The sequence below is a fragment of the Sphingobacterium sp. UBA2610 genome (assembly GCF_002339225.1).
Classification (GTDB): domain Bacteria; phylum Bacteroidota; class Bacteroidia; order Sphingobacteriales; family Sphingobacteriaceae; genus Sphingobacterium; species Sphingobacterium multivorum.
In genome coordinates this window covers 241,789-293,845 of record NZ_DDKA01000017.1, presented here as the reverse complement: position 1 = coordinate 293,845, position 52,057 = coordinate 241,789, and the positions used below count along the sequence as shown (strand labels likewise).

The window sequence follows — 52,057 nt, the reverse complement described above, 5'->3', positions numbered from 1 at the left end:
CCCACGTTAACCTTAAAATTTTCAAATACAAGCGGCGCAGTGACAATAGCACCCTCATTATTTTTTACCCCTTTAAACTCGGAGGTTTTTCCTTTCTCCAACAGGTTCTTCATCTCTTTTTCGTCGAGAAAGATACCATTCAATGTCCGCCAGATCTTAAAATCACATCCCCGGGCATAATGGTCGCATTGGGCTACTTTATCGTAGAGCAAAATCAATCCCTGCTCACATTTCGGACATTTTATCTTTCCTTTTTGTTGAGGTTTAACTTCCTCTTGCGCGAGAGAAATCCGCAGCGTCAACAGTTCTTTTGTAATTTTGGCCGTATAATCCTTAATATGTTTCATAAAAACATCATAGGACACTTTATTGGCTCGCATTTCCTCCAGCTTCTGCTCCCATTTACCGGTCAAGGTTACCTTGGCAATGGAACGATCTTTTACAAGATTGTATACCGCAAGTCCTTTTTCCGTTGGGATCAGTTTTTTCTTGTCGCGCTTAATATAATCCCGCTGGAAAAGTGTTTCGATAGTTGCGGCTCGTGTAGCAGGTGTACCAAGTCCACAGTCCTTCATAGCCTGCCGCATTTCATCGTCTTCAATTTCCTTTCCCGAAGTTTCCATGGCCTTCAATAAGGAGGCTTCGGTATGTATGGGTCTTGCTTTGGTAAAACGTTCGGCAAGTTCGAGGGTCAGAATCTGCAATAATTCCTCAGCTAACAGCTTCGGTAACTGCGCATTTTCATTATCCTGATCGTCATTGTTTTTATCTTCATCGGGCGCTTCGATCTGCTCCGCGGAAAGACGCCAGCCGTATTGCTTGATTACAGTACCTTTGGCGATAAGTTCAACCCCCTGCGCATCAATTGTCACGGTGGTAATATCTTTTATACATACTTCCGAGAAACTTTCCACCATGCGCTTGGCGATCATATTGTAAACATTCTGTTGCTCTTTGAGCATGGGACCCGGCTTTTCATCCGTCACCAATAGGGCGTGGTGATCGGTTACCTTTTTGTCATCGACAGAACGTTTGTTCAATTTTGCACCGATCAGATTTTTTGCGATCGACGAGATGGATTCATCTGCGGTATCCGACAAATGTTGAAAAAGTGCGCCAATTTCTTCAAAAACATCCTCACCGATGTAACGGGAACCCGTACGCGGATAAGTGATGACCTTCTTTTCGTAAAGTGTTTGCGCAATACTCAGTGTCTGATCGGCCGAATAACCATACTTCTTATTTGCATCCTGTTGCAGCGATGTCAAATCAAATAGCAAGGGCGGTTGCTCTTTTGTTTCTTTGGCTTCCACCTTTGCCACGCGGGCATTGGAACCAACGGTCAATCGCGCAATGGTTTGCTCGGCGACATCCTTTTTATCGATCTTATTGGAGGTTGCCTTAAAACTGATATTATCTTTTTCAAAACCGGCCTGAATTTTATAGAATGCCTGGGGTTTAAAGTCTTTATTTTCCAGATAGCGCGAACAGATCATGGCCAAGGTTGGCGTCTGAACGCGGCCCAAAGAAAGTAATCCTTTATTCCCGGCCGCCAAGGTGATGGCCTGCGTCGCATTGATACCGATTAGCCAGTCCGATTCCGAACGTGAACGGGCAGACATGTACAGGCTATCGTATTCCGTACCTGCTTTCAAATTGGCAAAACCTTCTTTAATGGCTTTATCCGTTTGGCTCGATATCCAAAGGCGTTTAAAAGGTACTTTAGAACCTAAAAAATAGTATATATTACGAAAGATCAATTCACCCTCCCGTCCCGCATCGGTAGCCACAATGATTTCTTCGGCCTGTTCCAACAGGGATTTTATGGTGTTGAGTTGCTTAACTGCTCCGGTATCATCCATCTGCTTGCCATCACGCTTCACTTTCTTCGATTCTAGCTTAAATGTGGATGGAATGATCGGCAAATTTGAAATTGTCCACGAATTGTATCCGTAAGCCTGTGGCGTACAGAGTTGAACCAAATGGCCAAAAGCATACGTAAAAGCATAGCCATTGCCGGCGATATAACCGTCTTTGACTTCCTTCGCCCCCATCACTCGAGCCAGATCACGCGCCACGGAGGGCTTTTCAGCAATTACAACCTTCATTTTAGATATGAGATGTTAGATTTTCGATCCGAGACTTTAGGATAATACACGCGGATATTACAGCTTGTCTCAATTTAATATTGATGTTTTAACCTTTTACCTGAAACGTCTCTATTCTATGGATGGTATTGTTATTCCCTTGATTTTACGGTACAGCTCTATGGCATAAACGTCAGTCATACCTGAAACAAAATCCAATACACAACGGATTTTGGAATACGAATCTTGTTTGTCCGTATAAAATTGTTCAGGAATTAATGCGACCAGCTTTTTATCGTAATTGTTCTTGTTCTTCTTTAGGTATGCCGGAACAAATTCTTTTAATAGGGCATCCATCACCCGGTAACCAGCAATCTCAATTTGCACAACCGTGGGCGCATTATAGATTTTTGCAATGGAAATCTTCGAGATTTTTTTCATTTGTGTAACAATGTCCTCATCTAAAGCATCCATTAACGCTGATCCGAAAGTTCCTGACAGAAATTTGTCCTGCTCACGTACAAAGACATCAACACATCCTTTAATCAAGGTATTGATCGCTTTAGCACGCAACAATGCTACACGGCTTGGGGTATCCAGCAATCCATCGAGCCTGTCGCGAAGATTTTCTTTGCCACAGAGCGGCAATAGTAATTCTTCCACTTCTTGATAGGACAATATCTTAAGATGATGTGCATCTTCCAAGTCAATAATATTGTAACAAATATCATCCGCAGCCTCCACGAGATAAACCAAAGGATGTCTTAGGTAGCCCTTTGAATTGGAAGGATCTTTTAATAATCCCAATTCATTAGCAACCTTCTCAAATGCTTTTTGTTCTTCCGTAAAAAAGCCATATTTCTTGCGATGATGGCTTTTCTTGAGGTGGCCATCAATTGCCAGACAGGGGTATTTTACAATGGAAGCCAGGGAAGTATAGGTCAATGCAAAACCTTTGGGATCCTTTCCTTGAAAGGCATGTGTCAGAATCCGTAGCGCATTGGCATTTCCTTCAAAGTGGGTCAGATCGGCCCATTCTTCGGCTGTTACCTGCTCTTGGTATTTACGTCCATCGCCATCTGTGAAATATGTGGAAATAGCGGATTCACCAGAGTGACCAAAGGCCGGGTTGCCCAGGTCATGTGACAAACATGCCGCAGAGATAATATTTCCTACCTCTTGCAAAAAAGGGTAATCATTATCCAGGTTTGGATTTTCCTCTTTCAACTGTGCATAAAACATACGTCCCAAAGAGCGTCCTACACTGGCAACTTCTAAACTATGTGTCAACCTATTGTGCACGAATACAGCGCCAGGAAGTGGAAAAACCTGCGTTTTATTCTGTAATCTCCGAAATGGGGATGAAAAGATCAAACGATCATAATCCCGTTGAAATTCCGACCGGGCCACCAGGTAACTATCTACGCTCCGATCTTCGTAACCCCAGCGCTTTGCAGAGAGCAAATCTTTCCAATTCATTTTTTCAGACATAGCGCAAACTTAGATAAATTTGCCTTTAAATACAATTATAATCATAGGAGACCGGCTCAGAAATTCCCCGAATGACTGTGCACATATCCCTATATTTTACTGCTGTTATTTACCTGTCCAGGAGTCATTTTTGCAACAGTATCCTGGATTGCATTTCAAAATGACAAATTTTACAAACAGCTGTTGTCAAAGTCATTTTTATACTGGTTATATTCTGTATCTTTAACCTAAATACCAATAGGGATTCATCATGACGAAATATCAAACACTTATTCCAAAACATTTTGAAGGTACAATTGACGGCAAAAACACGCATTTGCTCTTATTAAAAAACGAAGGGGGCATGCAAGTACTCTTAACGGACTACGGTGCGCGTATTGTCAGCATTTTGGTACCTGATAACAAGGGAAATTTGGTGGATGTTGCACTGGGCTTCGATTCCATTCAGGCCTACCTGGATTCTGATGAGAAATACCATGGCTGCACAGCGGGGCGTTTCGCCAATCGCATTGCTGAAGGCAAATTTGAAATAAACGGAAAACACTATACGCTTCCGCAAAACAATGGCAATAATTGTCTTCATGGTGGTATTTCGGGCTTTCATGATAAGGTTTGGGACAGAAGGGTCACTTATCAATCGCACGTCGAATTTTATTATGTTTCCCAAGATGGTGAAGAAGGATTTCCAGGGAATCTAAAAGTTATGGTTTCTTATACCCTAACCAGAAATAACGAGATTATTATCAAATATCATGCGCAATCGGATGCCGATACGCACGTCAACCTGACCAATCATACGTACTTCAATCTGGATGGGGAAGGCAGTGGCGACGTATTGCAGCAGATCCTTCAAATCAATTCAGATGAGGTCTTATTTGTAGACGACAACCAGATACCCAATGCAATAGTACCTGTGGAGGGCACCGCCTTCGACTTCCGCATACCAAAACCTATTGTGCAAGATATTACCGCAAATAACGAACAATTGATCGCTGCCAAAGGATATGATCATTGTTATGTCAACAACCAGCCTATTTCGCAGCCTTGTGCAACAGTCTATTCTAAAAACACGGGCATTCAGCTGGATGTCTTTACAACGGAGCCGGGCGTACAACTCTATACAGCAAACTGGATGACCGGAAATGATTTTGGCAAAAGAGGTTACAAGTATCTTCCTTATGCCGGATTCTGTCTGGAAACTCAGCATTTTCCGGATACACCCAATCAAGCGGAATTTCCTTCAACTTTGTTAAAAGCAGGCGAATCATTCGACTCCGAGACACATTTTAAGTTCTCCATAAAAAAATAAGAATATAAAACGGCCGATAAGCACATGCTTACCGGCCGTTTTATGTTGATGTGCTATTTCCTCTGTAGGGCTACAGCATATTTTTTATTTTAAAAGGTCATCCAATGCTGATTCGACTTTTTCAAAACCAAAAGTTGCTTTGACCTCACCGAACATCCGTTGAATCTGATCATTGCAGAGATTTCCAATACTTCCTTCATGGGTATGATTTACCTCTTTTGATGGCTTGAAGCGCCCTTCATCAATATCAATCCCGATAGTCCTGTAAGCCTCGCGGAAAGGAACTCCTTTCAGAACTTCATTGTTCACGACTTCAACAGAGAACAAATAATCGTATTTTGGATCGTCCAGGATATTGTCTTTAACAGAAATGTTTTCCAACATGAAAGTTGCGATTTCAAGACATTCATTGAGCGATTTAAACGCCGGGAATAAATTTTCCTTTAACAACTGAAGATCTCTATGGTAACCCGATGGCAGGTTGGTCGTCATCAGCGCAATTTCATTTGGCAAGGCCTGTATCTTATTACAACGTGAACGGATCAACTCAAAGACATCGGGATTTTTCTTGTGTGGCATGATGCTCGATCCCGTAGTCAAATGTGCCGGAAAAGAGATAAAGCCAAAATTTTGGTTGATATATAGACATACATCCATTGCAAACTTGGCCAACGTCGCCGCGATGGAACTCATGCCCTGTGCCAAGATACGTTCGGTTTTACCTCTACCCATCTGAGCATAAACCACATTGTAATTGAGGTCTTCAAATCCCAGCAATTGCGTCGTCATCGTTCTATTCAATGGAAAGGATGATCCATACCCTGCAGCAGATCCTAAAGGATTCTTATTACAAACCTTCCATGCTGCACGCATCATCTCCAGATCATCCACAAGACTTTCGGCGTAAGCACCAAACCATAATCCAAACGATGAAGGCATGGCAATCTGCAAGTGCGTGTATCCAGGGATCAGAATATGCTTATACCGCTCGCTGAGTTGGATCAATTCATTAAAAAGAGCCTCCGTATTCTGGATGATATGCTGAATCTCTGAGCGGAAGTATAATTTTAGATCGACCAAAACCTGGTCGTTACGGGATCTGCCGGAGTGAATTTTTTTACCAGCCTCTCCAATACGCTGTGTAAGCAACATTTCAACCTGCGAATGCACATCTTCTACCGAGTCTTCAATACGAAAGTCACCGGCTAAAATTTCTTTATAGATATTTTTCAGTTCTTTTTGTACAAGCGCTAGATCCTCATCGGTCATCAGGTTTATGCTATTCAACATGCGTGTATGGGCCAATGAACCCAAAACATCCGCAGCAGCAAGTTGCAGGTCCATTACGCGGTCATTGCCCACTGTAAACGATTCTACAAAAGAATCGACATCTATATTTTTTTGCCAGATTTTCATTCGTATAATTTCTTTTTGATCCTGTTATTTTCAAAAGCCTTTGGTCGGTTTAGTGTTGATTGAAGCTTCTGATAATTCTATCACATACAATTTTTACAAAAATACCAATTGCAAATGGTTATATCAATGCAAAGATTGCATACATTTTGCTCAGAAAATTGGATGAAAAACAAAAAATCAGGTGGAAAAAAAAGACTGTTACAAAAAAAATAAAATGTTAAAAGTTTGTTAAATCGCGATAAACACGCATTATAAGTAACCACTCACTTTATTTTTAAAAGTTATTTTGTCAGTTTTTTAAGTATTCCTATGTTTGTAGTGTAAGGGAGATGAAAAAATAGAAGATGGTAAGGTTAGTAAATACTTACCGCTTTAAATACACCGAAATTTCAAACCAAATATGATAGACCCCAAAGTCTTAAAACTTGAAAGAAATTACCTAACCAATTGTGAATCGAAATTTAAAGGCACGTCAAACCAAGATGTGCCTTTTTTCTTATGTCGAGTCAAGTTTCTCTTTTAATTGAAATTTTGGCTATTTTTGTTTAACATAATTGAGAATATTCAACATAAAACGTATACGATGGGAACAGAAAGCAAGAGACAGCAACGTTTTGCTGGGGTGATTCAACAGGATTTAGCAGCATTATTTCAACGCGAAGGTAATTCATGGGCTCCTGGAGCGTTTATCACGGTTACACGGGTTCGTGTTACACCTGATTTGGCAATTGCCCGTGTTTACATAAGCTTTTTGAACACAAAAACGGCACAGGAAAATATGAAGTCCATTCGTTCCAAAACATCTGAAATACGCTACAAACTGGGAGCAAAAATTAAGAACCAGGTAAAGATTGTTCCTCAATTGGAGTTCTTCCTCGATGATACCAACGAATATGTTGAACACATGGACAAACTATTTGACGAGATCGGCAAAGAACCGCGTCAGCCAGAATAATGCTATCTATCGCAGCCTGTTAAACAACCATGGTATTTGAACTGGATACGAACAGACTGGAGTTTCCACACCCAAGTTATGCAGAAGAAGATGGTTTACTCGCCGTAGGTGGAGATCTTTCGCCAGATCGTTTGCTACTGGCCTATAGTAACGGAATTTTCCCCTGGTTCAGTGATGACAGCCCTATACTTTGGTATGCCCCAGACCCCAGATTTGTGATCGATCCCTCCAAGGTCAAGATCAGCAAAAGCATGGCGAGTGTACTCCGGAAAAAAACATTTTCCTTATCGATAGACCGCAGCTTTAAAGAAGTCATTCAGCTTTGCGCGACTATCAATAGAAAAGATCAGGCTGGAACCTGGATAACCCAGGGCATGATCCAAGCATATAGTAAACTTGCGGAGCTAGGTTATGCACATTCGGTGGAAGTATGGCAAGGTGGTATACTCGTTGGCGGGCTTTATGGCGTGTTAATCAATGGTGTCTTTTGTGGAGAAAGCATGTTTTCAAAAGTCCCCAACGCTTCGAAAGCGGCCCTGATTTATCTCGCCCAAGAAATTGAACTACGTTTAATTGATTGCCAATTTCACACGGATCATTTGGAAAGCATGGGCGGTGAATACCTTTCCTTGACAGATTATTTAGCAATACTAACAAAAGACCAAAGACATGAGTAGTCCCTATCGTAAACATTTTGACATCGCTTCAGCCGTAACTTACCTCACGACACCAGGATCCGGCTTACTTTCAGGTGAAACAAAGGCTTGGCGCTCCAAAAGAGACCAAGATTTCTTTGACGCGAACAGTACCTTACGCGAACAGCAAGGTGCAACTTTAGATGCCTGTCGGGATACGCTCGGTAAATTCTTTAATTGCCCTTCCCAAAATGTGTTCTTATCAAGTTGTTTTTCCTTTGCCTTCAATGCGCTATTGGCAGGTTTACCGAAACAATCGAAAGTGCTGCTATTGGACAATGATTATCCTTCGGTTAATTTTCCTACAATTATAAGCGGTTTTGAACATCAATTTGTCAGGATGGACGAACAGCTGGAAACGAATTTATTGGACACAATAGCAACATTTAAACCAGATGTCCTTATTCTTTCCATTGTTCAATATATTTCGGGATTAAAAATAGACCTATCTTTCATACAGGAATTGAAGCATCAGCATCCCGACTTGTTGATTGTAGGCGACGGCACCCAGTTTTTGGGAACAGATCTTTTTGATTTTACGCTTTCGGGCTTTGACGCCGTATTATCCAGTGGATACAAATGGCTTATGGCTGGCTTCGGCAATGGTTTTGTTCTCTTAAGTGACAGACTCAAAGCGATACTTTATGCGGATATCCAAAAAAATTACAGCTTCCTCAACAACCAATGGATGAATAAATCTGTGGTACAACTTTGTTTTGAACCAGGGCATCTGGACACCCTGTCGCACGGAACGCTACAGCAGTCCCTTCTTCAATTGGAGGAATGGGGATTTTCCGAAACAGTGGCCTATACCCAAAAGTTAATTGCAGATGCCCGCGCTGAACTTGCCGACCGGAAACTGTTATTGGACAGCATCATCAATAGACGTCCACAGAGCAATATTTTCAATATTCAGATCAACCCCGACAATTATCAGACTCTCCTGGATGAGGGCATAAAATGCTTTCCCCGAGGATCGGGGATCCGTGTTGGATTTCATTTATACAATGATCACTCGGATCTTGAGAAGCTATTATATATTATCGACACAAAAGTAAAGTAAACATGAAATTTAGAATAGGCGACTTAGTACGGTTTGTCGATGAGCCCATTGAGGGGCATATCACATCCATGCAGCCCAACGATATTGTAGGCGTTACAGATGACACTGGTTTTGAGATTCCGGTGCCAATGGATAAAATCACTCTTGTCTTCGGTAATATGCGTCGAGCAGATGATGAACTTGACCAGCATGCGACACCACTGACACCACATCGATTTATCGAAAAAGGAATACTTTTGGCAATTTCGGGAGACCACAAAGATGGACTTGCCAAATTACATATCATCAATGAAACGAGTTTTGAGCTCCTAGTGTCCGTAGCTGAAGCTACAGCGAATAAAGTAAAAGGTATTTTCAGCAATAAAATACCGCCACACGATTCGATGCAGTTTTATACAGGCAACTTTGCAAATGTTGGGAAATGGCCTACCTTCCGTTTTCAGATCATACGGCATAGTGCTAGTTTGCAGGAACTGACCTCACCAATCAACAGAGAACAGCGTGTACGTCCTGTAGATCTAACTAATCCAAAAGTCCTGAACGAAATTTTGGATGAAAAAATATGGTCCTACGAACTGGATAAGATTGAAGAGGATTTAGGACTGGACAAGTTGAAAAATCATTTCATACCACATCGTCCAAATAAAAAATAAGCTAGATGAATTTCATCTAGCTTATTTTTTATATACCAAACGGCTTTATTTTATTCAGCTGTCGCAGAAACCTTCTTGGTGCTCAACAATAATAGTACGATGCCAACCAAATAGACAATCCAGCCCCAGCGCATGTGCAGGGATTTAGAAAGCAATTTATCGGCAAATCCCCAGCCGAAATAATTATTGATCTTAAACCAGACCGCTGTTATACTCAACAGATACCAACAGGCGGCCACTCGGGTCATCCACTGATAAGCTCGAACCGCACGGACAAAAAACAAGAGGGCAGTCACCCCGAGAATAAGTAATGTAATAAAGAACAAGTAGGCATCTACCTGATATAAATTCCAATTTCCCTTAATAGGCACTTTTAAGAATGGTGTCATGCTGGACAAAAAAGAAATGACTAGTCCAACAATGGCAAAGTATTTTTTGATAATAATCATGGTTCAAATTACTTTAAAATTGCTACGAATATAAGTTGAATATTGACACATATATAACTTGTATTTCACTTTTTGAAAAATTATTCTATTTTTAAGCGCAATTAACACTTAGAACAAATAAAAAACAAGACTAATCCAAAGATCATCAATCATTTAAATCTGGTTTTCACTTGTTTAAAAGAGATGAATATAATTTTTAGCATTTAAGCCGAATAATAAACATGAAAAGAGAAGTTGAAGAAATCGCAGCAGAACAACCTGCACAGCCTAATAAAAAGAAAAAGATCTATATTATTATTGGCGTCGTGCTATTGGTTGTCCTAGCGGGTGGCGGATATTACAACTATAGCCATCGACAAGCTATCGACGGCCTGCAGGTGGATAGTACCGCGACAGCTGTTGTAGGGTTTGACAATGCAGATCCCAAAGACCTGGAAGACGCTGATGGTTGGAGTTCACTGGAAGACTATCAACACTGGAACAATGCAATCTTCACGATTCCCGAATACGATAATATCCCGTTACGCTATAGAAGGGGTATTACAAAGATATTCATGGGTAATAACTACCTTGAACCTGTAGATGATAAACCTATATACAAGTTTACACGGATAAAAGATCGTGCTAAATCTGTTTTCTGTTATGGTAACTTTACCGATCGCAACGATTCAGACAGTTGGAATAAAGAAATGGCTTTTTTGGTAGAAAAGAACGACTATCAGAGCAGTGCCATCTGGATCATTTCAGCAAAAGGCGATATTTTATTCTGGAAGGAATATTCAAGCGAACTGCCACTCATCAACAGCTTCAAAAAGGGACAGAAAATTTTTATGGATGAGATGAAGTTAGTACCTGCTCCTGCTGATGGAATTATTGTCAAGAATAAAAATTCCAAGTACGCATTAATTTACAATAAAAACAGCAAGACCTTCGACAGCTATTACCAATACAGTGATAGTGAAATTCAGGAAGCTACCACTTCCGAAGAGGAGCCTTATGTGGAAGAATTGCAAGATGTCACCATCGACTCTGCAACTACAAATACAGGTATTAAAGAGTAGTTTATCGTATTTTATCGCTTAAAATTTTCGTCACGACAGATCGTGACGAAAATCATTCGATATTGATACGCAAAACAAACACCTGAATTACAGACATATAACCATCAAAATCGGCTATTTAAAATCTTTCTAAATTAATCCCTTTGACAGATTTTTGACACAAGCACAAAGCTTTTAAGCTACATTTGTACCGTTAAATATAAGCGAGGGATTAGAGCTTTGAAAAATCTTAAAGTATTAGCGTTTACTCATAAACATGTCGAACTAAAAGATCTAGGTAATCTAGTGATCTGCAATGAGGATTTAGAAAGTCGCCTCATCAATCTAAAGCATAGCCTAGACATTCCAGAGATCTTTTATATTGGTACTTGTAACCGAGTAGAGTTTGTATTTTATGGTGCTCACGAATTGACCCATGAATTCATTGCTGATTTTATGGGAAAATTGAACTTCTGTGTTCCTCAGGAGAGACTACAATGTTATTTAGGACAGGTCAACAAATACGAGGGTATGGATGCTTTAAACCACCTGCTTCGGATGTCATGTTCACTTGAAAGTCTTGTTGTTGGTGAAAAAGAAATTTTGGCACAGGTACGTCGGGCCTATGATCGTTGTAGAGAAGCTGGTTTTACTGGAGATTTTCTACGTCTGATGATGGATCGTCTCGTAAAAACGGCTAAAGAAGTATACACCTATACTAAAATTTCCAGAAACCCAATTTCCGTTGTCTCGCTCGCCTATCGCAAATTGCGCGAACTAAAACTGGTTGAAAACCCTAGAATCGTCATTATCGGTTCTGGAGAAACCAATCAGAACTTAGCGAAATATTTCCAAAAGAACCAAAAAGCTAAGTTCGTTATTTTCAACCGCACAATAGAGAACGCAAAGGCCTTAGCCGAAGAATTAAATGCTGAAGCTTATCCCCTAGCTGATATTGATCAGTACAAAGAAGGCTTTGATATTTTAATTACTTGCACAGGTGCTCCGACCTCCATTATTGACAACACACTTTATCAATCCTTATTAAACGGAGAAACGGATAAGAAAATAATCATTGACTTAGCCGTTCCGAATGATATTGATGCTGAAGTTCTCCAAAACAATCCGATTCATTATATCGAAGTAAGCAGCTTACAAGCTATTGCGGAGAAAAACATCCAAGAGCGTTATAACGAATTGGAGAGTGCCGAAAAGATTATACAGGACAATATCCAAGAATTTTTACCTTTAATCAAACAGCGACGTGTAGAGGTTGCTATGCGTGAGGTTCCTGAAAAGATTAAAGAAATTAAATCATTTGCGCTAAATGAAGTTTTTGCTCAAGAGGTTCAAGCCCTAACCCCCGAAGCGAGAGAAGTATTGGAAAAAGTCATCAACTACATGGAAAAGAAATACATCAAGGTTCCAATGGTTATGGCGAAAGAAATTTTGGTTAAAACTCCAGAAACGGAAAAAAACTAATACTAAGCTTCCCTTCGAACAGCGTTATATTCTATTACTTTTTGTTGCTTCCCTAGGTTTTGACCAAAGCCTATTAGCGGAATGAATCTGCGCCCATCCCGAGCTATCCTTTGACTGTTTCCTTTAAATTTCGGTTTATCAATTATTTCCTGACATATAATGACAGTAACGTGTCAACATATTCCTTCTATTTATTTATTTTTGCTCTGATAAATGGTATTAAATACATTTTTCCGAAATTGTTTATTTCCGGGGCTCAATTGAATTAAAACACATGCTGTGCTAGTTGAATACGTCGCTACTGGGGGAACATTTTGTGATTGTTTTAATAGGTAAAGTAAAATTAACGTGAATAGAAAACTAATTATTGGTACCCGGGGAAGTGTTCTTGCCATGTGGCAGGCAAATTTTGTAAAAGATCGATTGGCAGAAATCGGAATTGAAGCAGAATTAAAAGTCATTAAAACACAAGGGGATATCATTCAACACCTTCGTTTGGATAAATTAGAAGGCAAAGGATTTTTCACCAAAGAGCTTGAAGAGGAGCTTTTAAGCGGGACCATTGATTTAGCTGTACACTCACACAAAGATTTACCTACGGTCAACCCTCCGGGATTGATCATTGCAGCGGTTTCTGAGCGTGAAGATCCCGCTGAATTATTGATTATCCACAAAGATTGTGTGGATATCAAAAAACGTCTTTCATTAAAACACAATGCGACTGTTGGGACATCATCCAACCGTAGAAAAGCGCAGATCTCGGCGCTACGTCCGGATCTAGAATTTGACGATCTCCGTGGTAATTTACAGACAAGAATCCAGAAGCTACGTGATGAGCAATACGATGCTATCGTACTTGCAAAGGCAGGTATTAGCCGTATTGAAATGGATATTACAGATTTTCATGTGGAAGAGATTCCTCCTGTTGAAATTATCCCGGCACCGGCGCAAGGAGTACTTGCTATTCAGATCCGTGAAGTTGACAAGGAACTTTTTGACGCTTTACAGCCCTTAAACAATGAAGAAGTAGCAAAAACAATCTCCGTAGAACGTTTGGTATTAAATAAATTTGACGCGGGATGTCATGCGCCATTAGGCTGTTATTGCCGTAAAAGCGGTGATGAATACGAAGCTTGGGCCTCTATTGCTGACACAAGCGAAGATTTTCCTGACCGTGTTTACCTTAGAGATACCGATGCGACGCGGTTAGCGGAGCGTATTTTCAGCAAATATGCAAAGGATAGAAAATTGCCACAATCTGTATTTATTTCCCGGGAGGTAGACGAAAATTCCTATTTCGCAAGAGCAATGGCCAAGCACAATATTACTATTGAGGGCCGCTCTTTGATCAAAATATTCCCCATCATCAACAAATTGGATCCTTTTATCCTAAAACACGTGGATTGGATTATATTTTCAAGCAAGAATGGTATTGAGCACTTTTTCAATTTAGAGCCACGTTTGAGCAAAAAGACCAAGATTGGTGTCATTGGCCGTGGCTCGGAAGAGATTTTGCGCAAATATGACCGCGTTGCTGATTTCTCTGGCGACAGTGAGGGCATCAATATGGAGGAAATTGCGAAGAAATTTGCTGAATTGGCCAATGGTGGTACCGTGCTTATACCACGTGCGAAGGAATCTTTGGAGACGATCCAAAAAGCATTAAGCCCGGAGACAAAAATTATCAATATACCGGTATATGAAACGGTCTTAGAAGAAAATGTAGATCCATCCAATGCGGAGGTATTGGTCTTTACCAGTCCGAGCAATGTGGAAGCATATTTTGCAGACAACCTACTGGAACCAGGCCAAAAAGTAATCTGTATTGGCCGCTCTACCGGTGCAAAGTTTGATGAGATGAATGTCCCTTATGCACTTCCTTATTCTCCAGATGAAATAGGTCTTTCTGAAGCCGTTTTTGGATTGGAGTATTAGAATCGTATAAAGTAGTTTGTATTTCAACGTCGGTAAACGATTCCACTGACTTTGAAATAAACAACATAGATCATAAATAATCTTAATATAATGTTACAACGTCCGAGAAGAAATCGTAAATCTGCCGTGATTCGCGACATGATTCAAGAGACACGTTTAGACGCGTCAAATTTGATTTTCCCACTTTTTATCGTCGATGGGCAAAATCAAAAAACTGAGGTTAAATCGATGCCAGGCATCTATCGCTATTCAATAGACAATCTATTGAAGGAAGTGGAAAGTTGCCTGAAGTTGGGCTTACGTTCATTTGATCTTTTCCCTAACATTGAAGAGTCATTAAAAGACAAATATGCTACAGAAAGCTACCGTGATGGAAGTTTATACTTACGTGCAATTGCTGCGGTAAAGAAAAATTTTCCGGAGGCTTGTATCGTAACGGATGTTGCCATGGACCCTTACAGCAGTGACGGGCACGATGGAATTGTCGAAAACGGTGAGATCCTAAACGATGAGACATTAGAGGTATTGGGCAAAATGGCCTTGGCACATGCACAATCAGGTGCAGATATCATTGCACCATCAGATATGATGGATGGCCGCATCGGTTACATCCGTGAGCTATTGGACCATAATGGTTTTACTAACGTTTCTTTGATGTCGTATACGGCAAAATATGCTTCGGCCTATTATGGTCCTTTTAGAGATGCCTTAGGCTCGGCACCCAAGCATGGCGATAAAAAGACCTACCAGATGAATCCTGCCAATGCAAAAGAGGCGCTTATTGAAGCACAGCTCGACGCACAGGAAGGAGCGGATTTTCTGATGGTGAAACCAGGACTTCCCTACTTAGATATCGTTAAACTTCTTGCAGACAACTTCGATCTACCAATTGCAGTATATAATGTCAGTGGAGAATATGCGATGTTAAAGGCGGCAATTCAAAACGGCTGGTTAGACGAACGTGTCATCCTAGAAACGTTATTGAGCTTCAGACGTGCTGGCGCTACAGCAATCTTATCCTACCACTCCAAAGAAGTATTGGAGAAAGGTTTTATTTAACAACTTTCAGATTATCTTCGATAATCGGAATTTAACTAACAAAAGCTCGGGAATTCATTTTCGAGCTTCTGTTTTTTTAAAATATTATTTAAACCTTTTTACGACATTGCGGTCAAACAGAAAATTATAATGCGCCTTATTATGTTAAAAAGTATCATAATCAGCAGTTTCCTTTTATTGGCTCCCTCCATACATGAAACTACCTTTTACTTCTTTTTGGAAGGCAATTGGATTGCGGACAACGCTAAGCTGAAATCAATCACATTTAATAAGAATGGTGACGCCTTATTTACCTTTTCAAATTCAAACCCTCAGGGTCCCCAGACCTCAATTCATCAGAAAGTAGATAGCATTGCTATATTAAATCGCAGAAAATTTAGTGGCTACTTTTTTAGTCCAAATCTTTTTGGAAAATATAGTGATAACAAGACGGCTTTTGAGATTGAAATTAAGTCAGCAAATGAGATTATCCTGTTTGTCAATAAACAGGAAATAAAATTGCTAAAAAAAGAAGCTGTTACTCAATTTAAATAGCTAATATCAGGCTATTATGGATTCCTTACGTTTCTATGAGACTTATCTTCTTAAAAAAAGATAACTTCGCATTCAAATACATAGACTATGCAAGCACCTGATATTTCAAGAGCAAAATCTGCTGAGCTATTTGAAAAAGCAAAACAATATTTCCCTGGAGGCGTAAACTCTCCTGTTAGGGCTTTCAAATCCGTATATGGTACCCCATTATTTATTGAGCGTGGCGATAAAGCACACCTGTGGGATGCTGACGGAAATGAATTCATCGATTTTTGTTGTTCATGGGGCCCCTTAATTTTAGGGCACAATAATGATCAAGTTCGTGAAGCTGTAGCGGCACAACTCGGGAAAGGCTTAAGTTTTGGCGCTCCCACTGCGTTGGAGAACCAACTGGCTGAGTTGATTATCGAAAACAATAGGTTTATTGAGAAAATTCGCTTTGTCAGTTCCGGAACTGAGGCCGTAATGTCTGCAATCCGTTTGGCTAGAGGCTACACGAAACGTGATAAGATCATCAAATTTGATGGCTGTTATCATGGCCACTCCGATTCTCTTTTGGTTAAAGCGGGTTCTGGTTTGGTCACTTTTGGTGAGACATCATCGGCTGGTGTACCTAAAGCATTTGCAGACGAAACCATTGTTATCGAATTAAACGATAAGCAAGCTTTAGAAGCTGCTTTTGCAGAATTTAAAGATCAGATTGCCGCAGTTATTATTGAGGGTATACCTGCAAACAATGGCTTATTGTTGCAATCTAAGGAATATGTTCACTTCTTACGTAATATCACCAAAGAACATGGTGCAATGTTGATTATGGATGAAGTGATCACGGGATTCCGTATTGGTTTTGAAGGTGCTTCGGCTTACTATGACGTACAACCAGATATTATTACCTACGGCAAAATTATTGGTGGCGGAATGCCTGTTGGTGCCTATGGAGCCTCAAAAGAATTGATGGCCTGTATATCTCCTGATGGTGCAGTTTACCAAGCCGGAACTTTATCCGGAAATCCAGTTGCTATGGCTGCCGGCATTGCCGCATTAGGTATCTTGGCACAAAAGGATTTCTACACAAATTTAAATGCCAAAACAGAAGCTTTCGTCAATGATATGCGTACTTATATTGCGGAGAAAGGATATAAAGTTCAACTTTTCCATGTGGCTTCTATTTTTTGGTTTGCCTTCACAGAACAGCACGAAATTAAAAAAGCGAGTGAAATCGATCCTAAATCGATGGAATCTTATAAAATTATGCACCGCGAATTGTTAAATCGTGGCGTATATTTTGGTCCTTCAGGCTATGAAGTAGGCTTTGTTTCTGATGCACATACAGCAGCGGATCTTGACCAGGCAAAAAAACATATTTTCGATGCTTTAGACATTGTCTTTAGTGCATAAAATCAAACTACTATAAAAAAGCCCTCCAGTATATTACTAGAGGGCTTTTTTTATAGGTTAGTGGAAGTATAGGCTCGAATCAACGTGCTTATTAGAGTTTGTTTGCCAGCTTCTTATCTTTAGATTTCATCTTATTTAGTCCGGCAATAAGTTCATCCAATGAAAACTTACCTTTGATATCCATAAAAACACTTTCATCTTCGTTATCATGAACGAGTAGAGAAACCCGCTGAATAACATTATTCTTATCAATACGCGCATTCAGCGAAATCTCCTGTCCATCCGTGTTAATAACCAGTAATTCCTCAAATTTGTTCTTCTTCAAAAACTTATGGTAATCGTCCAAAATCCGTGCATTCTTCGTTTTGTCATTATTTGAAAGTGTCAGCATTCTGAACTTCTTTAATTTCTTTACAATTTCAGCCATTGCACGAGACTCTTCATCATTATCGTCCTTTAAGGCTTTTTTCATAAAGGGTTTTGTTAACCACATCGGTAAATTAATGGCAACAATCTCAGCGTCGTCCGATACATTAGACCGGCTGACGAAATCCATATTGGAGGCTTTTTTTATCATGCATGACTGCATGGAGAAAAGAACGCCAACTAGGCACAACAAGGTTAGTAATCTTTTCATAATCTTCTACTTTTTGTTGTTATCACCTTTATTCTTACTCACTTTATTGTTCCCTTCGTTGACCAAGCTAGTCACGTCTTTCAACGGTATAGCCCCGTCAAGGATCATAAATAGATTTTGCCCATCTCCGTTGATCGTTAGTAACAGATTGTTTAAGATGTCGGCATTTGCAGACATATTTTCGACCATGAACCGGATATCCTGACCTTCATTATTGAGCGACATGAGTTCTTCATACTTTAAATTTGAAACTGCCCCTTGAATAATACCTGTTAAGGCTTTATCCTCCCCATCTTCAACAATCACCATCCGCAACGATTTAACATTCTTAAGTAGTGGTGTAATTGTCTGCATATCCTCATCGTCTATTTTCAAATTACCCAATAGCTTGAACATCGGCGCCCCGATTTTTAGTGTTGTCACACCTTTCTTTCCTTGATATTGTTCAAAAAGTTTATCCAATTTTGAAATTTGTGCATTTGCCATACTTGCTACAAGTAGAAGGCAAGCTATTAAAAAACCTTTCATTTTATTTTAGTTAATCGTTATTGACATTTGTTTTATATTCATTGCTTTATCTACACCATTTTCCAGATTATTTGCCAGTAAGCCTAAAGATTTTAGGGTCAGTTCAACAGCTTCCTGTTCGTTCGCGACAGGTTTCCCATTCAAAACCACATAATCTGCCTGATAGGGTTCACTTTCGACTGATTGCAGACTTTCAGCAACTATTTTCTTCTTTTCAGTCCATGCCTTCGCTCGTTTTTTAACTTTAGAATGTTTGAGCGTTTCTGCGATCTGTAACGTCTTACCGCTTTCCACCGAAGGGGTCCCATCATTAGCATTGGAAACTACCGTTTCTTCATTTTGTTGTTCGATCAGCTTCTTGTCCGCGGATTTTAGCTCTTTCATTTCCTTTTCGGCAAGTACAGGTACTCGCGTTGTTGGTTCCTGATTTAGGAATAGTGCAATTCCAATAGCCATTAACAACATGGCTGCTGCTGCATATTTTATCCAGCTATTATTCCACCAGATAATACGTTTCTTATCATCATTGATCTCACTTTGGAAGTCCTCAAAGGACCAATCCATTGTCCTATTCTTTTCCTGATTCAATGATTGAAAAAAAGCATCATCCGAGCTTTTCAATGCTCTTTCTTCCTCTAATGACGACTGGCCATTAAAGTACTTCTCTTCCAATTCTTTTAATTTCTTATCTTTCATCACTGTTCATCTTATTTTCAAAGACGATGAAACAATCGGGTTTATTTCTTATCAGAATAAATCCTCATGGTTTCATAATCGAATAATTTTGTCAATTGTTCTTTTACCTTCTGTCTAGCACGCATCAGATTAACTCTTACCGCAGACTCGCCCATCTCCAATACTTCACCGATTTCATCGATGTCATAATCCTCAACATCGCGCAGATGCATAACAAGCCGTTGTTTTTCGGGAAGGGAATTGATCATTTCAAGGATAATTTCTTTCGTATTCCCAACAGTATGTTCCGTCATGGTAACAACCTGATGCTGCTCAACAAAGTCTGCCCTAACCTTATCTTTTTTTAGACGATTGAGCGCTTCATTTTTAACACTCTGCATGCAGAAGGCTTCCATATTTTTATATTGAAGCAGCTGATCTTTTAATTGCCACAACCGCATCATCACATTTTGTACCGCATCAAAAGCCTCATCATCATCAACCAAGATCCGTTTCGCAAAGCGAAATAGCTTATCCTTATGGATGAAAACGGTATTTTTAAATTGCTCTTGGTTCATGTTATCGTCAATATTGAGACTTACGCTATTTTAATCTTCTAATCGGCTTTTGCCCCATCTCCGTATCACCTGTGCCTTTTATATTATCAAGACATTTCAGCTTATCGATTTATTACATCTAATATGACTATTTTTTTAAAAATATTTAATTCACTGTGTATTAAACTTCAATGAGTAGCCCAAACGGCCTATTTTTAACCTTATTACAAACAAAATAGGAACATAGACTGTTACTTAAGATGCTGAATGATTAAAAAATTAAACAAAAAAATTATGAAGTATTACAGAATTATCGGTATTACTGCTGCAGTAGCGCTCCTAGTAGGCGCTATCGGGTGTAACAACTCATCTACGAAAAGTACAGGTGGAGCTGACTCAAGCAGCAGTATGGACACAAATACTGCACAGAAAATGGACTCAATCACCGTTAGTCCTATTGCAGACTCGAAAGAATTTCCTGGAGCTGATCTGCAGATCGCCTCGATCACTGCAGAAAAGGTAGGAACAGACTCCGCAAAAGTAACTGTAAAATATGCGATTAAGAATTTCAAATTAACGGAGATGACCGATGATGCCCATGCTGCCCATATGGCAAATTCGCATGATGGGCAACATATTCATTTTATTTTAGACAATAAACCTTACACGGCTCTCTACAAGCCCGAGAACTCTGTAACAGTACCGTTAAATTCGGAACATTACCTGCTCTCATTTTTATCAAGATCCTATCATGAATCCATAAAAACCACTGAAGCTTCTAAATTGGTAAAATTTAAGATTGATGCAACGGGTAAATTGACGACGGATGCAACACCAAAGGAATCATCACTTTTCTATTCTCGACCTAAAGGTGAGTATAAAGGAGATGAAACAAAAAATCTCCTGTTAGATTTTTACGTAATCAATACCAAACTTGCTCCAGATGGCAACAAGGTAATTGCAGATATCAATGGCCAGACATTTACATTGGACAAATGGGGCCCATATGAGATAAAAGGCCTGCCAATGGGCAACAATAAAGTAAAATTGACTCTAGTAGATAAGGATGGTAATGCTGTTACCGGAGATAATGTTTCGGTAGAACGTGATATCAAACTGTCTGAAAAATAAATCCAGAGCTGTACAAAACAAAAAAGAGTCGCATTGAAATGCGACTCTTTTTTGTTTAGGATAAACTTTGAGCAACAATAAGGCATCGTCTTTATTCCTTTTTGATTAAGGTAGTTTGTCAAAATCAATTTCTGGTGCATTATTTTTATTCCGGAATTCAAACTTACTTCCTTGCTTAACAACGTCACTAAAGAAACCACCATTTCTAAGAAAGTATCCGTTTTTGTTGATGCCGCCGATTGCATCAATGCGCTGATTTGCACGATAGGTATTATCCACACTGAAAGAAGCCGCTTGTACAGCTTTCCATTGCCCATCATAGACCCATTGATTGCCAAACTCAACCTTTCTACCCAGGTAGCCTTGATTCGGACTAAAGTTCTCCAAGAAACTATGGAATCGTTTCAGGTAGGTATTTGTCTGCGGACGTTTGAAGCTTGCGATCACATTCCATGCATTCTCTTCAGGTACAAAAAACCAGGCGGTATAGTCGGTATTTCCTCTTCCATCGGGCACACCTTTCAAGAGAAACTTATAGGTTATACCTGCTTTCCAAAAGTACTTGCGGTAACTCTGCCCGCCTGACCCTTCATTTCCAAACTCGCCCGAATGCACATCCTTTCCTTTTTTTAGTAGATGGATTTTTTGCTCATCTGGAATACTTTTCGGATCATCTGTATGGAATGGACTCCATACGGAAAATAAGATACGTCGCTCGGTTTCTGAATTAACCTGTATACCAAAGTAGCCTTCGCCAAAACCATTCGCCATAAAATAGGAACCAACTTTATCTTCGCCTTGAGGGACGGTAACTTCATTATAATAGTAACTCACGTTGCCCTCCGTAGGAACGGTATAATTAAGATGACAGGAAGGTCCTCTTCGGGACCAGTAGTAATAGTCGGGGTTATCAGAATAGATAAGTCCTTCTGACGCGGCTTCACCGCTAACAAGTAGTTCTGTCACATTAGCAAAATTACTGCCCGATTTACTGACTCCTTTTAGGTCGACCCGAACATAACCGGGAGCCTTTATTTCAATGGACAGCGGAGCTGTTTCGGCAAGTTCATTTCCTTCAACATCTACAACGGCTTTTTTCCCTAGTGCGTCAATTTCTATTTTAGATTTCCCAGCATCATTTTTCGCTTTCAGCTTTAATGTCAATTTCCCTGCTTTCTGAGCCCGAAAATAAACCGATGCCACTTCCTGATTGCTTGACCATTTTACGAGGCCATTACGACCGGAAATTTCCGCATCACCGGCTTGCCCTGCGGTGATGAAAGCGTTCCCGGCTAGAGGAACGGCATACGTCTTCCCTGCTGTCTGTGCGATACCGCTTATCGAAAGACAGGATAAAGCTCCCAGAAAGAGATACTGGATAAAGTGTTTTCTTTTCATACTTTATTTTTTTTATCAATTTATATATCAACCTTAAGCTAGTTATACTACCTGCGGTTATTCATATTCGTCATAAACTCGAGATGCTATTACATTCTAATACTTCGCGAAACCGACTACTTTATTAGTTCCGAAATTCAATTTATCAGCTACCTTTATGCTGCACTTTACTATTGAATAAAGATGGTATCGGTTTGTGAAACTGGATTATTTGATGAAGATAAGGCTTAGATTTACAGAAAAAGAAAGGAAATGTATATCAATCGATTGTGTAAAAAAACGGCAATAATTGACCACCATTCCTTTCCATTTAAATGAACTATTATAAAATGAGATGTATATTTTAACATTTTAAAAATACGATCTAATCTTTTTGTGTATTTTTAGGATCAGAGTCCCCTTTTATAAAAGCTAAAATAGCAAGCTCCATGGACAAATCTGCTTATAGCACATCAAAACGTATCTTAGGACAAAAACAAATCTCCATATTGATCCATGGACTCGCCTGGCTTATTTTCTTATCCTTTCCAGTACTATTTTTTAACAACGGTCAATTGGAAATTAAGGAAATACTTTTTGCACCGGCATTTTGGATTTTCACAGGCTGTTTTTTAATCCTATTTTATGTCAATGCCTATGTACTGATTCCATACAGCATAAAGCATCGAAAATTTATCAGTTACGGAATCTCCATTATTTTGACAGGTTTGTTACTAGCTTGCTATCTTCAGCCCTTTGACCGGCTGATGCGTATTGGACGTCAACAATTACCGACCCCTGGGGACAGAGAATTTTCACCTAGGCATCATCCTGATTTTCCACCGCCACCATCTGCTAGGCATTTCCCATACCGAGGTCCAGGGCAATCCCCGGGACAACGGCCACAACCTATCGATATCGCTTCTGTGTATATTTTCCTGTTAACTATTAGCCTTGCCGCGCTCTATAGAATCGTAACCTATTGGATGGAAACGCAGCAAAAAATGCAATTGGTCGAACAAGACCGTATGAAGGCCGAACTTTCCTTTTTAAAAGCGCAAGTCCACCCCCACTTCTTGTTTAATACCTTAAATAATATTTACGCATTGGCACTGACCAATGATGATGCCGTCGCAAGTAGTATTCATCGTCTTTCGCAATTAATGCGTTATTACATGGATGAACGGCACAGTGATACGATTGACATCAAGATCGAAATCCAGGCTATACAAGATTTTATCAATCTCCAAAAGCTACGCATTGGCCCGAATTGTTCGATCAGTGAACACTATACGGGGCTCGAACACCCTAAAACGATACACGCATTTGTGCTGCTTCCTTTTGTTGAAAATGCGTTCAAATATGGATTAAGCACCATAGAGCCCTGCCAATTAAGTTTTGAGGTCATTCTAACGCCAACATCCTGCACATTAAATGTAAAGAATAGCATTGCTACACAGTCAACCGAACAACACCGCACAGGAACAGGCCTTAAAAATGTTCAACGTCTATTGGAACATTTTTATGCCGACAGGCACCGCCTGACGATCCAACAGGAGGATCATTCTTTTTTTGTTCAGCTTATCCTCTATATTTCTCCATAAATTGTTTTTATATTAGGCTATACGATTATGTATACATAAAGCAGTCTATCTTAATTTAATCGATGTTAACTTGCATAGCTCTTGACGATGAACCATTGGCTCTTCGTGTTATTTCTACGTTCACAGCAAAGCATCCCGCTATACAGCTTGCTGGAACCTTCAATAACCCCCATGAAGCGAAGTTGTATCTCGCCAATAACAGTGTTGATTTGATTTTTTTGGATATTGATATGCTCGAAATCAACGGTATTGATTTTGCAAAAAACTTAAATCCAAGACCCTTATTGATTTTCACTACGGCACATAAAGAATATGCGATAGATGGATTTGAACTTGATTCAGTAGACTATCTTCTCAAACCATTTGACTTCACTCGTTTTGAACGGGCTATCGATAAGGCAATGACACGTTCAGCTTCACAGAGCCATCGCCCTTTCTTAATCGTTAATGTGGAATATCAACGCATCAAAATCTACCTTGATGAAATTGAGTGTTTGGAAAGCATGCAAGATTATATCAAAATTCATCTCATACAAGGAAAAACAATATTGACTTTGTCGACGATGAAAGCCATGTTGGATCGTTTACCGCCAAATCAGTTTATCCGCATTCATCGCAGTTTTGTTATCGCGGTCAAACACATCATTACGTTTTCACAACGTAAAATACAATTACCCAACTTCACATTGAAAGTCGGCGATGGGTACTATAATGAAGTGATCAAATGTTTACGTGATTCGTCGATGCAATAAGCCTCTTTATCGACACTTAACATTATTTTACATCTCCGTCCACTACCTTGCTTCCATTCATAAAAAAGAAGAGATATGGAACGCAAAAATTTTATAAAAACCTTATCATTGCTGGCATTTACAGGTCCAATGGTCTGGGCAGCCTGCAAGAAAGACGATACCGCATCAACCACGGACGAGGGCACTGACGTCAATGTCGATTCAAGCTGTAGTGTGACACCATCTGAAACCGAAGGGCCCTTTCCGACAAAAACACCTTCAAGTTATGTCCGCTCAGATATACGCAAAGGTGATGGTATTGGGGCTAATATGCTCGGTTTAATTACTATTGTCAATACAAATAATAACTGTGCAGCACTAGAAGGTGCCTTAGTGGATATATGGCATTGTGATGTGGAAGGTAATTACTCGCAATATGGTGGAACACAAATGCAATCCAGCAACTATCAGTCTGTCAATTGGTATCGTGGTAGACAAGTTACCAATGCCAATGGACTTGTTTCTTTCCAAACCATCTTTCCGGGCTGGTATCAAGGCCGAGCAACACATATTCACGTCCATGTATATGATGCTACAGGTAAATCGCTATTAGTGACACAAATCGCTTTTCAAGATAGCCTGTGTCTTGAAGTCAATAATACAGGTTCATCTTATGGTTACAAAAAAGGTGTTTCAGGCTATACCTATAATGCCAATGACAACGTATTCAGCGATGGTGTTACCAAAGAAATGTCTACGGTCACAGGATCCTTATCTGAAGGTTTCCAAATGAAAATGACGATTCATGTTAATGCTTAACAGCCTGATCATGCAGAATATTAGAATCTATATCGCGGAACAGCGAGGGGAAACATCTACCGGAACACATTTAGTCAGGAGCACCCTCAATTATGGCTCCTTTGCTGCTCCTCACCCGGAAGCTATTGGTCGACTTCAACAGGTCAATAACTGGGAAGTTGCGCCTCAAGGCTCTTTGGATCTCCCGACCAATAAAGGTACGGTCTCGCTTTTGATTCCTTTGATTGGGGATCTACTTGTAACAATGAATGGCCAAACCTACACGGTACCCGTTGGGACAATCTTAATATGCAATCCTGGAAATAGTACGGCAATTCATATAAGGGCATCGTCCGAAACTGAAGGCCCAGTGACCTTTCAAGAATTTGGACTTAATTCGACAATACACACTCCTACACTACCTCATATCGTGGATCTTCCATTTACATCTTCATTTGAGAAAAACAAGATGTATCCTGTAGGCACCGATTTAGCTACTGATTTTCAGTTCTACTTCGGTGCATTTGCTGGAAAACATGATTTTGAATTACAAACTGGCCCAGACCACAAAAACGTATTTGCATTTACGTTAGATGGTAATTTTGAAATTGAAGAACGCATCCTTTATCCATTTGATGGTCTTTATCTACCATATTCAAACAATTTGGACATCGAATGTTTATCAGCAACTGGCCTTTTGGTAGTTTTGAGTTTCTAAAAATAATATCCATCATCAAAGTCCAACCTATCAATTCACTCTGATTCAATAGGCTGTCGACATAAGAGTCCGTTTTTTTGAAAAACGACATATCATTGTTCATAACTGGATAATGTACGTTTCGAAAGACCGATTCATAAAAAAAGTGAAGGGTCTACCCTTCACTTTTCCACACGATGTTAATAAAATGTTGAAAACCTCATTTCGCTTTTAAGGTGATCCCTCAAGTTACTCACAACTTGTTGATATTGCTGTTTAATATTTTAAAAATGGCTAAAAACCAACGCTTTTCAAGTTTAATCCTGTACGCTCGTCTAAACCGAACATTAAGTTCATATTTTGTACAGCTTGACCAGATGCTCCTTTCAGCAAATTATCGGTCGCATTTAAAATAAGGAGCTTATTTTCGTGCTTTTCGAGGTGGATAATACTTTTATTTGTATTAACGACCTGTTTGAGGTCAATATTTTTAGGACTGACATGTGTAAAAGGGTGAGCGGCATAATAGCTGTTATACAATGCGTAGGCCTGCTCTTCAGACAAATCGGTGTCTACATAAATTGCCGAAAAAATTCCGCGGGCAAAATCGCCACGTTGAGGAACAAAATTAATTTTTGCAGCAGCACGTTCCAACAATGATCCGTCTGACACCGGCAAAAATCCCGCTTGTAGCTGATCCAAGGACTCTGAAATTTCCTGCAAATGCTGGTGTTCAAAAGATTTGTAAGCAGAAAGGTTATTGTTACGCCAGGAGAAATGCGTTGTTGCACCTGGTTTTTGTCCTGCCCCTGTTGATCCAGTCGTTGCATTAACATGGATTTGATCAGGTAATAAGCCTTTACTCGCTAATGGCAATAAAGCCAATTGGATATTTGTTGCAAAGCACCCTGGATTAGCAATATACTGAGCCGTTTTGATTGCCTCTTTGTTTAGTTCCGGAAGCCCATACACGAATTGTTGACCTTGGAAAGCTGTATTCGCACGAAGACGATAATCTTGTGAGAGATCAATAATCTTCACGGATGCATCGATTGGATTTGCATCTAAAAATTTCCGTGCATCACCATGACCAACACATAAGAACAATACATCAATCGCGGAGTGAAAGTCCGAAGAGAAGGTCAATTCAGTATCACCAAATAGATCATTGTGAACTTCATATAACTTATTTCCTGCATTGGAAGCGCTATTAGCAAATACGATTTCCACCTCAGGATGATAAATCAATACACGTAATAATTCACCACCAGTATATCCTGCCGAACCAATTATTCCTACTCTTATCATTTTTTTGAATTTAGAATTTAGGTATGCATTATCACCTATCATGCCATGTACTTTTTCTTATCAAGTTTACTTTAAGAAAAAATACATGGCATAAAACACGGTTTATTTTTTATTCACTTTGTGCCAAATGATGGTTTGATTTCCAAAAATTTTGGAGAAACCTTTCACATCGTCACCTGTATAGCCCTTATTCATTTCACCATAGCTGCCGAATTTATTGGACATCAAATCGTGTTCAGACTCGACACCAATGACGACAAAACGGTATGGGTGAAGTTCAACAATCACTCGGCCAGTCACTGTTTCCTGTGAGGATTGCAAGAATGCTTCGATATCACGCATAACGGGATCGTGCATTTGGCCTTCGTGCATATAATTTCCGTAGAAAGCAGCGATTTGATCTTTCCAGGACAATTGCCATTTAGTTAAGGTATGTTTTTCTAAGGCATGATGTGCCTTGATTAAAATGACAGAAGCAGCGGCTTCAAAACCCACACGGCCTTTGATACCAATGATGGTATCACCAACGTGGATATCACGGCCAATACCGTATGGTTGAGCTATTGTCTGTAATTCTTGAATCACTTTAACGGAAGCCATTTTCTCACCATTTAATGCAATAGGCTCTCCTTTTTCAAAATCGATTGTAATTTGTTGCGGCTCTGAAGAAGTCACTGGAGTTGGCCATGCCGACTCTGGTAAGTATTGGTTGGATGTCAATGTTTCTGCTCCACCAACAGAAGTACCCCAAAGACCTTTATTGATGGAGTATTTTGCTTTTTCAGCAGAATACTCTACACCATGCTTATTCAAATATTCTATTTCGGCTTCACGCGACAATTGTAGATCACGGATTGGGGTGATAATTTCCACTCCTGGAATCAGGGTCTGGAAAATCATATCGAAACGTACTTGGTCGTTTCCTGCACCTGTAGATCCATGAGCAACACATTCAGCGCCAATTTTCTTTGCGTAGTTTGCAATTGCGGTTGCTTGGCATACACGCTCAGCAGATACTGACAATGGATAAGTCGCATTTTTTAACACATTGCCAAAAATCAAAAATTTAATAGTTTCGCGGTAATAGTCTGCCGTTTCGTCTATAGCTGTATGTGATTTCACACCTAAAGCATAAGCACGTTCTTCAATATTTTTTAATTCTTCATCCGAAAAACCACCTGTATTTACAACTACGGAATGAACTTCTAAACCTAAATCTTGTGTAAGATAAATACAACAGAATGAAGTATCTAATCCGCCACTAAATGCTAAAACTACTTTTTTCATTAGAATGTTATTTTATGAGTGTTTGTTTTCAACGGCTGATTTAAGCTCGTCTCACTCGGTTTTTTATTATTATGTTGAGAGAACCTTGAACTGATCTTGTTATTATGAACATCTTCAGTTACCTGTTACATCTATTTTCAATATAATCGCTCAGCCTTAGCTTAATATCCTTTTGCGACTTTGTTATGCTTCGGAAAATTGACAGCAATAAATTTATTGGCCGATTTCCAAAACTTCGCCTGTATACGCTTTAGCAGAGACTGTTTTTGTGTAATTCTTTCCAAACGTTCTTTCGCTTCATGCTTGCGCTGGATCTTCTCCCGCAATTCACGTTCTTTCTCTTCGGGATCCCAAAGCATAGCGGTACACATACAGTTTTTACGGTCTTTACTCATCAGGATCTCATAATTCACGCAGCTTTGACAGCCTTTCCAGAATTCATCATCGGAAGTCAATTCGGAATAGGGAACCGGTTCATAGCCCAGTTCTGAATTGATTTTCATCACGGCGAATCCGGTTGTCAAACCAAAGATCTTCGCTTTAGGGTATTTCTCACGTGAAAGCTCAAAGACTCTTTTTTTGATTGCTTTTGCCAAACCGACTTTTCTGAATTCGGGATTGACAATCAAACCTGAGTTAGCGACATAATCACCATGCCCCCAAGTTTCTATATAACAAAAACCTGCCCATCGGCCATCTCTATGTAAAGCAATCACTGCTTTACCTTCATTCATCTTGTTGGCAACGTATTCTGGTTTACGACGCGCAATACCAGTACCACGAGCCTTTGCAGACTCGAACATTTCGTCGCAAATAACCTCTGCATAGTGCGCATGCTCAGGTTTAGCCGGGATAATTAAAAAATCTGATATAGTCATTGACTTACGACCCTAATAATAAAACAACAACTACTGTCGTGTTTTGTTACTAAATAAATTAAAATAATGGATTCAAAACCATCGGACAATCATGGTCTTGCTTGGAAAGATTCACTACCTCAAATCAAGCCCGAGGTAGTATAGGTCGTCGGAGGCGTAAAACAGGTATTTCTACAAAAATGAAAGCACAAAAGACCTTCTTCATAAACTTCTCAAAAGTTTGAATATAAGAATAATCGTTCTTTTTGTTCTGTTTCATTTTTTTATGCTCTGTCAATTGTTTCTGACGATGCAAATGTATAAAAATATTTTTTTCTTTTCCACAATATTCTCATTGATTTTTTGCAAAAATTAAAAATTTACAATCCACCGTCAAAACCTTCCTGTAAGCTTCATTTTCAAGCAATTAATCCACAACAAGTCGGCAATAGAACCATCACATTAGCGATATTAATTTGACAATAAAACGGATAAAGGTTTAAGGCTTTATCAATTGAAATTGTTGTTTTTTCTATCGGTTCGTTATTTTTAGTCAAAAACGATACTTTTGTAGGGATCATTTAATGGAGAATAGTATGTCACCGAGTTTAATTTTCTATATTATTTTTGCCGTCCCTTACATTATCTTTATGTATTGGCTCGTCAAACAGGACAAACATAAATATGCCTGGGGAATAGCAATCATTACTATTGTTGCCCTATTAGCGATCTACGTATCGCAGAAAGCCAGTAAAGTGGCCATGGACAATTATCAACAGCATCAGATCGACTCTAGAGAGATCGAGCGGGAAGAGCGTTTACAAAAACAACAGGATAGCATTAATCATGCTCAACAATAAAAAAGCGGCATTAGCCGCTTTTTTATTATTCATTTGTATAAATTGGAATAATCCCTTCCAATTTAAAGAGAAAAGCATATTCCAATGCAATTTCCTTTAAATAGTCAAATCGACCCGATGCCCCACCATGACCATAATCCATATCTGTTTTTAACAGTAAAACCGCATCTCCTATTTTAGTAGCTCTCAGTTTTGCTACCCATTTTGCTGGTTCAAAATACTGCACCTGACTATCGTGCAGCCCGGTTGTGACCAATAAATTAGGGTATTCTTTTGCTTCAATGTTTTCATATGGAGAATAGGCCTTCATATAATAATAGGCTTCCTTCTCATTGGGGTTACCCCATTCATCATACTCATTTGTAGTCAACGGTATTGTATCATCCAACATGGTATTCACCACATCTACAAATGGTACCTGAGCTATTATGCCATGATATTGCTCAGGCGCAATATTAGCGATTACACCCATCAGCAAACCTCCGGCACTTCCCCCTTGCGCATAGAGATGTTCGGGCATACAATAATGTTGATCAATCAGGTATTTACCACAATCCACAAAATCATAAAAGGTATTCATCTTGTGCATCATTTTTCCATCTTCATACCATTGGCGCCCCATTTCCTCACCGCCTCTGATATGTGCCAAGGCATAGATAAATTCACGATCCAACAGACTTAGTCGATTGCTCGAAAAAGTGGGATCCATCGACGCACCATAAGATCCGTAGGCATATTGCAATAATGGAGCTGAACCATCAAGTTTGGTTCCCTTTTTATAAACAATAGAGATGGGCACTTGAACACCATCTCTTGCTGTTGCAAAAACACGTTCGGTGATATACGCGGTTTGGTCATACCCTCCCAAAATCTCCTGTTGCTTTAACAATATTTTCTTCTGCTTAGCCATATCATATTCATAGACTGAGCTTGGTGTCACTAAAGAAGTATAGCCATATCGTAACTTATCACTGTTGTATTCAACATTAATACCCGGGTATACCGTATAGGCAACTTCTCCGAAATCCAAATAGTGCTGATGCTGACTCTTTAAATTATAAATTGCCAATTGGGTCAATCCATTTTTCCGTTCAGCAATCGCCAGAAAATCCTTAAACTCTTCAATATCGCTGACCAATACATCCGGTCGATGGTCTATGAATGGCTGCCAGTGGCTGCGATCTGTACGATCTAAGGGACATTGCATGATTCGGAAATTAATAGCTCCATCATTGGTAAGTATTAAGAACCGATCTTCCAATGCAACAACCGAATAGAGAACATCCTGTATCCTAGGCTGAAAAATACGAAATTCCGATTGCGGTGAGTCAGCATTTAATAACCAAATTTCTGAGGATAATGTCCCTTCAGAATTGATCATAACATATTTTCCATTTTTGGATTTACCAACTCCGATATAATTTGTGTTATCTTTTTCTTCATACACAAGCACATCTGCTGCAGGATCGCCCCCCAGTGTATGCCGCATAATCTTTTCACTAAGCAAGGTAACAGGATTCTTGGCCGTATAGAACAAGGTTCGATTATCATTTCCCCAAATAGCGGCTCCCTCTGTATTCTTTATCTGGTCCGGATAGATTTCTCCGGTCTCGATATTTTTGATAAATATGGTATATTCTCTCCGAGAGACAGTATCCACACTAAAGGCAAGCAAACGATTATCCGGACTAACAGAAAATCCTTTTGCCGTATAATATGCATGCCCTTCGGCAAGCTGATCTACATCCAACAGCACTTCCTCTTCGCCTTCCAGTGTCCCCTTTTTCCGACAGAATTTAAAATATTGTTTTCCCTCTTCCGTCCGGCTATAATAAAAGTAGCCATTTTTGTAATAAGGCACAGACTCGTCCTTTTCCTTAATCCGGGATTTCAATTCATGAAAAAGACTTTCCTGTAAATCTTCGGTATCTTGAAGCATTAAATTGGTATAATTGTTTTCCTCTTCCAGGTAGTCAATAACTTCTTGCGATTTTTCTCCTTTTTTAAAGTAATCAATCATCCAGTAATAATCATCTTGCACAGTATCATCATGTATCTTTCTGACATGAGGGTAAATTGCTGCCACTGGGGCCATCACATTAGGCCAAACTATTTTCTTATTTTGTTGCATTCGTTTTCTTATATGCTACTCAATATACATACTTTCTTATTCTGCTACCTGGATCAATCAACTAACACAGGAAACTCCTTGAAATGGTTTGAATTTAAGATATTTCGTCAACAATTTGCTAAGAGATATGGATTATAAATACTTTTAATAAAAATTAACAGTTCAGAAGAGGCATTAGCATTATCTTTGCTATTCTGCTATAGGCAGGAATATGCGAGCTTACACGCTCATGAAGAAAATTTAAATAAACAGGAGAGAATAATCAGGTGGAACGCGTTCTTTGATACAAATGAAAGCGGAACACCTATCAAGAATTTTGTACATATGAATTTAAGAAAATCACTATATCTACTTACTTTGGGCGCATTGCCCCTTATCTCTTTCGGACAATCCGATACCATTCCAGCAAATTGGTTCAATTTGGATTATAAAACAGATGGGGTCATGGGAATCAGTACCGAAAAAACGTATAAAACTTTATTGAAAGGAAGAAAATCCACTCCAGTCATTGTTGGGGTATTGGATGGAGGTGTTGATGTTTATCACGAGGATCTCAAAGATGTTGTATGGATCAATGTGAAGGATAGTCTTGCAAACGGTATAGATAATGATGGCAATGGTTATATCAATGATAAATACGGCTGGAATTTTATTGGAAACGCCGATGGAAAGGATGTTCAGTTCGATAACCTGGAATTGACAAGACAGCTTAGGGTTCTGGACAAAAAGTTTGCAAACATCACAGCAGCAACAGAACTCAATGAAACTGATCGAAAAGCTTTCGCTAGTTATCAAAAGATGCTTGCCAAATATAAAAACAAGCTAGAAGAAGCTAAGATGGGCCAATTTTCCTACGATGCGCTCAAACGCAACATATACGCTGTGGTACGTGAAATAGGTAAAAAGCCCGAAGATATCACACAGGAGGATATAGACAATTTCAAAGCAACCACAAACACGCAACGTATCGCACTTGCCTATGCAAAGGATGAAATCAACAACGGCGGCTTCGCCAAATTTTTTGATGATATCACCGAAGGTGCAAAATATTTCAACAATCAAGTTGATTATCATTTAAACAAAGCATACGATTCTCGACCTATTGTTGGAGATAATTATGAAGATGCTTCAGAGCGATACTACGGAAATGCAGATGTAAAAGGACCGGACGCATTACATGGTAGCCATGTCGCTGGAATCATTGGTGCAAAACGTAATAATAATGTTGGTATCAACGGCGTAGCGGACAATGTTAAAATACTCACAGTTAGACTTGTCCCTGATGGTGATGAGCGTGATAAAGACGTCGCAAATGCCATTCGTTATGCAGCAGACAATGGCGCTAAAGTACTTAACATGAGCTTTGGAAAAAGTTATGCCTATAATAAACAGGCCGTAGACGATGCCATCAAATATGCTGAATCCAAAGATGTCCTGATGGTACATGCCGCAGGGAATGACAGTGAAGATAACGATATAGAGCCTAATTTTCCGATGAAGTATTATACGGATGTAAAAGGTGATACAACCGGGATTGCTAATGCTTGGATCACAGTGGGTGCAACCGGCCTTTATTTGGACAATGAACTATTAGCCGATTTTTCCAATTATGGTAAAAAAACGGTCGATGTTTTCGCGCCTGGCGTCCACATCAACTCAACGGTACCAGATTCCAAGTATAAAGAAGAACAGGGCACAAGTATGGCTGCGCCCGTTGTTGCTGGTCTGGCCGCCATGATTCGTTCTTATTACCCTAATTTGAGCGCTGTGGAAACGAAACAAATTATTATGGAATCGGTAGAAAAGCCGAATCAACTGGTACAGGTAAAAGTTGGTGAAGATGCCAGCAAAACGGTTCGATTAGCAGACATTTCGGTCACTGGAGGAATCGTTAATGCATATAACGCTATCATAAAAGCGGAGGAATATACTAACAGAAAGAAAAAATAAATATTTTCTCGTTTTTTATACCAAAACTATCTTTTGTCCGTTTAATTAATTAACTTACAGAAACAAAACAACAGATGCTTATGGTAGAAAACTTTACCCAATCAGAAAACGAAGTTCAAAATTTGCTAACCCAAAACGAAAAGGTAATGACAGACGAGGACATAGAAAATGAATTGAAACTTCAATTACCAAAAATGTTGCTTCATCCAAGCAGAAGATGTGTTGAGAATATCCTTGCATATTCTAAACAACTAGAAAAAAGAAAGGCCTAATCCGGAGATTAGGCCTTTCTTTTTCACCTTACGACATCCATGATCAGCTATAGTGTAAAACTGCTGTGACTCGCCTTACCTTCCACAAACTAAAATCAGATTATTCTCCTTCTACTAGGTTTCAAAATTTCTTTTTTGATGGAAATTTTGGCTAGTTTTGAACCGATGTTAAAACAAGAACGATACAAGGCTTTCGTAGATTATTTCTCCAAAAATAGTCCTGACGCACAGACAGAACTCAACTATAGTAATCCCTTTGAATTACTGGTTGCCGTTATTTTATCTGCACAGTGTACAGATAAAAGGATCAACCAAGTCACGCCCAAGTTGTTTGCACGCTACCCAGATGCACACAGCTTGGCAGCTTCCAGCGTAGACGAGGTGTTTAGCTATATACGATCTGTAAGCTATCCGAATAACAAGGCCAAACACCTTGTGGGGATGGCTCAGCTACTGATTGAAAAGTTCGACAATATTGTACCCGAAAAAATTGAGGATCTTGTGAAACTTCCAGGTGTAGGTCGAAAAACAGCTAATGTCATTTCCTCTGTTGTTTATCATAATCCCGCTATGGCCGTAGATACCCATGTTTATCGTGTTGCAAACCGTCTTGGGCTAACTTATCGTGCAACAACACCATTAGCTGTGGAAAAACAATTGGTAAAAAATCTACCTAAAGACACGATTGCCATTGCCCATCATTGGCTTATCTTACACGGGCGTTATATATGCCTGGCCCGAAAACCACTGTGTGAGAAATGCCCTATCACTTATATGTGCAAATACTTTGAAAAAAATCACCATATAAAAAGTGTCTCAGCTATACCAGAGACAAAAAACTAATTTTTTTAGTGAAAATATTTGGTTTATGATTTTTAATTTTTAATTTTGAGAAATATATACTAAAAATATGAGCAACACAGATAAACTAAAAGCTTTACAGCTGACGTTAGATAAATTGGAAAAGAACTTTGGAAAAGGTTCAATTATGAAATTAGGGGATACTGCTGTTGAGCCGATCGAAGCTATTTCTACAGGATCTCTAGGCTTGGATATCGCCTTAGGAATTGGCGGTGTACCAAAAGGCCGTATCATTGAAATATATGGACCTGAATCTTCAGGTAAAACTACCTTAGCAACTCACATTGTTGCCGAAGCACAAAAAAAAGGCGGTATTGCAGCAATCATTGATGCTGAGCATGCTTTTGATAAATATTACGCTCAAAAATTAGGCGTAGATGTAGAAAATTTATTGATTTCTCAACCAGATAATGGTGAGCAAGGTTTAGAAATTGCTGATAACCTAATCCGTTCTGGTGCAATCGACGTTATTGTTATTGACTCCGTTGCCGCTTTGGTGCCAAAAGGTGAGATCGAAGGCGAAATGGGTGATTCTAAAATGGGGCTTCAAGCTCGTTTGATGTCACAAGCTTTACGTAAGTTGACAGGTACAATTTCAAAAACAAACTGTTGTTGTATTTTCATCAACCAATTGCGTGAAAAAATTGGTGTGATGTTTGGCAACCCAGAAACAACAACTGGTGGTAATGCATTAAAATTCTACGCTTCTGTACGTTTAGATATCCGTCGCACATCACAAATCAAAGATTCTGATGAAGTATCGGGTAACCGCGTAAAAGTGAAGATTGTAAAAAATAAAGTTGCACCTCCGTTCCGCATAGCGGAATTTGATATCATCTTTGGTGAAGGTATCTCTAAAGTAGGTGAAATCATTGATCTAGGTGTTGAATATGGTATTATTAAAAAAGCAGGCTCTTGGTTTAGCTATGGTGAGACCAAATTAGGACAAGGTCGAGATGCTGTTAAAGCCTTATTATTCGACAATCCGGATTTAATGGACGAACTTGAAGCTAAAATCCGAGCTGAAGTGACAGGAGAAGATCCAATGCTTAACATCGAGGAAAACGAAGACTAGTTGCTGTAAAAATTAGTATAATGTAGGTAGCCATCCTGTTTAGGATGGCTATTTTTTTTGCGAAAATTCAAGTGCTTAGATGATTATTTTGTTACATGTCCAAAGTTTTCAATTTGTACTAATAGATTTTATTAATTTTAGCAGGTCGAGCCAAAAACGCCTGACATCCAATGCTAAACTTAATATAAACAATGAATCGTAAACTAATTCTATTTCTTTTAATACTGCTAGGCTCAGTATTTCATCTACATGCACAAACGATACGCATACTCTCCTTTAATATCCACCACGGAAACCCACCCACCGAAAAAGAATCAGTTGTCAACCTTGACACAATTGCCAAAATTATTAAAAATTCAAAAGCTGACCTCGTAGGTCTTCAGGAAATCGATGTCAATCTCGGTAGATCATACTTTGAAAATCAAGCCAAAAAATTAGCCGAATTAACAGGCATGCACTATATCTTTTCCAAAGGGATAGACCTGGATAAAGGTGAATATGGTACCGCCATCTTATCAAAAAATCCAATTGAACGTGTAGAGAAACACTTTCTACCTTCCCCTGTGCAAAGCGAAACACGTAGTTTATCTGTAATAGAAGTCACGATACACAAAAGGAAAATCTTATTTGCAAATACACACCTTGACCTGAAAGACAAAAACAAAATCGAACAGGCAAAATTCATCACCAAGCGTTTCAAAAACGAAAAGTTACCCACTATCCTTGTCGGTGATTTAAACTCAGAACCCAATGATCCAGCGATTACTGAACTTAGCAAAATATTCACAAAAAGCAGCATTGCTAACGGATTTACGTTTCCTCAAGATAAACCCACTACTGAAATCGACTATATCATGATCAATACACCATCTGCCGCAAAGTTCTCCAACCACCGTATTCTGAACGAACAATATGCGAGTGATCATCGGCCATTATATGTCGAGATAAACATTAAATAACCACTTGTGACCTTTAAATATGAATTTTAACAGAAGAAGATTTTTGGAAGCCCTAGCACTGGCTGGGATTACACTGCCCAATATCAGCATCGCTCAAGAAAACAGTTCAAACGAAATTGAAAACGAGTTTAGCTTTGTCGTACCTGCCTATCTACAAAATCAAACCGAAACAGGAATCAGTATTTTTACGATTTTGAGCAAAGATGCCTTTGCTTGGCTCGAGATACTGGACAATGGAGGGAATGTCCAAAAAAAGATCTACCAATCCGAAGATGGGATGATCAATGCCAATACTGATTTCTTTCATTTTACAATTGAAGACGCACCGCGCTCATTTCGCTATCGCATCAAAGCGAAGGAAGTGCAAAAATTCGATCCTTATAAAATCGTATACGGCCAAGAAATAGAAACCCCTATTTTCGAGGCCAAATTAGCCAAGAACAATCAAGAACAGATTCGCTGTCTGGTCTATAACGATGTACATGAGGAAAAAAGCAGCTATCGTGACCTTATTCCGCATCAGGATATTTCACCCTACGATTTTTTTGTACTGAATGGTGATTCCTTTCATTATGTCACCAATCAGCAAGATATTACAGAGAAACTACTAAAGCCAATTGAATTTTTTGCGACAAGCAAACCATTCATTATGAATCGGGGAAACCATGAGACAAGGGGATCCTTCGCGCGTAATTTCAAACGATATTTTGGTTATCCTGACAACAAGTATTACCAGGCCTTTAAAAGAGGTCCTATTTTTTGGATCATGTTGGACAGTGGCGAAGACAAGCCTGACAATCATGAGGTATACGCCGGAACAGTCGACTATGATAACTACAGAAAAGAACAGGCTCAATGGCTGGAAAAGGTTCTACAATCCAAGGAAAGAAAGCGTGCACAACACACTGTTGTCATTAGCCATATACCGATTTTTCATTCGGATGACTGGCATGGTACCTTGGATAACAGAGCATGTTTTCATCCCTTGTTTCAGAAATATAAAATTGATGCCATGATCTCTGGTCATACACATCAATATGGCTACTACCCTGCAGATAAAGATCACAATTATCCTGTATTTATAGGCGGAGGTCCAAAAGTTGGGAAAAGAACTATCATCGATGTAGCCGGCAACAACAAGTCATTGAACATACGGATGACTAGAGACGATGGCACAGAACTGGGATTATTTAAGAAATAAAAAAGGGCGCTTGATAAGCGCCCTTTTTTCTATTTTGATTGAAGAAAGCTGCGATGCGAACTTTCTTATTCTCCCTTTTCCAAGAAAGGGTATCTATAATCTGTATCTGGATTAAATGTCTCTTTGATTGTACGAGGAGACACCCAACGAAGCAAATTGATCATTGATCCCGCTTTGTCGTTTGTACCCGAGCCTCTAGCACCACCAAACGGTTGTTGACCTACGACAGCACCTGTACACTTATCATTCACGTAGAAGTTACCAGCGGCATGTCTCAATTTATCTGTTGCTAAATTAATCGCATACCGATCTTGCGCAATGATTGATCCAGTCAAGGCATAAATAGATGTTGTATCAACAATATCTAAGGTTTCTTCAAACTTAGCATCCTCGTAAACATATACGGTCAGGACAGGTCCAAACAATTCCTCAACCATGGTTTCGTAATCTGGTTTTGAAGCCTCAATGATTGTTGGATGAATGAAATATCCTTTAGATTTATCGTATGTACCACCAACTACAATTTCTGCGTCATTAGATTCTTTAGCTCTGTCGATATACTTCGCTAATTTATCAAATGACTTCTCATCAATTACAGCATTGAAAAAGTTTGTAAAATCTTCTGTTCCACCGATTGTAAAAGATTTTACGTCAGTAGTCATAGATTCTTTCAATGCAGGCCACAACGATTTAGGAATGTATGCACGTGATGCAGCAGAACATTTTTGACCTTGGTATTCGAAAGCACCACGAACCAAAGCTGTATTTGCAGCTTTCAAATCGGCCGAAGGGTGTACAACGATAAAATCCTTACCACCAGTCTCACCAACAATACGTGGATACGTTTTATAACGGTGGATATTGTTACCGATCGTCTTCCAGATATCCTGGAATACTCCTGTTGAACCAGTAAAGTGGATACCTGCGAAATCTGGGTGTTGGAAAATCACATCACCAGCGTCAGGACCTGAAACATACACCAAGTTGATAACACCATCCGGAAGACCAGCTTCACGGAAAATTTTCATCAATACATTTGCTGAATAGATTTGGGTATTGGATGGTTTCCATACAACAACATTCCCCATCATTGCGACACAGGAAGGTAGATTACCCGCAATCGCTGTAAAATTGAATGGAGTCAATGCAAATACAAAACCTTCAAGAGGACGTTGTTCTACACGGTTCCACACACCTTTACCTGATATAGGAGGTTGTTGTTTATAGATTTCGCTCATGTATTGTACATTGAAACGCAAGAAATCCACAATCTCACATGCCGAATCAATTTCTGCCTGATATGGGTTCTTCGATTGTCCCAACATCGTAGCAGCATTCAACTCATAACGGTATTTACCTGAAATCAATTCAGCAGCTTTTAAGAATATCGCAGCACGATCTTCCCAAGTAAGATTTTCCCAATCCTTTTTCGCCGCTAAAGCTGCATTGATTGCATCTGTTACATGAGATTTATCGCCTTGATTGTATTGACCTAAAATATGTTGGTGGTCATGTGGAGGAGCTAAGTTTACTTTTTTAGAAGTAGTGATTTCTTTACCACCAATATACATTGGGATATCGATTTGTTTCGAACGTGCCTCATCAATTGCTGCTTTCAACAATTTACGTTCTTTCGTTCCGACAGCGTATGTGTACACCGGTTCGTTGGTAGGAACAGGAACTGTAAAAAATCCTTTAGACATATTACAATTATTAATTATTCATCCAAAAAATACTATTTATGAATCATGAAGGGATCAAGTTTGTTCATTCCATTATTTTCATCAGAAACCATGGTTTCAACTTGTTAGCATGACACTAAATAGCGTTAATAGAAGTAAAATTACCTCAAATTTTATGAATACCCAAAGTTACTGTCCTTCTTTGAGCACCTTGGAAAAGATACGTTTAAATTTTTCCAATTTCGGTTTAATCACCAATTGGCAGTATGGTTCTTTTCCATTTAATCTATAATAATCTTGATGATAGTCCTCTGCTGGATAAAATACGGTTGCCGGAACTACTTCGGTTACAATAGGTTTATTGAAAACATGCTCCTTTTCTAACGTCGAAAGATAATATTGCGTCTTATCAAGCTGCTCTTTATTGTGCACAAAAATAGCCGAACGATATTGGGTGCCAACATCATTTCCCTGACGATTGAGCTCCGTTGGATCGTGTGCTACAAAAAAGGCCTCCAATAGTTTATCGTAGCTGATCACATTTGGATCAAAAATAATATTGGTTGCTTCCGCATGCCCTGTACTCCCGGTACAAACCTGCGCATAACTTGGGTTTGCTACCCATCCACCGGTATATCCCGAAACCACATGTACAACACCCTCTAACTCCTTAAACTGAGCCTCAGTACACCAAAAACATCCTGCAGCAAATGTCGCCGTATCCAAACTCGCCGTATTTTTTTCAGGTAATTTGGTGAAATCAGGTTTCTTTACCCGATGCCCCTGCTGCTGCCCCTGGCAGGAGTTCAATACAAAAAGTGCTGTTAAAAGTATCAGAATATTTCTCATAAATAATTACCCTTCTTCTTTCCTTTTATGTTCCCTGAATTATTGGAGTTAAATTCATGCCCTATAAACAAATACCAACTAGGTTTTGTTTATAAAATAGAAAAGCGACAATAATAACTTATTGTCGCTTTTCTATTGCGCTATCAAATGATCAACTATTTAGCTGCAGCATAATTTTCAGCTACGGCATCCCAATTGATAACATTAAAAATTTCTTCTAAATACGCCGGACGTTTATTTTGGAATTTCAAGTAATAAGCGTGCTCCCAAACGTCGATACCTAAAATAGGAGTTCCTTTTACTTCAGCAACATCCATCAATGGATTGTCTTGGTTTGGTGTAGAAGTTACGGCCAATTTACCATCAGCACCAACGATTAACCAAGCCCATCCTGAGCCAAAACGCGTAGCACCAGCAGCTTGAAGTTGTTTTTTCAACTCATCAAATGAACCAAATGTAGCATTGATTGCTTCGGCTAATTCACCTGTTGGAGCTCCACCTGCATTTGGGCCTAAAACCTTCCAAAACAAAGAGTGGTTATAGTGACCACCACCATTATTACGTACTGCTGCGCTGTATTTACTTACATTTTTAATAATATCCAATAGGGATAAGTTTTCTGCGTCTGTTCCTGCGATAGCTTTATTTAAGTTATCCACATATGCCTGATGGTGTCTGTCATGGTGGATTTCCATTGTAGTTTTGTCAATATGTGGTTCCAATGCGTCGGCTGCGTATGGTAACGCTTCTAATTCAAATGCCATATCTATTTTAATTTAAATGTTTATTACTTCGTTTATACATACAAATATAACACAATATACACGGTTATGTTTTTATGTGTTACAATAAATCCATTATTTCCCTACCGTTTTTGACGAAAAAATGATTTTACCAAATCAGCACATTCGTCCTGCAAAATGCCATGTGTAATGACAGTTTTGGGGTGTAATATTTTATCGTGAAAATGGGAATAGCCACGCTTTTCATCTTTGGCTCCATAGACTATTTTACCAATATGTGTCCAATAGGCCGCTCCGGCACACATGATACAAGGCTCAATGGTAACATATAATGTACATTCATCCAGGTATTTGCCCCCAAGGTAATTTGCTGCTGCTGTAAAAGCCTGCATCTCAGCGTGAGCTGTCACATCATTTAATCGCTGCGTCAAATTATGACCTTTCCCTATAACACGTCCTCGATGAACAATAACTGCCCCAATAGGCACCTCTCCCTCTTGGTAAGCGACCTTAGCTTCATTCAATGCCATACGCATGAACGACTCGTCACTATCGATGAGTTGTGTTCCTTCAAAATCTATAAATGTCATGGTACAAACTTAACTAAGTTTAGATCCATTTGGTAATTTTTTGTCGACAGATGTCAAAATAATATCTCCATTTTCGTCCGGAAATCCGGTCACTAGACACTCAGAAAAGAAATTAGCGATCTGCTTTTTGGGAAAGTTCACAACTGCGACAACTTGCTTCCCAATCAACTCCTCTTTGTTGTAGTGTACTGTAATCTGGGCACTACTCTGTAATACACCAATTTCATCGCCGAAATCAAGTTTCAATTGATATGCTGGCTTTTTAGCTCTTGGAAAGTCTTTTGCTTCTAAAATAGTTCCTACCCGTAAATCCACTTTCTCAAAATCGCTCCAACTAATGGCATCACTCATAATCGGTTGCTACTAATATCCTGAATCTCTTTACCTATCGTAAATAAAACATAGGAAGGCTTCCGTCCCAAACGTAAAGACAATCTATTGATCAGTTTATCTTCCTCTCCTGCTTGAAAAGCTAAATCTTCATCACTTAAGTGGTTGTACTTGCGACGGAGTTTTTCTTTGGCTACTTGCCACTGTTCTTCGTTAATTTTCAGCATAACTCAGATTTAGGTATAAAATTTGTATATCTTTACTGAACTGTAAAAGTTTGTTTAAAGATACAATATATACATAAATAAAAGATTATGAAAAAGATTTTACCAGCATTACTTTTGATTTGTGGTAGCGTAGCAACGGCACAGGCGCAGCTTTTGCCAGGGTTTGAGGTGGGTGTAAAAGGAGGCTTGAACTTCTCTAAACTTAAAAGTGATGGAAAATATTTCAATTCTGACACGAAAGCAGGCTACCAAGCAGGTCTTTATGGACGTGTTGGTGTATTGGGATTCCATATTCAGCCTGAGGTTTACTTAACAGGTAAAAACACGACAGTGAAAGCAGAAAATGGCGAATCGACAGATGTAAAATTTACAACGGTCGATGTTCCGGTATTATTAGGCAAACGTTTTGGTTTAGGTCCGATTGGAGCAAGGATTCAAACTGGCCCAATATTTTCATTTAAAGTCGATGACAAGCAAGATAAAGTCATTGACCAATTGAACCCAAATAACTACAAAAAAAGTGGTACATCTTGGGCATTTGGTGTAGGTGCTGACATTTCAAGCTTACGTGTCGATGTAAGATATGAAATGGGCTTGAACAAGGTCAACAACGAAAGTCAGGCAAATCCCAAAATCAACATGTGGAGTATCGGTTTAGGCTATAGATTATTCAGTATCCTATAGTTCTTTAAACCTTGTTCATATACTGTTTAAAAGTCCGTTTTTATTCAAAACGGACTTTTTATTTCAATAAACTTTAGAACCGTTCTAAATTATTGCTTTTTCTTGTCAAAATGGTATCATATTTAATAGCAAATAGTAGATTTGCCTAATTCAAATTAAATTACAAGGATAATGAGTAAATCAAAGCCAGTTTTCAGTTCTTCGATTGGGAAGAAGCTAATCATGAGCTTAACAGGAATCTTCCTATGTTTATTCCTAGTTGTTCACTTGGTTGGTAACTTGCAATTATTTAAAGATGATGCGGGTCTAGCGTTCAACAAGTACGCCTATTTTATGACTCACTTTACACCAATCAAAGTTGTTTCTTACTTATTGTATGCTTCGGTAATTGTTCACGTCATCTACGCTATTACATTGTCGATGAAAAACAAGGCCGCTCGTCCTATTGGTTATGCCAAATATGATGGTCAAGCAAACAGCAAGTGGAATTCACGCAACATGGGTATCTTAGGTACTGTCATTTTAGTATTCTTAGCTACGCACATGTCTAATTTTTGGTGGAAGTTTCACAATGATGAAGTGCCGTACATCGAATACCGTACTGATTTGGCAACTGGACAAACCACAGCGAGAGAACTTCAAGCTTCTGAATTCCACGACTACCAAGAAACGGTAGAAAACAATGTTCAAATCTTAAAAGCGAGAGATTTGTACAAGCAAGTTGACTTTGCATTCAAAAATGTTGCATTGGTAGCTTTGTATGTTATTGCGATGGCAGCTTTGGCATTCCACTTAATTCATGGTTTCCAATCTGCATTCCAAACTTTAGGTTTTAACCACAGAAGATATATTGGAATCATCAGAGCAATCGGTGTTTGGGTATTTGGGGTATTAATTCCAATTGGCTTTGCAATAATGCCATTGTTTTTCTTCTTTAAATAATTCAGAATCTTTTAAGATAAAGCTCAGGCTTTATCGATCAATATAAAATTAAGAGATATGTTAGATTCAAAAGTACCAGCGGGCCCATTAGCCCAAAAGTGGTCAAATCATAAATTTAATCTTAAGTTGGTTAACCCTGCTAACAAACGTAAATTTACTGTTATTGTTGTTGGTACAGGTCTTGCTGGTGCATCTGCAGCGGCATCTTTAGCCGAATTAGGATATAATGTAATTACCTTCTGTTACCAAGATTCACCTCGTCGTGCGCACTCTATTGCGGCACAAGGTGGTATTAACGCAGCAAAAAGCTACCAAAACGACGGAGACTCTGTTTTCCGTTTATTCTACGATACAATCAAAGGTGGTGACTACCGCTCACGTGAGGCAAACGTTTACCGTTTGGCAGAAGTATCTGTCAACATCATTGACCAATGTGTTGCTCAAGGTGTTCCATTTGCACGTGAATACGGAGGTCTATTGGACAACCGTTCTTTCGGTGGTGCGCAAGTTAGCCGTACCTTCTATGCACGCGGTCAAACGGGACAACAATTGTTGTTGGGCGCTTATTCAGCGTTAAACCGTCAAATCAAAAAAGGAAAAGTAAAATCTTATACGCGTCATGAGATGTTAGACTTGGTTATGATCGATGGTCATGCTAAAGGTATCGTAACTCGTGACTTGGTTTCCGGTAAAATCGAAACTCATGCTGCACATGCAGTATTGATGTGTACTGGTGGTTACGGTAACGTATTCTTCTTGTCTACAAATGCAATGGGATGTAACGTTACAGCAGCTTGGAGAGCACACAAACGTGGTGCTTACTTTGCTAACCCTTGTTATACGCAAATTCACCCAACGTGTATCCCGGTAACAGGAGATCACCAATCTAAATTGACATTGATGTCAGAGTCTTTACGTAATGACGGCCGTGTATGGGTTCCTAAAACTCAAGAAATGGCAGAAAGATTACGTAAAGGTGAGATCAAAGCCAATGATATCAAAGAAGACGACAGAGACTATTTCTTGGAGCGTAAATACCCTTCATTCGGTAACTTGGTACCACGTGACGTAGCATCTCGTAATGCAAAAGAAGCTGTTGATGATGGTCGTGGTGTTGGTAAAACTGGTTTCGCCGTATTCTTGGATTTTAAAGAAGCGATCGGTCGTCTAGGCGAAGATGCAGTACGTGCTAAATACGGTAACTTATTTGACATGTACTACCAAATCACCGACGAGAACCCATACAAACAACCAATGCGTATCTACCCAGCTGTTCACTACACAATGGGTGGGGTATGGGTTGACTACAACTTGATGACTACAATCCCTGGTTTGTATGCTTTAGGTGAGTGTAACTTCTCTGACCACGGTGCAAACCGTTTAGGTGCATCGGCGTTGATGCAAGGTCTTGCCGATGGTTATTTTGTAATCCCTTACACTGTGGGTGATTACTTAGCTAAATTAGGTTCATTTGCGCCAGTAGATCATAGCCATCCAGCTTTCGAAGCTACTCGTAAGGAAGTTGAAGACAAAATCAACAAATTGTTGTCTTTAAACGGTACAGAAACTGTTGATGATATCCACAAAAAACTAGGTCTCATCATGTGGGAATATTGTGGTATGGCTCGTACAGCTGAAGGATTACAAAAAGCACAAGGTTTGATCCAAGAGTTGAAAAAAGAATTCTGGACAAATGTTAGAGTTCTTGGAGAGAATGAAGAATTAAATCTTTCTTTAGAAAAAGCTGGTCGCGTAGCTGACTTCTTAGAATTGGGTGAGTTAATGGTTGTTGACGCATTGCAACGCGCTGAGTCTTGTGGTGGTCACTTCCGTTTAGAAAGTCAAACTGAAGAAGGTGAAGCAAAACGTAACGATGATGAATTCGCCTATGTATCTGCTTGGGAATACAAAGGAGACAATGTACCTGAGGAATTACACAAGGAAGACTTGGTATTCGAGAACGTTCAGTTAACACAAAGAAGTTATAAATAAGAAGGAAAATTATCATGGCACAACATATGAATTTAACGCTGAAAGTTTGGCGTCAAAAAAATGATAAAGATAAAGGTCAATTTGTAACTTATCAGGCAAACGATATCGCTGATGATATGTCTTTCTTAGAGATGCTTGATATTGTCAATGAAGAATTGACTCGTAAAGGAGAAGATCCTGTATATTTCGATCACGACTGTCGTGAAGGTATCTGTGGGATGTGTTCATTAGTAATCAATGGTCGCCCTCACGGTCCTAAAGAAGGTACCACAACATGTCAATTGCACATGCGTAGCTTCCACGATGGACAGACAATCGTCATCGAACCTTGGAGAGCTGCTGCATTCCCAGTGTTGAAAGACCTTGCAACAGACCGTACGGCTTTTGATCGCATTCAACAAGCAGGTGGATATGTAAATATCAATACAGGAGGTGTTCCTGATGCCAACACGATTCCTATCCCCAAACGTATTGCTGACGAAGCATTCGAATCGGCTACATGTATCGGTTGTGGTGCTTGTGTTGCTGCATGTAAAAATGCTTCTGCAATGTTATTTGTATCTGCAAAAGTCTCTCAATTTGCCTTATTACCTCAAGGCCAAACTGAGCGTTACGAACGTGCACAGGCAATGGTAGATCAAATGGATGCTGAAGGTTTCGGTAACTGTACCAACACTGGTGCTTGTGAAGCTGAATGTCCTGTAGGTATCAAGTTAACAAACATTGCGCGCTTAAACCGTGAATATTTAACTGCTAAAATCTTCCGTCAAGAAGAACCACACGTTTAATTAGCATATTAAATCCTTCATGTTTTCGCTAGCATCAACAGCTACGAAAACCTAATGAAGATTCTTTCTGGCTCATGAAAATGGGTAATTCAGAAAAATAATATAAAAGTCCTTGCCCTAAGAAAGCAAGGACTTTTTTTTATATTTACAATAATGTAAATTGACGCACGTGAATTCTGGTATAAAAATTCGATTACTCCTACTTATCTTGACTTTATGCTTTATAGGAACAGCTATAACCATTAAAGAATCTGTTACCAATAAGGAAATACTAGACATTGATACAAAATCACTCAATGATTATATCGCTCAACAAGAGAAAAAAGTCGATCGAATTTTCAATGATTCACTCCTGCTCAAAACATTTAAAAACTACGATCAGTATCCTATTGCAGTATATCAGGCCTTCGAAAAGTTTAAAACCAACGAAAAGGTTTTTCTATTTCTTTTTAAGGACCATGAACCCAAGATGTGGAGCACGCATCTATTTGTGCCTATTACAGATCAGGGATTTCCAGAAAAATCCAATTTTATTCAGGATGATAACCGTTCTTACGTTGTTCGAAAAAAAACAATTGGCAATATCAGTATACTCGCCTATATTATTGTAAAAGGCTATACAAATAACAACAACCCGTATTTAAATAGCTCTTTGCGGAGAAACTTCTTCGACTCCAGAAATATTGACATCGCCTCCTATACAGACACGGTCACCATTAAAAATATCTATAGCAATGAGGGGTCTTATCTGTTCTCCGTTAAGCTAAAAGATGGAGAGCATGAAAATGCCTATACAATTTTGCAATTCTTCTGCTGGCTACTTGCCTGGATCGCGTTACTGATCTTCTTCAATAGCCTCTGCTTACATATGGCCAAGACAGGAAGGGCCTGGTGGTCTGCGATACTGCTATTGTCGATATTTAGCCTTGTCAAATTTGCCGATCTTAAGTGGAACCTGCTGTCCGAAAATGCGACATTTTCAATTTTCGACTCACGGAATTACGCCTATAATCGCTTCTTCCCTAATATATGGTCCGTGATGTCCACCACCATATTGGTGCTATGGTTGGTTCTATTTATCTATTCAATTCGCAAAGAGCTCAACTTTGACAAAATAAAAAACATCCGGCTCTTTAGAATTCCTATCGCAATCGGATTTATTCTAAGTATATATCTATCGTTCGGTCTATTGTATGACATCGCTGGTACATTAATTACACACTCCAACAACATCTATTTTGATTTCACAAAACTTGTCGATTTACATTTCTTAAGTTGGGTAGATCTAGGCATTGTTGGCATGGGTATTTTGGCTTTAAGTATCTACATTGATCTTGTACTATTTTTTCTTAAAAAATTAGAATTAAAACCGACGCAGCTACTCAATATTCAACTGGCATGTGTCATTTTTGTCATCCTGATCATTTCCTTTTATATCGAGAAAAATAGCCTGGTCAATTTGCTACTCGCGCTGATCATCCTTATTAAATCATTTGGCGAGAAGTATTTCGACAGACATATATTAACAAATTATATTGCTGTACTGATACTTTGGGCAATCATAAGTGCGATCACGCACGCACGTTTCTATCAGGAACGGAACTTAATTGACATGAAAATCTTGCTGAGTAATCTACAATCAGAAGATGATGTCAATGCTGTTTCATTATTCTCTGATATTGAAAGTAGCTTAGCAAACGATCAAGAATTAAAACACTTATTTAATATCAGCCTTCCCTATACCAATACCGAGGGGATCAACGATTTTATCAAGAAAAAATACTTTAGTGGCTATCTTTCCAAGTACGAGTTCAAAGCATATTATTATGATCAGAATAATATTCCGCTCAATCCAGCCAGTCAGAATAAGATCAATGAATATCGAGAAAAGGTAATCAACAAGTCGATAAAAGTCACGCAGAACTTCTACCGTGCCAGCGCTGAATTGGGTACGCATGAATACTTCTCCATTATTCCTGTCACCATTGACCAAAATAGGATTGTCAATGTCATCATCAATCTTTCCAATAAAGATTTTAGTTATACGGTTCCCTATCCCGAAATCCTCACCGATATGCGGATCAACAATTCGCAATATTATAATAAAGGGGATTATTCGATAGCCCTCTATAAAGGCGGTTCTTTAATAACACAGTTTGGGAAATATACCTACGAGAACAATTTAAGGGGGCTGAAAGGTGTTCCAGGAGAATATATCCAAGTACTGGACCGTGATGCATACCTACATATGGCTTATGTTGCCAATAAATTCTCAACATATGTTATCAGTAAACAAAAACCTTCTTTTTGGGACTATCTAGCGACTACTTCATTTTTGTTCCTGGTATTTTTTATGATTTTCATGTTTTTCCATTTCATAAAATCATTCTATATCTTTCTTAAGAATACCAAGCTAACTTTCCGTAATTTAAAATATCAGTTCTACAAAATAGTAAATAAAATACAGTACTCTACACGTATTCAAACCTCCATTATCTCATCGGTAATACTAGCTATCCTCATATCTGCGGTAATTTCGTATATAAGTATCAACAAGCAACTTTATAATAACAATAAAGCAAGTAAGGAACGTTTTATTATCGAATTGGGCAAACGGATGGAAAATATGTTGACCTACACAGATGAAACATCCACCGAGACGCAGCTTATCAGCATGCTCAAGACATTATCTGAAACAATTTCCAAAGACTTCAATCTTTATTCCAAATCAGGCAGGTTGCTTTATAGCTCGCAACGTAGAATCTACGATCTGGAACTTTTCTCTACTTTCATTAATCCAGCTGCACTGAAGAATCTTTCTATCTTAAAAAAATCGGAGACGATTGAAGATGAGCGTATAGGCACTTTTCAATTTGAGACCAGTTATGCAACCATTAGGGACAAAAACTATAATACACTCGCTTATATAGGTATACCAAACTTCTCGCTTCAGAAGGAAGAAAATATTAATAAGAATCTTCTTTTAAATACAATAGTGAACATTTATTCGCTGATCATCATAGGCTTTGGTTTTTATGCGACATTTGTGGCCAACAGTGTCACCAATCCATTGAGCATCATCAGTAAGAAGATCTCACAACTACGCCTGGGACAACCCAACGAACCTCTGTTTTGGCAACGAAATGATGAAATAGGTACATTGATCAAAGAATATAATCTCATGATCATAAAGCTGGAGGACTATGCCAATAAAATCAAAGATACTGAGCGCGAATCAACCTGGCGTGAGATGGCTCAACAGATAGCCCATGAAATCAAAAATCCGCTGACGCCAATGAAATTAGGTATTCAGCAACTCCGTAGATCGTACAAAGATGAAGACCCTAAATTTCCGGATCGCTTCAATAAATTCTCCACTTCATTTATCGAACAAATCGATGCATTGACGTATATTGCCTCAGAATTTTCGCACTTCGCAAAATTCCCAAATACAGTAATGGAAAACATCAATATTGTAGAAAAGGTAACAAAGTCCATTTCCTTGTACAACAATACACCAAATGTAAGTATTCGTCTCATTAACAATGCCGATCACAAAACCCTTATTGTTAAGGCTGATGGTAATGAGTTATTGAGAACCTTCAATAATTTAATAAAAAATGCGATTGAAGGAGGTTATGGGCGAAAAAACATGAAGATCGAGATTTCCATTGAACGCTACTCAGACAAATTTGTCAAGATAGACATCAAAGACAATGGTTATGGAATTCCCAAAGAGATGCAGGATAAAATTTTCCAGATTAATTTCACGACAAAGAGTTCAGGAAACGGCTTAGGGCTAGTTCTTGTCAAAAAAACAATAGAAGCCAGTAATGGGCAAATTTATTTTGAGACTGTAGAAGGCGAAGGTACAACGTTCCATATACTGCTTCCTTTACAACAGATAGAGTCTTAATATGTGTAGATAGCAATCAACAAAAATAAGACATCGAAGAAAGCTTATATGCGCTCCATCTTCAGTGTCTCTAAATAAGCATTTGTGTAAAGAAATGGGCGTCACACCAACTGATGTAGATAAAAATATAGCGTTCAATTAGGGTATAACTCAAACACTGATAGCATAAAACTAACCAGTTAATCGATAGCCTTATTATTTTGCTTTAAGGATCAGTATAACAAGAACAGTACACTATAAACAAAAAAGCTC

General features: G+C 39.0%; 47 protein-coding genes. 28 read left to right on the top strand and 19 right to left on the bottom strand.

Features of this window, described 5'->3' with window-relative positions; all coding sequences use genetic code 11:
* A partial coding sequence (locus B4Z47_RS12355) for a type IA DNA topoisomerase (protein WP_112373886.1) occupies positions 1-2,108 on the bottom strand: 2,108 nt, incomplete at its 3' end.
* A 111-nt stretch (positions 2,109-2,219) separates the two neighbouring features.
* Positions 2,220-3,578 (bottom strand): deoxyguanosinetriphosphate triphosphohydrolase, encoded by a 1,359-nt coding sequence (locus tag B4Z47_RS12350; RefSeq protein ID WP_286727371.1) that lies wholly within the window; start codon positions 3,576-3,578, stop codon positions 2,220-2,222.
* A 250-nt stretch (positions 3,579-3,828) separates the two neighbouring features.
* On the opposite strand from B4Z47_RS12350, the gene B4Z47_RS12345 reads away from it, so the two are divergent.
* A complete protein-coding gene (locus B4Z47_RS12345; protein ID WP_070562019.1) occupies positions 3,829-4,887 on the top strand; it encodes an aldose epimerase family protein in 1,059 nt (352 codons plus the stop codon).
* A gap of 84 nt (positions 4,888-4,971) precedes the next feature.
* Here B4Z47_RS12345 and argH read toward each other — a convergent pair whose 3' ends face one another.
* Positions 4,972-6,303, bottom strand: coding sequence for an argininosuccinate lyase (argH, locus tag B4Z47_RS12340; protein ID WP_070562017.1), 1,332 nt, complete (start codon positions 6,301-6,303; stop codon positions 4,972-4,974).
* Positions 6,304-6,886: 583 nt separating this feature from the next.
* On the opposite strand from argH, the gene rbfA reads away from it, so the two are divergent.
* Genes rbfA through B4Z47_RS12320 form a run of 4 tightly spaced genes read left to right on the top strand, consistent with a single transcriptional unit; the run spans position 6,887 to position 9,669 of the window.
* On the top strand, positions 6,887-7,258 hold the full coding sequence (gene rbfA / locus B4Z47_RS12335) for a 30S ribosome-binding factor RbfA (RefSeq protein ID WP_070562015.1): 372 nt from the start codon (positions 6,887-6,889) through the stop codon (positions 7,256-7,258).
* A 29-nt stretch (positions 7,259-7,287) separates the two neighbouring features.
* Positions 7,288-7,935, top strand: a complete 648-nt coding sequence (aat, locus tag B4Z47_RS12330) for a leucyl/phenylalanyl-tRNA--protein transferase (RefSeq protein WP_286727370.1) — start codon at positions 7,288-7,290, stop codon at positions 7,933-7,935.
* Positions 7,928-9,016: an aminotransferase class V-fold PLP-dependent enzyme gene (locus B4Z47_RS12325; RefSeq protein WP_286727369.1), complete on the top strand. Its 1,089-nt coding sequence runs from the start codon at positions 7,928-7,930 to the stop codon at positions 9,014-9,016. The genes aat and B4Z47_RS12325 overlap by 8 nt, the downstream gene beginning before the upstream one ends.
* A 2-nt stretch (positions 9,017-9,018) precedes the next feature.
* The gene (locus B4Z47_RS12320; protein ID WP_070562009.1) at positions 9,019-9,669 is read left to right on the top strand and encodes a hypothetical protein; all 651 of its coding nucleotides are present in this window, start codon (positions 9,019-9,021) and stop codon (positions 9,667-9,669) included.
* Between the two features lie 50 nt (positions 9,670-9,719).
* Here B4Z47_RS12320 and B4Z47_RS12315 read toward each other — a convergent pair whose 3' ends face one another.
* Complete coding sequence (locus tag B4Z47_RS12315; RefSeq protein WP_070562007.1) at positions 9,720-10,118, bottom strand: hypothetical protein; 399 nt, start codon at positions 10,116-10,118, stop codon at positions 9,720-9,722.
* 221 nt (positions 10,119-10,339) lie between these two features.
* On the opposite strand from B4Z47_RS12315, the gene B4Z47_RS12310 reads away from it, so the two are divergent.
* The 6 genes from B4Z47_RS12310 to hemL all read left to right on the top strand — a co-directional run bounded on the left by B4Z47_RS12310 (position 10,340) and on the right by hemL (position 17,566).
* Positions 10,340-11,179, top strand: coding sequence for a hypothetical protein (locus tag B4Z47_RS12310; RefSeq protein ID WP_070562005.1), 840 nt, complete (start codon positions 10,340-10,342; stop codon positions 11,177-11,179).
* A 219-nt stretch (positions 11,180-11,398) separates the two neighbouring features.
* Positions 11,399-12,640, top strand: coding sequence for a glutamyl-tRNA reductase (gene hemA / locus B4Z47_RS12305; RefSeq protein WP_070562003.1), 1,242 nt, complete (start codon positions 11,399-11,401; stop codon positions 12,638-12,640).
* Positions 12,641-12,988: 348 nt separating this feature from the next.
* Positions 12,989-14,575: a hydroxymethylbilane synthase gene (gene hemC / locus B4Z47_RS12300; protein ID WP_070562001.1), complete on the top strand. Its 1,587-nt coding sequence runs from the start codon at positions 12,989-12,991 to the stop codon at positions 14,573-14,575.
* A gap of 90 nt (positions 14,576-14,665) precedes the next feature.
* Entirely contained in the window at positions 14,666-15,634 is a 969-nt protein-coding gene (hemB, locus tag B4Z47_RS12295) for a porphobilinogen synthase (RefSeq protein ID WP_070561999.1), read from the top strand.
* 141 nt (positions 15,635-15,775) lie between these two features.
* Complete coding sequence (locus B4Z47_RS12290) at positions 15,776-16,168, top strand: hypothetical protein (protein WP_139144909.1); 393 nt, start codon at positions 15,776-15,778, stop codon at positions 16,166-16,168.
* An 87-nt stretch (positions 16,169-16,255) separates the two neighbouring features.
* Positions 16,256-17,566: a glutamate-1-semialdehyde 2,1-aminomutase gene (gene hemL, locus B4Z47_RS12285; RefSeq protein WP_046674928.1), complete on the top strand. Its 1,311-nt coding sequence runs from the start codon at positions 16,256-16,258 to the stop codon at positions 17,564-17,566.
* Positions 17,567-17,657: 91 nt separating this feature from the next.
* On the opposite strand, the gene B4Z47_RS12280 is transcribed toward hemL, so the two are convergent.
* Genes B4Z47_RS12280 through B4Z47_RS12265 form a run of 4 tightly spaced genes read right to left on the bottom strand, consistent with a single transcriptional unit; the run spans position 17,658 to position 19,984 of the window.
* A complete protein-coding gene (locus B4Z47_RS12280) occupies positions 17,658-18,203 on the bottom strand; it encodes a DUF4252 domain-containing protein (RefSeq protein WP_083295802.1) in 546 nt (181 codons plus the stop codon).
* 6 nt (positions 18,204-18,209) lie between these two features.
* A complete protein-coding gene (locus B4Z47_RS12275) occupies positions 18,210-18,731 on the bottom strand; it encodes a DUF4252 domain-containing protein (RefSeq protein WP_286727368.1) in 522 nt (173 codons plus the stop codon).
* A 6-nt stretch (positions 18,732-18,737) separates the two neighbouring features.
* Positions 18,738-19,427 carry a hypothetical protein gene (locus B4Z47_RS12270; RefSeq protein ID WP_286710086.1) on the bottom strand — a complete coding sequence of 230 codons (690 nt, stop codon included), beginning with the start codon at positions 19,425-19,427 and terminating at the stop codon, positions 18,738-18,740.
* 41 nt (positions 19,428-19,468) lie between these two features.
* Entirely contained in the window at positions 19,469-19,984 is a 516-nt protein-coding gene (locus B4Z47_RS12265) for an RNA polymerase sigma factor (protein WP_286710087.1), read from the bottom strand.
* A gap of 273 nt (positions 19,985-20,257) precedes the next feature.
* Here B4Z47_RS12265 and B4Z47_RS12260 point away from each other — a divergent pair, with 273 nt between their 5' ends.
* Complete coding sequence (locus tag B4Z47_RS12260; RefSeq protein ID WP_070562046.1) at positions 20,258-21,094, top strand: hypothetical protein; 837 nt, start codon at positions 20,258-20,260, stop codon at positions 21,092-21,094.
* 105 nt (positions 21,095-21,199) lie between these two features.
* Here the strand turns inward: B4Z47_RS12260 and B4Z47_RS12255 are convergent, their stop codons facing one another.
* Positions 21,200-22,492: a DUF3472 domain-containing protein gene (locus B4Z47_RS12255; RefSeq protein WP_070561991.1), complete on the bottom strand. Its 1,293-nt coding sequence runs from the start codon at positions 22,490-22,492 to the stop codon at positions 21,200-21,202.
* Positions 22,493-22,920: 428 nt separating this feature from the next.
* Here B4Z47_RS12255 and B4Z47_RS12250 point away from each other — a divergent pair, with 428 nt between their 5' ends.
* From B4Z47_RS12250 to B4Z47_RS12235, 4 genes are all read left to right on the top strand, one after another.
* Complete coding sequence (locus tag B4Z47_RS12250; protein WP_070561990.1) at positions 22,921-24,075, top strand: sensor histidine kinase; 1,155 nt, start codon at positions 22,921-22,923, stop codon at positions 24,073-24,075.
* A 62-nt stretch (positions 24,076-24,137) separates the two neighbouring features.
* Positions 24,138-24,827 (top strand): LytR/AlgR family response regulator transcription factor, encoded by a 690-nt coding sequence (locus B4Z47_RS12245; protein ID WP_070561988.1) that lies wholly within the window; start codon positions 24,138-24,140, stop codon positions 24,825-24,827.
* 75 nt (positions 24,828-24,902) lie between these two features.
* Positions 24,903-25,625: an intradiol ring-cleavage dioxygenase gene (locus B4Z47_RS12240; protein WP_070561986.1), complete on the top strand. Its 723-nt coding sequence runs from the start codon at positions 24,903-24,905 to the stop codon at positions 25,623-25,625.
* 10 nt (positions 25,626-25,635) lie between these two features.
* Positions 25,636-26,322 carry a hypothetical protein gene (locus tag B4Z47_RS12235; protein WP_147281995.1) on the top strand — a complete coding sequence of 229 codons (687 nt, stop codon included), beginning with the start codon at positions 25,636-25,638 and terminating at the stop codon, positions 26,320-26,322.
* A 273-nt stretch (positions 26,323-26,595) separates the two neighbouring features.
* Here the strand turns inward: B4Z47_RS12235 and argC are convergent, their stop codons facing one another.
* From argC to B4Z47_RS12220, 3 genes are all read right to left on the bottom strand, one after another.
* The gene (argC, locus tag B4Z47_RS12230) at positions 26,596-27,609 is read right to left on the bottom strand and encodes an N-acetyl-gamma-glutamyl-phosphate reductase (protein ID WP_115049431.1); all 1,014 of its coding nucleotides are present in this window, start codon (positions 27,607-27,609) and stop codon (positions 26,596-26,598) included.
* A gap of 102 nt (positions 27,610-27,711) precedes the next feature.
* The gene (gene argG, locus B4Z47_RS12225) at positions 27,712-28,896 is read right to left on the bottom strand and encodes an argininosuccinate synthase (protein ID WP_075990906.1); all 1,185 of its coding nucleotides are present in this window, start codon (positions 28,894-28,896) and stop codon (positions 27,712-27,714) included.
* A gap of 161 nt (positions 28,897-29,057) precedes the next feature.
* The gene (locus B4Z47_RS12220) at positions 29,058-29,774 is read right to left on the bottom strand and encodes a GNAT family N-acetyltransferase (protein WP_070561978.1); all 717 of its coding nucleotides are present in this window, start codon (positions 29,772-29,774) and stop codon (positions 29,058-29,060) included.
* Between the two features lie 575 nt (positions 29,775-30,349).
* Between B4Z47_RS12220 and B4Z47_RS12215 the strand changes: the two genes are divergently transcribed.
* On the top strand, positions 30,350-30,613 hold the full coding sequence (locus B4Z47_RS12215) for a hypothetical protein (protein WP_075990905.1): 264 nt from the start codon (positions 30,350-30,352) through the stop codon (positions 30,611-30,613).
* A gap of 25 nt (positions 30,614-30,638) precedes the next feature.
* Here B4Z47_RS12215 and B4Z47_RS12210 read toward each other — a convergent pair whose 3' ends face one another.
* A complete protein-coding gene (locus B4Z47_RS12210) occupies positions 30,639-32,744 on the bottom strand; it encodes a S9 family peptidase (protein WP_115047060.1) in 2,106 nt (701 codons plus the stop codon).
* Between the two features lie 324 nt (positions 32,745-33,068).
* Between B4Z47_RS12210 and B4Z47_RS12205 the strand changes: the two genes are divergently transcribed.
* From B4Z47_RS12205 to B4Z47_RS12180, 6 genes are all read left to right on the top strand, one after another.
* Positions 33,069-34,694, top strand: coding sequence for a S8 family serine peptidase (locus B4Z47_RS12205; RefSeq protein ID WP_115047058.1), 1,626 nt, complete (start codon positions 33,069-33,071; stop codon positions 34,692-34,694).
* A gap of 80 nt (positions 34,695-34,774) precedes the next feature.
* The gene (locus tag B4Z47_RS12200) at positions 34,775-34,966 is read left to right on the top strand and encodes a hypothetical protein (protein ID WP_145327159.1); all 192 of its coding nucleotides are present in this window, start codon (positions 34,775-34,777) and stop codon (positions 34,964-34,966) included.
* Positions 34,967-35,131: 165 nt separating this feature from the next.
* Complete coding sequence (gene nth, locus B4Z47_RS12195) at positions 35,132-35,809, top strand: endonuclease III (protein ID WP_115049429.1); 678 nt, start codon at positions 35,132-35,134, stop codon at positions 35,807-35,809.
* A 67-nt stretch (positions 35,810-35,876) separates the two neighbouring features.
* Positions 35,877-36,902 carry a recombinase RecA gene (gene recA / locus B4Z47_RS12190; RefSeq protein WP_046674918.1) on the top strand — a complete coding sequence of 342 codons (1,026 nt, stop codon included), beginning with the start codon at positions 35,877-35,879 and terminating at the stop codon, positions 36,900-36,902.
* Between the two features lie 191 nt (positions 36,903-37,093).
* Positions 37,094-37,861: an endonuclease/exonuclease/phosphatase family protein gene (locus B4Z47_RS12185; protein WP_075990901.1), complete on the top strand. Its 768-nt coding sequence runs from the start codon at positions 37,094-37,096 to the stop codon at positions 37,859-37,861.
* Positions 37,862-37,880: 19 nt separating this feature from the next.
* Positions 37,881-39,062, top strand: coding sequence for a metallophosphoesterase family protein (locus B4Z47_RS12180; RefSeq protein ID WP_115047056.1), 1,182 nt, complete (start codon positions 37,881-37,883; stop codon positions 39,060-39,062).
* A 65-nt stretch (positions 39,063-39,127) separates the two neighbouring features.
* Here the strand turns inward: B4Z47_RS12180 and pruA are convergent, their stop codons facing one another.
* From pruA to B4Z47_RS12150, 6 genes are all read right to left on the bottom strand, one after another.
* Entirely contained in the window at positions 39,128-40,765 is a 1,638-nt protein-coding gene (gene pruA / locus B4Z47_RS12175) for an L-glutamate gamma-semialdehyde dehydrogenase (RefSeq protein ID WP_075990900.1), read from the bottom strand.
* Positions 40,766-40,933: 168 nt separating this feature from the next.
* Positions 40,934-41,593, bottom strand: coding sequence for a peptide-methionine (S)-S-oxide reductase MsrA (gene msrA, locus B4Z47_RS12170; protein ID WP_115047054.1), 660 nt, complete (start codon positions 41,591-41,593; stop codon positions 40,934-40,936).
* A 155-nt stretch (positions 41,594-41,748) separates the two neighbouring features.
* The gene (locus B4Z47_RS12165; protein WP_115047052.1) at positions 41,749-42,357 is read right to left on the bottom strand and encodes a superoxide dismutase; all 609 of its coding nucleotides are present in this window, start codon (positions 42,355-42,357) and stop codon (positions 41,749-41,751) included.
* A 101-nt stretch (positions 42,358-42,458) separates the two neighbouring features.
* Positions 42,459-42,926 (bottom strand): nucleoside deaminase, encoded by a 468-nt coding sequence (locus B4Z47_RS12160; protein ID WP_115047051.1) that lies wholly within the window; start codon positions 42,924-42,926, stop codon positions 42,459-42,461.
* A gap of 9 nt (positions 42,927-42,935) precedes the next feature.
* Positions 42,936-43,277, bottom strand: coding sequence for a tRNA-binding protein (locus B4Z47_RS12155; RefSeq protein WP_075990896.1), 342 nt, complete (start codon positions 43,275-43,277; stop codon positions 42,936-42,938).
* A complete protein-coding gene (locus B4Z47_RS12150; RefSeq protein WP_070561956.1) occupies positions 43,274-43,483 on the bottom strand; it encodes a hypothetical protein in 210 nt (69 codons plus the stop codon). Before B4Z47_RS12150 ends, B4Z47_RS12155 begins: the two co-directional genes overlap by 4 nt.
* 87 nt (positions 43,484-43,570) lie before the next feature.
* On the opposite strand from B4Z47_RS12150, the gene B4Z47_RS12145 reads away from it, so the two are divergent.
* The 5 genes from B4Z47_RS12145 (at position 43,571) to B4Z47_RS12125 (ending at position 51,805) form a co-directional block, all read left to right on the top strand.
* Positions 43,571-44,167, top strand: a complete 597-nt coding sequence (locus B4Z47_RS12145) for a porin family protein (RefSeq protein ID WP_075990895.1) — start codon at positions 43,571-43,573, stop codon at positions 44,165-44,167.
* A gap of 171 nt (positions 44,168-44,338) precedes the next feature.
* Complete coding sequence (locus tag B4Z47_RS12140; RefSeq protein WP_046674909.1) at positions 44,339-45,109, top strand: succinate dehydrogenase cytochrome b subunit; 771 nt, start codon at positions 44,339-44,341, stop codon at positions 45,107-45,109.
* Positions 45,110-45,166: 57 nt separating this feature from the next.
* Complete coding sequence (locus tag B4Z47_RS12135) at positions 45,167-47,101, top strand: fumarate reductase/succinate dehydrogenase flavoprotein subunit (protein WP_075990894.1); 1,935 nt, start codon at positions 45,167-45,169, stop codon at positions 47,099-47,101.
* A 14-nt stretch (positions 47,102-47,115) separates the two neighbouring features.
* Positions 47,116-47,889, top strand: a complete 774-nt coding sequence (locus tag B4Z47_RS12130; RefSeq protein WP_172840644.1) for a succinate dehydrogenase/fumarate reductase iron-sulfur subunit — start codon at positions 47,116-47,118, stop codon at positions 47,887-47,889.
* Positions 47,890-48,058: 169 nt separating this feature from the next.
* On the top strand, positions 48,059-51,805 hold the full coding sequence (locus B4Z47_RS12125) for an ATP-binding protein (protein WP_115047049.1): 3,747 nt from the start codon (positions 48,059-48,061) through the stop codon (positions 51,803-51,805).
* Positions 51,806-52,057: the final 252 nt, after the last annotated feature.

Excerpts from the sequence above, each read along its gene's own strand:
- B4Z47_RS12185 (WP_075990901.1), top strand. The coding sequence starts at position 37,094 with ATGAATCGTAAACTAATTCTATTTCTTTTAATACTGCTAGGCTCAGTA.
- B4Z47_RS12135 (WP_075990894.1), top strand. The coding sequence starts at position 45,167 with ATGTTAGATTCAAAAGTACCAGCGGGCCCATTAGCCCAAAAGTGGTCA.
- B4Z47_RS12250 (WP_070561990.1), top strand. The coding sequence starts at position 22,921 with ATGGACAAATCTGCTTATAGCACATCAAAACGTATCTTAGGACAAAAA.
- B4Z47_RS12130 (WP_172840644.1), top strand. The coding sequence starts at position 47,116 with ATGGCACAACATATGAATTTAACGCTGAAAGTTTGGCGTCAAAAAAAT.
- B4Z47_RS12325 (WP_286727369.1), top strand. The coding sequence starts at position 7,928 with ATGAGTAGTCCCTATCGTAAACATTTTGACATCGCTTCAGCCGTAACT.
- msrA (WP_115047054.1), bottom strand. The coding sequence starts at position 41,593 with ATGAGAAATATTCTGATACTTTTAACAGCACTTTTTGTATTGAACTCC.
- B4Z47_RS12345 (WP_070562019.1), top strand. The coding sequence starts at position 3,829 with ATGACGAAATATCAAACACTTATTCCAAAACATTTTGAAGGTACAATT.
- B4Z47_RS12275 (WP_286727368.1), bottom strand. The coding sequence starts at position 18,731 with ATGAAAGGTTTTTTAATAGCTTGCCTTCTACTTGTAGCAAGTATGGCA.
- B4Z47_RS12150 (WP_070561956.1), bottom strand. The coding sequence starts at position 43,483 with ATGCTGAAAATTAACGAAGAACAGTGGCAAGTAGCCAAAGAAAAACTC.
- B4Z47_RS12160 (WP_115047051.1), bottom strand. The coding sequence starts at position 42,926 with ATGACATTTATAGATTTTGAAGGAACACAACTCATCGATAGTGACGAG.
- B4Z47_RS12240 (WP_070561986.1), top strand. The coding sequence starts at position 24,903 with ATGGAACGCAAAAATTTTATAAAAACCTTATCATTGCTGGCATTTACA.
- B4Z47_RS12200 (WP_145327159.1), top strand. The coding sequence starts at position 34,775 with ATGGTAGAAAACTTTACCCAATCAGAAAACGAAGTTCAAAATTTGCTA.
- hemB (WP_070561999.1), top strand. The coding sequence starts at position 14,666 with ATGTTACAACGTCCGAGAAGAAATCGTAAATCTGCCGTGATTCGCGAC.
- B4Z47_RS12265 (WP_286710087.1), bottom strand. The coding sequence starts at position 19,984 with ATGAACCAAGAGCAATTTAAAAATACCGTTTTCATCCATAAGGATAAG.
- B4Z47_RS12165 (WP_115047052.1), bottom strand. The coding sequence starts at position 42,357 with ATGGCATTTGAATTAGAAGCGTTACCATACGCAGCCGACGCATTGGAA.
- nth (WP_115049429.1), top strand. The coding sequence starts at position 35,132 with ATGTTAAAACAAGAACGATACAAGGCTTTCGTAGATTATTTCTCCAAA.
- B4Z47_RS12245 (WP_070561988.1), top strand. The coding sequence starts at position 24,138 with ATGTTAACTTGCATAGCTCTTGACGATGAACCATTGGCTCTTCGTGTT.
- rbfA (WP_070562015.1), top strand. The coding sequence starts at position 6,887 with ATGGGAACAGAAAGCAAGAGACAGCAACGTTTTGCTGGGGTGATTCAA.
- B4Z47_RS12145 (WP_075990895.1), top strand. The coding sequence starts at position 43,571 with ATGAAAAAGATTTTACCAGCATTACTTTTGATTTGTGGTAGCGTAGCA.
- B4Z47_RS12270 (WP_286710086.1), bottom strand. The coding sequence starts at position 19,427 with ATGAAAGATAAGAAATTAAAAGAATTGGAAGAGAAGTACTTTAATGGC.
- pruA (WP_075990900.1), bottom strand. The coding sequence starts at position 40,765 with ATGTCTAAAGGATTTTTTACAGTTCCTGTTCCTACCAACGAACCGGTG.
- B4Z47_RS12215 (WP_075990905.1), top strand. The coding sequence starts at position 30,350 with ATGTCACCGAGTTTAATTTTCTATATTATTTTTGCCGTCCCTTACATT.
- B4Z47_RS12255 (WP_070561991.1), bottom strand. The coding sequence starts at position 22,492 with ATGAAAAGAAAACACTTTATCCAGTATCTCTTTCTGGGAGCTTTATCC.
- hemL (WP_046674928.1), top strand. The coding sequence starts at position 16,256 with ATGCAAGCACCTGATATTTCAAGAGCAAAATCTGCTGAGCTATTTGAA.
- recA (WP_046674918.1), top strand. The coding sequence starts at position 35,877 with ATGAGCAACACAGATAAACTAAAAGCTTTACAGCTGACGTTAGATAAA.
- B4Z47_RS12315 (WP_070562007.1), bottom strand. The coding sequence starts at position 10,118 with ATGATTATTATCAAAAAATACTTTGCCATTGTTGGACTAGTCATTTCT.
- argG (WP_075990906.1), bottom strand. The coding sequence starts at position 28,896 with ATGAAAAAAGTAGTTTTAGCATTTAGTGGCGGATTAGATACTTCATTC.
- B4Z47_RS12235 (WP_147281995.1), top strand. The coding sequence starts at position 25,636 with ATGCAGAATATTAGAATCTATATCGCGGAACAGCGAGGGGAAACATCT.
- argC (WP_115049431.1), bottom strand. The coding sequence starts at position 27,609 with ATGATAAGAGTAGGAATAATTGGTTCGGCAGGATATACTGGTGGTGAA.
- B4Z47_RS12320 (WP_070562009.1), top strand. The coding sequence starts at position 9,019 with ATGAAATTTAGAATAGGCGACTTAGTACGGTTTGTCGATGAGCCCATT.
- B4Z47_RS12290 (WP_139144909.1), top strand. The coding sequence starts at position 15,776 with ATGTTAAAAAGTATCATAATCAGCAGTTTCCTTTTATTGGCTCCCTCC.
- B4Z47_RS12310 (WP_070562005.1), top strand. The coding sequence starts at position 10,340 with ATGAAAAGAGAAGTTGAAGAAATCGCAGCAGAACAACCTGCACAGCCT.
- aat (WP_286727370.1), top strand. The coding sequence starts at position 7,288 with ATGGTATTTGAACTGGATACGAACAGACTGGAGTTTCCACACCCAAGT.
- B4Z47_RS12210 (WP_115047060.1), bottom strand. The coding sequence starts at position 32,744 with ATGCAACAAAATAAGAAAATAGTTTGGCCTAATGTGATGGCCCCAGTG.
- B4Z47_RS12260 (WP_070562046.1), top strand. The coding sequence starts at position 20,258 with ATGAAGTATTACAGAATTATCGGTATTACTGCTGCAGTAGCGCTCCTA.
- B4Z47_RS12350 (WP_286727371.1), bottom strand. The coding sequence starts at position 3,578 with ATGTCTGAAAAAATGAATTGGAAAGATTTGCTCTCTGCAAAGCGCTGG.
- B4Z47_RS12280 (WP_083295802.1), bottom strand. The coding sequence starts at position 18,203 with ATGAAAAGATTACTAACCTTGTTGTGCCTAGTTGGCGTTCTTTTCTCC.
- B4Z47_RS12180 (WP_115047056.1), top strand. The coding sequence starts at position 37,881 with ATGAATTTTAACAGAAGAAGATTTTTGGAAGCCCTAGCACTGGCTGGG.
- B4Z47_RS12205 (WP_115047058.1), top strand. The coding sequence starts at position 33,069 with ATGAATTTAAGAAAATCACTATATCTACTTACTTTGGGCGCATTGCCC.
- B4Z47_RS12155 (WP_075990896.1), bottom strand. The coding sequence starts at position 43,277 with ATGAGTGATGCCATTAGTTGGAGCGATTTTGAGAAAGTGGATTTACGG.
- B4Z47_RS12140 (WP_046674909.1), top strand. The coding sequence starts at position 44,339 with ATGAGTAAATCAAAGCCAGTTTTCAGTTCTTCGATTGGGAAGAAGCTA.
- argH (WP_070562017.1), bottom strand. The coding sequence starts at position 6,303 with ATGAAAATCTGGCAAAAAAATATAGATGTCGATTCTTTTGTAGAATCG.
- B4Z47_RS12220 (WP_070561978.1), bottom strand. The coding sequence starts at position 29,774 with ATGACTATATCAGATTTTTTAATTATCCCGGCTAAACCTGAGCATGCG.